The sequence below is a fragment of the Leifsonia sp. 2MCAF36 genome, from assembly GCF_052115525.1.
Taxonomy (GTDB): domain Bacteria; phylum Actinomycetota; class Actinomycetes; order Actinomycetales; family Microbacteriaceae; genus Leifsonia.
This window is the reverse complement of record NZ_JBFRGV010000001.1, coordinates 112,395-170,065: the sequence shown is the minus strand read 5'-3', so window position 1 is coordinate 170,065 and position 57,671 is coordinate 112,395. Positions and strand designations below refer to the sequence as shown.

48 protein-coding genes (2 of these 48 cut by a window edge) are annotated in these 57,671 nt (G+C 67.1%); 29 read left to right on the top strand and 19 right to left on the bottom strand.

Annotated features, from left to right (window positions below; genetic code table 11):
- Positions 1-2,773, bottom strand: the 5' portion of a protein-coding gene (locus AB4079_RS00770) for a cutinase family protein (protein ID WP_441785368.1). The gene continues 194 nt to the left of window position 1, outside the view; 2,773 of the gene's 2,967 nt are visible here — the first part of the coding sequence; its start codon is at positions 2,771-2,773; the stop codon falls past the left edge of the window.
- An 84-nt stretch (positions 2,774-2,857) separates the two neighbouring features.
- A complete protein-coding gene (locus AB4079_RS00765; protein WP_441785367.1) occupies positions 2,858-3,256 on the bottom strand; it encodes a hypothetical protein in 399 nt (132 codons plus the stop codon).
- A gap of 558 nt (positions 3,257-3,814) precedes the next feature.
- Between AB4079_RS00765 and AB4079_RS00760 the strand changes: the two genes are divergently transcribed.
- From AB4079_RS00760 to AB4079_RS00730, 7 genes are all read left to right on the top strand, one after another.
- Positions 3,815-4,813, top strand: coding sequence for a LacI family DNA-binding transcriptional regulator (locus AB4079_RS00760; protein ID WP_441785366.1), 999 nt, complete (start codon positions 3,815-3,817; stop codon positions 4,811-4,813).
- A gap of 131 nt (positions 4,814-4,944) precedes the next feature.
- A complete protein-coding gene (locus AB4079_RS00755) occupies positions 4,945-7,044 on the top strand; it encodes a beta-galactosidase (protein WP_441785365.1) in 2,100 nt (699 codons plus the stop codon).
- Between the two features lie 29 nt (positions 7,045-7,073).
- Positions 7,074-8,432 (top strand): extracellular solute-binding protein, encoded by a 1,359-nt coding sequence (locus AB4079_RS00750; protein WP_441785364.1) that lies wholly within the window; start codon positions 7,074-7,076, stop codon positions 8,430-8,432.
- A gap of 68 nt (positions 8,433-8,500) precedes the next feature.
- Positions 8,501-9,454 (top strand): carbohydrate ABC transporter permease, encoded by a 954-nt coding sequence (locus AB4079_RS00745; protein WP_441785363.1) that lies wholly within the window; start codon positions 8,501-8,503, stop codon positions 9,452-9,454.
- On the top strand, positions 9,447-10,388 hold the full coding sequence (locus AB4079_RS00740) for a carbohydrate ABC transporter permease (protein WP_441785362.1): 942 nt from the start codon (positions 9,447-9,449) through the stop codon (positions 10,386-10,388). The genes AB4079_RS00745 and AB4079_RS00740 overlap by 8 nt, the downstream gene beginning before the upstream one ends.
- On the top strand, positions 10,385-12,379 hold the full coding sequence (locus AB4079_RS00735; RefSeq protein WP_441785361.1) for a beta-galactosidase: 1,995 nt from the start codon (positions 10,385-10,387) through the stop codon (positions 12,377-12,379). The genes AB4079_RS00740 and AB4079_RS00735 overlap by 4 nt, the downstream gene beginning before the upstream one ends.
- An 81-nt stretch (positions 12,380-12,460) precedes the next feature.
- The gene (locus tag AB4079_RS00730; protein ID WP_441785360.1) at positions 12,461-12,886 is read left to right on the top strand and encodes a hypothetical protein; all 426 of its coding nucleotides are present in this window, start codon (positions 12,461-12,463) and stop codon (positions 12,884-12,886) included.
- Between the two features lie 115 nt (positions 12,887-13,001).
- Here the strand turns inward: AB4079_RS00730 and AB4079_RS00725 are convergent, their stop codons facing one another.
- The gene (locus AB4079_RS00725) at positions 13,002-13,940 is read right to left on the bottom strand and encodes a 2-deoxy-5-keto-D-gluconate 6-phosphate aldolase domain-containing protein (protein ID WP_441785359.1); all 939 of its coding nucleotides are present in this window, start codon (positions 13,938-13,940) and stop codon (positions 13,002-13,004) included.
- A 186-nt stretch (positions 13,941-14,126) separates the two neighbouring features.
- Here AB4079_RS00725 and AB4079_RS00720 point away from each other — a divergent pair, with 186 nt between their 5' ends.
- Positions 14,127-14,534, top strand: a complete 408-nt coding sequence (locus AB4079_RS00720) for a GNAT family N-acetyltransferase (RefSeq protein ID WP_441785358.1) — start codon at positions 14,127-14,129, stop codon at positions 14,532-14,534.
- Between the two features lie 320 nt (positions 14,535-14,854).
- Positions 14,855-15,244, top strand: a complete 390-nt coding sequence (locus tag AB4079_RS00715; protein WP_441785357.1) for a hypothetical protein — start codon at positions 14,855-14,857, stop codon at positions 15,242-15,244.
- Positions 15,245-15,272: 28 nt separating this feature from the next.
- Here AB4079_RS00715 and AB4079_RS00710 read toward each other — a convergent pair whose 3' ends face one another.
- Both AB4079_RS00710 and AB4079_RS00705 read right to left on the bottom strand, forming a co-directional pair.
- Positions 15,273-15,911 carry a TMEM175 family protein gene (locus tag AB4079_RS00710; protein WP_441785356.1) on the bottom strand — a complete coding sequence of 213 codons (639 nt, stop codon included), beginning with the start codon at positions 15,909-15,911 and terminating at the stop codon, positions 15,273-15,275.
- A 52-nt stretch (positions 15,912-15,963) separates the two neighbouring features.
- Positions 15,964-16,548: a methyltransferase family protein gene (locus AB4079_RS00705; RefSeq protein WP_441785355.1), complete on the bottom strand. Its 585-nt coding sequence runs from the start codon at positions 16,546-16,548 to the stop codon at positions 15,964-15,966.
- A gap of 101 nt (positions 16,549-16,649) precedes the next feature.
- Here AB4079_RS00705 and AB4079_RS00700 point away from each other — a divergent pair, with 101 nt between their 5' ends.
- The 4 genes from AB4079_RS00700 (at position 16,650) to AB4079_RS00685 (ending at position 19,370) form a co-directional block, all read left to right on the top strand.
- On the top strand, positions 16,650-17,468 hold the full coding sequence (locus AB4079_RS00700; RefSeq protein WP_441785354.1) for a MerR family transcriptional regulator: 819 nt from the start codon (positions 16,650-16,652) through the stop codon (positions 17,466-17,468).
- An 87-nt stretch (positions 17,469-17,555) separates the two neighbouring features.
- Complete coding sequence (locus AB4079_RS00695; protein ID WP_441785353.1) at positions 17,556-18,500, top strand: pentapeptide repeat-containing protein; 945 nt, start codon at positions 17,556-17,558, stop codon at positions 18,498-18,500.
- Between the two features lie 22 nt (positions 18,501-18,522).
- A complete protein-coding gene (locus tag AB4079_RS00690; RefSeq protein WP_441785352.1) occupies positions 18,523-18,879 on the top strand; it encodes a DUF7674 family protein in 357 nt (118 codons plus the stop codon).
- A complete protein-coding gene (locus AB4079_RS00685; protein ID WP_441785351.1) occupies positions 18,876-19,370 on the top strand; it encodes a hypothetical protein in 495 nt (164 codons plus the stop codon). Before AB4079_RS00690 ends, AB4079_RS00685 begins: the two co-directional genes overlap by 4 nt.
- 213 nt (positions 19,371-19,583) lie before the next feature.
- On the opposite strand, the gene AB4079_RS00680 is transcribed toward AB4079_RS00685, so the two are convergent.
- The 3 genes from AB4079_RS00680 to AB4079_RS00670 all read right to left on the bottom strand — a co-directional run bounded on the left by AB4079_RS00680 (position 19,584) and on the right by AB4079_RS00670 (position 22,902).
- Positions 19,584-20,504 (bottom strand): DUF3800 domain-containing protein, encoded by a 921-nt coding sequence (locus AB4079_RS00680; protein WP_441785350.1) that lies wholly within the window; start codon positions 20,502-20,504, stop codon positions 19,584-19,586.
- 179 nt (positions 20,505-20,683) lie between these two features.
- Entirely contained in the window at positions 20,684-21,517 is an 834-nt protein-coding gene (locus AB4079_RS00675) for an HpcH/HpaI aldolase/citrate lyase family protein (protein WP_441785349.1), read from the bottom strand.
- Positions 21,514-22,902, bottom strand: coding sequence for a cation:dicarboxylate symporter family transporter (locus tag AB4079_RS00670; RefSeq protein WP_441785348.1), 1,389 nt, complete (start codon positions 22,900-22,902; stop codon positions 21,514-21,516). Before AB4079_RS00670 ends, AB4079_RS00675 begins: the two co-directional genes overlap by 4 nt.
- 127 nt (positions 22,903-23,029) lie before the next feature.
- On the opposite strand from AB4079_RS00670, the gene AB4079_RS00665 reads away from it, so the two are divergent.
- The 3 genes from AB4079_RS00665 (at position 23,030) to AB4079_RS00655 (ending at position 26,554) form a co-directional block, all read left to right on the top strand.
- A complete protein-coding gene (locus AB4079_RS00665) occupies positions 23,030-24,646 on the top strand; it encodes a sensor histidine kinase (RefSeq protein ID WP_441785347.1) in 1,617 nt (538 codons plus the stop codon).
- Complete coding sequence (locus AB4079_RS00660; RefSeq protein WP_441785346.1) at positions 24,643-25,329, top strand: response regulator; 687 nt, start codon at positions 24,643-24,645, stop codon at positions 25,327-25,329. The genes AB4079_RS00665 and AB4079_RS00660 overlap by 4 nt, the downstream gene beginning before the upstream one ends.
- A gap of 127 nt (positions 25,330-25,456) precedes the next feature.
- On the top strand, positions 25,457-26,554 hold the full coding sequence (locus tag AB4079_RS00655; RefSeq protein WP_441785345.1) for a fatty acid desaturase family protein: 1,098 nt from the start codon (positions 25,457-25,459) through the stop codon (positions 26,552-26,554).
- 4 nt (positions 26,555-26,558) lie between these two features.
- On the opposite strand, the gene AB4079_RS00650 is transcribed toward AB4079_RS00655, so the two are convergent.
- Positions 26,559-27,581 carry a LacI family DNA-binding transcriptional regulator gene (locus tag AB4079_RS00650; protein WP_441785344.1) on the bottom strand — a complete coding sequence of 341 codons (1,023 nt, stop codon included), beginning with the start codon at positions 27,579-27,581 and terminating at the stop codon, positions 26,559-26,561.
- A 128-nt stretch (positions 27,582-27,709) separates the two neighbouring features.
- Between AB4079_RS00650 and AB4079_RS00645 the strand changes: the two genes are divergently transcribed.
- The 5 genes from AB4079_RS00645 (at position 27,710) to AB4079_RS00625 (ending at position 35,228) form a co-directional block, all read left to right on the top strand.
- Entirely contained in the window at positions 27,710-29,746 is a 2,037-nt protein-coding gene (locus AB4079_RS00645; RefSeq protein ID WP_441785343.1) for a beta-galactosidase, read from the top strand.
- A 10-nt stretch (positions 29,747-29,756) separates the two neighbouring features.
- Positions 29,757-30,683: a carbohydrate ABC transporter permease gene (locus tag AB4079_RS00640; RefSeq protein ID WP_441785342.1), complete on the top strand. Its 927-nt coding sequence runs from the start codon at positions 29,757-29,759 to the stop codon at positions 30,681-30,683.
- On the top strand, positions 30,680-31,591 hold the full coding sequence (locus AB4079_RS00635) for a carbohydrate ABC transporter permease (RefSeq protein WP_441785341.1): 912 nt from the start codon (positions 30,680-30,682) through the stop codon (positions 31,589-31,591). Before AB4079_RS00640 ends, AB4079_RS00635 begins: the two co-directional genes overlap by 4 nt.
- A gap of 39 nt (positions 31,592-31,630) precedes the next feature.
- A complete protein-coding gene (locus AB4079_RS00630; RefSeq protein WP_441785892.1) occupies positions 31,631-32,968 on the top strand; it encodes an ABC transporter substrate-binding protein in 1,338 nt (445 codons plus the stop codon).
- A gap of 76 nt (positions 32,969-33,044) precedes the next feature.
- On the top strand, positions 33,045-35,228 hold the full coding sequence (locus tag AB4079_RS00625; RefSeq protein ID WP_441785340.1) for an alpha-galactosidase: 2,184 nt from the start codon (positions 33,045-33,047) through the stop codon (positions 35,226-35,228).
- A 6-nt stretch (positions 35,229-35,234) separates the two neighbouring features.
- Here the strand turns inward: AB4079_RS00625 and AB4079_RS00620 are convergent, their stop codons facing one another.
- Positions 35,235-35,651 carry a hypothetical protein gene (locus AB4079_RS00620; protein WP_441785339.1) on the bottom strand — a complete coding sequence of 139 codons (417 nt, stop codon included), beginning with the start codon at positions 35,649-35,651 and terminating at the stop codon, positions 35,235-35,237.
- A gap of 185 nt (positions 35,652-35,836) precedes the next feature.
- Here AB4079_RS00620 and AB4079_RS00615 point away from each other — a divergent pair, with 185 nt between their 5' ends.
- Positions 35,837-36,085 carry a zinc-ribbon domain-containing protein gene (locus AB4079_RS00615; RefSeq protein WP_441785338.1) on the top strand — a complete coding sequence of 83 codons (249 nt, stop codon included), beginning with the start codon at positions 35,837-35,839 and terminating at the stop codon, positions 36,083-36,085.
- 8 nt (positions 36,086-36,093) lie between these two features.
- Here the strand turns inward: AB4079_RS00615 and AB4079_RS00610 are convergent, their stop codons facing one another.
- Together AB4079_RS00610 and AB4079_RS00605 are read right to left on the bottom strand one after the other, a co-directional pair.
- Positions 36,094-36,240 (bottom strand): hypothetical protein, encoded by a 147-nt coding sequence (locus AB4079_RS00610; protein ID WP_441785337.1) that lies wholly within the window; start codon positions 36,238-36,240, stop codon positions 36,094-36,096.
- 82 nt (positions 36,241-36,322) lie between these two features.
- Positions 36,323-37,417 (bottom strand): fatty acid desaturase family protein, encoded by a 1,095-nt coding sequence (locus AB4079_RS00605; RefSeq protein WP_441785336.1) that lies wholly within the window; start codon positions 37,415-37,417, stop codon positions 36,323-36,325.
- A 174-nt stretch (positions 37,418-37,591) separates the two neighbouring features.
- On the opposite strand from AB4079_RS00605, the gene AB4079_RS00600 reads away from it, so the two are divergent.
- From AB4079_RS00600 to AB4079_RS00585, 4 genes are all read left to right on the top strand, one after another.
- Positions 37,592-38,149: a dihydrofolate reductase family protein gene (locus tag AB4079_RS00600; protein ID WP_441785335.1), complete on the top strand. Its 558-nt coding sequence runs from the start codon at positions 37,592-37,594 to the stop codon at positions 38,147-38,149.
- A gap of 110 nt (positions 38,150-38,259) precedes the next feature.
- A complete protein-coding gene (locus AB4079_RS00595) occupies positions 38,260-39,777 on the top strand; it encodes a SulP family inorganic anion transporter (RefSeq protein ID WP_441785334.1) in 1,518 nt (505 codons plus the stop codon).
- 49 nt (positions 39,778-39,826) lie between these two features.
- Positions 39,827-41,407, top strand: coding sequence for an FAD-dependent monooxygenase (locus AB4079_RS00590; RefSeq protein ID WP_441785333.1), 1,581 nt, complete (start codon positions 39,827-39,829; stop codon positions 41,405-41,407).
- Between the two features lie 17 nt (positions 41,408-41,424).
- On the top strand, positions 41,425-42,198 hold the full coding sequence (locus tag AB4079_RS00585) for an SDR family NAD(P)-dependent oxidoreductase (RefSeq protein ID WP_441785332.1): 774 nt from the start codon (positions 41,425-41,427) through the stop codon (positions 42,196-42,198).
- Positions 42,199-42,223: 25 nt separating this feature from the next.
- On the opposite strand, the gene AB4079_RS00580 is transcribed toward AB4079_RS00585, so the two are convergent.
- The gene (locus AB4079_RS00580) at positions 42,224-42,742 is read right to left on the bottom strand and encodes a GNAT family N-acetyltransferase (protein ID WP_441785331.1); all 519 of its coding nucleotides are present in this window, start codon (positions 42,740-42,742) and stop codon (positions 42,224-42,226) included.
- 256 nt (positions 42,743-42,998) lie between these two features.
- Between AB4079_RS00580 and AB4079_RS00575 the strand changes: the two genes are divergently transcribed.
- Positions 42,999-43,739, top strand: a complete 741-nt coding sequence (locus tag AB4079_RS00575; protein ID WP_441785330.1) for a YoaK family protein — start codon at positions 42,999-43,001, stop codon at positions 43,737-43,739.
- Here the strand turns inward: AB4079_RS00575 and AB4079_RS00570 are convergent.
- Entirely contained in the window at positions 43,702-45,099 is a 1,398-nt protein-coding gene (locus tag AB4079_RS00570) for an APC family permease (RefSeq protein ID WP_441785329.1), read from the bottom strand. The genes AB4079_RS00575 and AB4079_RS00570 overlap by 38 nt on opposite strands.
- 191 nt (positions 45,100-45,290) lie before the next feature.
- Between AB4079_RS00570 and AB4079_RS00565 the strand changes: the two genes are divergently transcribed.
- The gene (locus tag AB4079_RS00565) at positions 45,291-46,652 is read left to right on the top strand and encodes a flavin monoamine oxidase family protein (RefSeq protein WP_441785328.1); all 1,362 of its coding nucleotides are present in this window, start codon (positions 45,291-45,293) and stop codon (positions 46,650-46,652) included.
- A 65-nt stretch (positions 46,653-46,717) separates the two neighbouring features.
- On the opposite strand, the gene AB4079_RS00560 is transcribed toward AB4079_RS00565, so the two are convergent.
- The 3 genes from AB4079_RS00560 to AB4079_RS00550 all read right to left on the bottom strand — a co-directional run bounded on the left by AB4079_RS00560 (position 46,718) and on the right by AB4079_RS00550 (position 49,487).
- Positions 46,718-48,220 (bottom strand): SGNH/GDSL hydrolase family protein, encoded by a 1,503-nt coding sequence (locus tag AB4079_RS00560; protein ID WP_441785327.1) that lies wholly within the window; start codon positions 48,218-48,220, stop codon positions 46,718-46,720.
- 165 nt (positions 48,221-48,385) lie between these two features.
- Positions 48,386-48,937 carry a hypothetical protein gene (locus AB4079_RS00555; RefSeq protein ID WP_441785326.1) on the bottom strand — a complete coding sequence of 184 codons (552 nt, stop codon included), beginning with the start codon at positions 48,935-48,937 and terminating at the stop codon, positions 48,386-48,388.
- Positions 48,938-49,178: 241 nt separating this feature from the next.
- Positions 49,179-49,487, bottom strand: coding sequence for a type II toxin-antitoxin system Phd/YefM family antitoxin (locus tag AB4079_RS00550; RefSeq protein ID WP_441785325.1), 309 nt, complete (start codon positions 49,485-49,487; stop codon positions 49,179-49,181).
- Between the two features lie 65 nt (positions 49,488-49,552).
- Here AB4079_RS00550 and AB4079_RS00545 point away from each other — a divergent pair, with 65 nt between their 5' ends.
- Entirely contained in the window at positions 49,553-55,480 is a 5,928-nt protein-coding gene (locus AB4079_RS00545) for a DUF7507 domain-containing protein (RefSeq protein WP_441785324.1), read from the top strand.
- A gap of 42 nt (positions 55,481-55,522) precedes the next feature.
- Here the strand turns inward: AB4079_RS00545 and AB4079_RS00540 are convergent, their stop codons facing one another.
- Both AB4079_RS00540 and AB4079_RS00535 read right to left on the bottom strand, forming a co-directional pair.
- On the bottom strand, positions 55,523-57,484 hold the full coding sequence (locus tag AB4079_RS00540; protein WP_441785323.1) for a potassium transporter Kup: 1,962 nt from the start codon (positions 57,482-57,484) through the stop codon (positions 55,523-55,525).
- 66 nt (positions 57,485-57,550) lie between these two features.
- Positions 57,551-57,671: the 3' portion of a cold-shock protein gene (locus AB4079_RS00535; protein ID WP_374008179.1), read on the bottom strand. 83 nt of this gene lie beyond the right edge of the window; only the last 121 of its 204 coding nucleotides appear in the window; its start codon lies beyond the right edge, outside the window; the stop codon is at positions 57,551-57,553.

Here is a 57,671-nt window from a genome sequence, read left to right as displayed (position 1 = left end):
TTCTTAGTCGATGAGGCTGGCCGTCGGCACTGTAGACGCTGACGGAGTTCGCTTGCTGGATGTTGTCGACGATGAGGGTGAGGTCGGCACTGAGTCCGATGTTCATGTTGTCCACGGTGACTGTGGGGCAGCCGCTGCCAGCTGTTGTGGCATCCACGACGGTGTTCGTGGTCACTTGCCAAGAGGCGGCACCGACGCTGCTTGTTGTTGGTGCGATGGTGCATCCCGGGGTGGCTGATCTTCCGGGGGACGTGTCTGGGAGACCGTTCGATTCGGCGATGCCGTTGATGAGGTCTTTCCAGGTGGTGGGTGTGCTGGTGGGCCAATCGGTTGCACTGAACCCAATGGTCTGGAAGGTCACAGCACCGATCGTCGGGGCGGGCGTGCCGGTGGTGATGGTGCCGATCAGGGCGTTGGCGTCTTGCAGTTCGCTGATCGTTTCGCCGTTCGTACCGGTGATGGATCCGGTGGCGTCAACCGAGCCCCCGATGAGGGTTGTGGGGGCGATCGTGATGTTGCCTCCGCTCGCGACGTTCCCGATGATCTGGGCCGATCCCGACATCTCCAGGTCGGAACTTGTGGTGACGCTTCCCGCGATGACGCAGGTTTCGGAGAGGTGGACGGTTCCTGTGACGGTCACATCGCCGTCGACGTGTGCGTTTCCGGTGCACGTGAAGTTCCCGCCGACGCGAATCCTTCCGCCGTTGCCGGTTACCGACCCCGGATCCCCGATGGTCAGGTCTCCTTGGGTTGAGACTTCATCGGTCGGCTGCGGCGTGACCGTTACGGGTGCGCTCGTGCTTGAGCCCACGCTGTTGCTCGCGGTGATCGTGTAGCTGTGCGTCTGACCGTCAGAGGAGTCGATGGAAACACTAACTGTCGGAGCGTAGTAATCCTGTGGGATGAAGGCGCTGACGACGTCGCCGTTTTCGTCCTTGACAGTGTATGAGGTAGCTCCGCTTGCGGCAGGCAAGGTGAGGGTTCCGCCTGTGCTATTGGGGGCGACGCTCGGCGCGGCCGGGGTCGCTGGCGGTGCGGTGATCGCTGGCCGGTCGACGTTGGTTCGGTAACGGGTTACCCCGCCCACACCCGAAGCCGTCACAGCTTCAACCGTCACATCCCAGCCGTAGTGGTAATCCGGGAAGGTGTGAGTCGTCGTAGGCGAAGTTGTTACCTGATCCCATTGCCCGACCGGAGTGCCATCGCCAAAGTTCCACTTGTACTCCAAGACAGGGTCGCTGGACTCGTCGGCAAGATTGGTGGCCGTATAGGTGCCCTGTTCGTTTACCGCCAGGCTTGTCGGGCCCCCGATTGCCGGTTGCGGGGTCGCCTCGGTTAGAGCAGCCGCGGCGAGGTCGTCGATCTGCGCCACGGGGCCCGTGACGGTAAGACCACCAGTTGCCTGCGTCATGGCGTTAAGTCCGTCGATCAAGCCAGTTGTTGCTCCATCCGCTAGATCCACGCCATAAGCTCGAAAACCCTGTCGCTGGGCATTATCAACCATCTCCGCAAGCCGGTCATTGCCATCGATCGGAGCCTGATCAGTGAGGAGGACGAACTTGGAAACAGCGTCGTCCGGCTGCGGCGTCCAGTCACTAGGCATGACGTCGAACAGCGAGCGGTAGAGATAGCTGGGCGCTACTTGACCGTGGTATTCGGGGTAGTCCCCAAACCAGTCCCCCGTTTGAAAATCGGGAGGTGTGAACGCCGACGGCAGAACAGCCGCAGTAACATACGCGCTTCGATTCAAGTTCCACATGTGGGTGGTGTCGTATGCTCCGTCATCGTTGTATGCATCGAAGATTCGGAATAGCGGCGTGACCCCGTCCGGAGCGGCAGCCTCGATCTTCCGCGCGATCGAGAACGCGTGCGCTGCAGCCGAGTCCCGTTGGGTCTCGGTCATCCCCCCTGTCGGGAGCACAAAGGTCGTGTAGGTGTGCTGATCCTCGGATGCCTGAACAACCCGCGGGATCGGCGTCGACACCGGTTGGCCGATCGATGCCAAGTCGAGATGGCTCGCGACCTTCCGGGCGGCGCTTGCCGAATCGTCAGCATAGTTAAGATGCTGAGCCATCCCAAAAACAGCGAATTGTGGCAGGTCCCAGGACAAACCCGCCGAGCCGTTACAAATCGGATCCCCGAAGTGACAGTACGAGATCACCGGAGTAAACGGAAGCTCGGCAGACCACAGGCCCCGGGTGCCAAAGACGCCCGAATGGTCATGGCGAAAACCGGAAAAGTCCGCCTGGTCATCGGCTGGGTTGAAATAGGTGTCTCCAAAGAGGAGCACCGTCCTAATCGAGTTTTTCTGGGCAATGGTCATCTGATCGACAGCTTTACCCAGTGCATCCGCACCCTGTGAATACCCGGCCAACACAATCTGCGAAGCTGGACAGCTAGTTCGAACCTCGTCCAGTTTCGCAAGGATCATCGCTGTGCCCTTATCGCGCGAGTTGTCGTACGGCTGCGCAAAGAGATGGGACAGCTTGCCCGGAGCGACTGCACCGGTGGCCGGCGACAATAGGTCAATGCCGATGGCTGGATACTTGACCCCATAGGCGTGAATCGTGTGATTCGAGGCCTGAACAATTTCGGTCAGCTGGCCAACCGCGCGGAAAAGAGCAGGACCTAGGCCAAACTGTTCTCCCAGGTACGGATCGCCCGACCCTCGCGCACCCACAACCTCAACGTCGGCGCATTCGGCGGCACTTGCTGGGCGCGATATTCCCACACCCACAAGCACCAGGACAACGGAAAGAACAATGGCGCTCACGCGTCGAATCACTTGGCCCCCGATGGTTTGAGGGCAGGCTATTAGGGCGACAACCTCTTCCGGTGCCCCCAAATCTGGGGGCTGTCAGGACTGGTCGATGTTGATGAGCACTCCAGCGCGATCCCAAGTGTGGCTCTTCCCATCTCCCGTTTGCGTCGGAGATCCGGCCGGCCATGCCCGAATAGCGAGTTGCAGACTGTGGCCCTGCACGGTGGTCGAGGCTCCGAGATCGCCAGAGGCCTCCCAGCCGTTCTTGACGGCAGTATCTATGATCGTGCGCGTGGCGCCAGCGTCATCTGTTGCGACAAAGAACTCGACACTGGGCCCGGGGCCAGACACTCTCCGCATCGTGCCGTAGTGGCCCTCGTACAGCACTGTGCCGACCTGAGAAATCCGCAGTTGCTTCGCGGCGGCGTCGACAAGGTCGTACTCGTGCGGGCCAGGGCCGGCGAAACAGCCGGTCAACACGAGCGCAAGCACCATTGCGACCGCTCCGAGCGCTGATATACGCACTCGACGCCATAATCCCCCGGACATACTCAAACGGTACCGGCTCATCGTCATACCTGTTGCCCCCAGCGCGAGGGTCGTGCTCACGTCGGGAACGGCGAATATCCTCGCCGTAGCGGCGATCTTCGGGTTGGCTCCATCCTTCGGGTGCGTTGCTCAGCGCAGTGATTTGAATCGGGATGTCTTGGGTACCTCGGGTGCGAAGGCGCAGCTCGAACACGTGGGCAATCGCCTGTAGAACGTTGAACGGGTCGACGTTGTGGACGAGAAAGTCTGTCGCGGAAAGCAGCCCGACAACTTCCTCAATGACCCGCGCTGTCACGCGCAAATCCAGCTGCGCAGTTCCCGACCAATGGGGGAATGCAACTTCGGCTTCGCGCCACTCGTACGGTTCCACCCTCACGCCCGCCTCTCTGTGCTGACGACTGTGGCCGCGGCGAACGGACGTGCACGGGTGTAGGCGCGCGACCACCGGCCTCCCTAGTCCGTGGGATCGAGGTACGGCGGCGAGCTGTGGTTACACTACATTCCATGAAGCGCGCCACCATCTACGATGTGGCACGTCAGGCGGGAGTGTCTCACCAGACCGTCACACGGTTCCTGAACGGGTTCGAGGGCATCCGCCCCGCGACCCGGGCCAAGGTGGAAGCCGCGATCGACGAACTGAACTATCGCCCGAACGGAGCCGCACGCTGGCTGCGCTCGCGGCAGTCGAACCGGATCGGCATCCTCGCGCACCGCATGGAGCTGTCGGGGCCGGGCCGGATCATCGCCGGCGCGACCACGGCAGCGCGCAGTCGCGGGTACGTGCTCGACATCGCCTCCATGGACGGCGAGGACGCCGACTCGGTGGATGCTGCGCTGGATGTCGTGATGGAGCACCAGATCGCCGGTGTCTTCGCGACGGTGCAGACGTATGTGGTGCGGGCCGCGGTCGCCGGCCGGCGGATCGACGTCCCGATCTCGATCGATTCGGGGGAGGGGCTCACCTTCTCGGGCGCCAATCCGCGCTCCCATCCCGGTCGGCTGGCGGCAGACCACCTCGCCGACCTCGGTCATCGCCGTGTCGCGTTCGTGAACGGACCGGCCGTCTGGATCGCGGCAGAAGAACGCAGGAGCGGCTTCCTGGATGTGGTGGCCGAGCGCGGTCTGGAGTTGGCCTGGGAGTACGAGGGGGACTGGTCGGCCGAGGCCGGCTACCGAGCGGCGGTCGAGCTGCCCGACGGAGTCACCGCCGTCGCCCTGGCCAACGACAGCATGGCGATCGGACTGATCTTCGGGCTCGCCGAGCGGGGCATCCGCGTGCCGGAGGACGTGAGTGTGATCGGGATGGACGACGCGCCCGAGTCGCGCTTCCATCTGCCCTCGTTGTCGACCATCCGCCTGGACTTCGAGGGCGAGGGTGCGTACCTGATGAATGTGCTGATCGCCACGATCGAAGGAGAGGATGTCGATGCCGTCCCCGCATACCGCCTGCCGGAGCTGGTGCGGCGGGGATCCACCGCGCCGCTGAGCGCGGCTGGAAGGTAACCATCCGGTCTCGATGGTTGCGCGCCGAGCGCGCGAGTGTGTAGCATCCCGTTGAATGTTGTCGACAACATTGGGGCTGCCGTCTGCTCGCCCATGTTGTCGACAACACCGCAATGATGCGAAAGGTCGACATGACGCAGAAGCCCGTGTTCCCCGGTGTGCTCTTCGGCGCCGCCTACTACGCCGAGTACCAGCAGCAGGGGACGCTCGATCGCGACCTCGACCTGATGTCCGAGGCGGGCTTCACCGTGATTCGGGTCGGCGAGTCAGTGTGGTCGACCTGGGAACCGCGCAACGGCGAGTTCGACCTCGACTGGCTGCAGCCGGTGCTCGACGGCGCGCACGCCCGAGGGATCGCCGTCATCCTGGGGACGCCGACCTACGCGATCCCGCCGTGGCTGCAGACCCTGCACCCCGAGATCGCCGCGGTGGATGCCGAGGGCCACTCCATCGGCTGGGGCGCCCGGCAGGAGATGGATCAGTCGGTACCGGTCTATCGCTGGTACGCCGAGCGGGTCATCCGGAAGGTGGTCGCCCGCTATGCCGATCATCCCGCCATCATCGGGTTCCAGGTGGACAACGAGCCCGGTAACAACCTGCCCCACAACGAGACCACGTTCCAGGCGTTCGTCGCCTGGCTGCGAGGTCGTTACGGCACCGTCGAACGGCTGAACGAGGAGTGGGGCCTGGTCTACTGGTCGCACCGGATCTCCGAATGGTCGGAGCTGTGGCGGCCGGGCGGCAACCTGATGCCGCAGTACCAGCTGGAATGGCGCCGGTTCCAGGGGGAGCAGACCACCGACCTCATCGCCTGGCAGGCAGGCATCGTGCGGGAGTACGCGCGGGAGGACCAGTTCGTCACGACCTGCATCTCCTACTCGCGGCCGCAGGTCTCCGACGACGAACTGGTCGCTTCACTCGACATCACCGCGGGCAATCCCTATTACCTGATGCAGGACGGCCTCTCGGCCGACGTCGACCTCCCGCGCCGCGCCGAGTGGTGGCACACCGGACCGTGGGCGCTGTTCCAGTGGGCCGACCGGGCATACTCGTCCGCGCAAGAGCGCTTCCTCGTCACCGAGACCAACGCGCAGTCTATCGGCGGGCCGTGGCAGAACCAGCCCCCGTATCCCGGCCAGATCAAGCAGGCGGCGTTCGCCCTGGTCAGCCGCGGCGCCCGCATGATCGAGTACTGGCACTGGCACACCCTGCACTTCGGGGTTGAGACGTACTGGGGAGGCGTGCTCCCGCACAGCCAGGTGCCCGGGAGAATCTACCGCGAGGTGGCGGAGCTCGGGGCGAGCCTCGAGCGCATCGGCGGTGTGCTCGATGATTTCGCACCGGACGCCGACGTGCTGATGCTGCACTCCACGGACACCAAGTGGTCGTTCGAGTTCTACCCGCCGCTGGCGACCGACGACGGCGGCCCGGATCGGAACTCGTACGGACGCATCGCCGACGCCTTCTACCGCGGGTTCAGCGAGGTCGGCGCGCAGGTCCGGGTGCTGCACAGCCGCCAGTTCGCGGAGATGTCGGCAGCCGACCTGGCCGGCGCGTACCCGGTGCTGGTGGCGGCCGCAGAGTACGTGGCGGACGACGCGACCCTCGACGGACTCCGGCAGTACGCGGAGGCAGGAGGACACCTCGTGCTCGGCATCCGGACCGGATACGGCGACGAGCTCGCCCGCGCCCGCCGCGGTGTCGCTCCCGATCGGCTCCGCGACGCGGCGGGCGTCTGGTACGACGAGTACAGCAACCTCGCCGAACCGCTCGGAGTCACCGGCAGCGGCGGCTTCGAGCTGGAACCCGCGTCGCAGGCGACCGCCTGGGTGGACGTCCTGAACGTCGAACACGCGGAGACCCTCGTGGAGTACGAACCGACCGAGCTGGGCGCGCGGGCGGCGATCACGACGAGCCCCTTCGGCGACGGGCGCGTGACCTACGTCGGCACCGTGCCCAATCGCGAGCTGGCACGCAGCATCGCACGCTGGCTGGTCCCGGAGACCGCGTCGTCTCAGTGGCGCGCGGAATCACCCGTCACCGTCAGCACCGGCCGGACAGGCGACCGGGTCGTCACGTTCGTCCACAACTGGTCCGGGATGTCGCACACGGTGACGATCCCGGCCGACAGCACTCACGTCGAGACCGGCGAGCGGCACGCCGCCGGATCCCGTTTCACCCTCGAACCGCGCGGCGTTGCGGTGTTCGAGGTCGCCGGTTCACAGGCGTGACCCGGAACACCAAGAGAAAGAGAACGCTCATGAGGAAGAAAGCACCGAGAACAGCAGTGGCGCTGGGCACCGGCCTCCTCGCCGTCGCCCTGGCGCTGGCGGGTTGCACGGGAGGCGGAGGAGGCTCGGCGAACAGCTCGAAGCCGGTCTCGCAGTCCGACATCGACAAGGCGATGAAGACCCCGACGACGCTCACCTTCTGGACCTGGGTCCCCGACATCAAGAACGAGGTCGCCCTCTTCGAGAAGAAGTATCCGGCGATCAAGGTCAACGTCGAGAACGTCGGACAGGGAGCACCGCACTACCAGAAGTTGCGCACCGCACTGAAGGCGGGCAAGGGCGCGCCGGACGTGGCCCAGATCGAGTTCCAGTACATCTCCTCGTTCACGGTCACGGACAGCCTGCTCAACCTCGCACCGTACGGCGCGAGCGACCTGAGTAATCAGTACGTGCCGTGGGTGTGGAACCAGGTGAAGCAGAAGGATGCCATCTACGCCGTCCCGCAGGACTCCGGCCCGATGGGCAACCTCTACCGCAACGACATCCTCGAGAAGGCCGGGGTCACCTCGCCGCCGACGACCTGGGACGAGTACGCCACCGACGCGGCTGCCGTGAAGGACAAGACCGGCGTGTTCATGTCCAACCTGGCGTCGAGTCAGGCCGGCCAGATGCTGGGCCTCCTCTGGCAGGCCGGTGTCAAGCCGTTCGGCTACGACGGCGCGAAGGGCGTCACGGTGGATGTCAACAGTGCCGAGGCGAAGAAAGTGGCCACGTACTGGCAGGGCCTGATCCAGAAGGGGTACATCTCGACGGATCCCGACTTCACCGACAGCTGGTATCAGGGTCTCGCCAACGGCAAGTACGCCGGGTGGCTGACCGCGGCCTGGGGTCCCGTGTTCCTACAGGGCACGGCGGCCAAGACGTCGGGCCTCTGGCGCGCGGCTGCGCTGCCGCAGACTCCGGGAGCCAAGCCGGCCTCCGGAAACTGGGGCGGATCCTCCGACGCCGTGCTGAAGACGACGAAGAACCCGATCGCTGCGTACGAACTGGCCAAGTTCATCAACAACGATCCGGAATCCACCCTGATGTTCGCGAACAAGCAGTTCCTCTTCCCGACGCTGAATGCGACGCTGAAGGACCCGGCGTTCGTCGACCAGCAGGCTCCGTTCTACGGTGGCCAGAAGGTGAATGAGCTCTTCGCCGGAATCTCCACCACGGTGGACACCAAGTTCGACTGGCTGCCCTACATGGACTACGCCTACTCGAGCTACACGGAGACGATGGGCAAGGCGCTCGCGGCGAAGGGCGACCTCTCGGCCGGGCTGGACGCGTGGCAGAAGGCGCTCGTCAACTACGGGACCCAGCAGGGCTTCTCCGTCAACAAGTAGGACCTGAGCCGGCGGCGGGGGCGACCCCGCCGCCGGCGCAGCGCACGGCTCGAACAAGGGAGTTCACCATGACCCAGTCCGTCGCACCCGCCCGGGTGCGGTCGCAGGAGCGCGCCGAGAGACCGCGGCCCAGGCGCAGCGCGAACCAGCGACGGCTGAACATCGCCGCCTATCTGTTCGTAGCCCCGTTCATGATCGTCTTCATCGTGATGCTGCTCCTGCCGCTGCTGTACTCCGGCTATCTGAGCCTGTTCACGACGCAGTTGATCGGCGGCCAGACGTTCGCCTGGTTCGCCAACTACCTTCGCGCGTTCACGGACCCCGACTTCCTTGCCGGTGTCGGGCGCATGGGGCTGTTCCTGGTCATCCAGGTTCCGATCATGCTGGTGCTGTCCTTGTTCTTCGCCCTCGCGCTGGACAGCGGGCGGGTGCGCGGATCGGTCGCCCTGCGGCTGCTGATCTTCCTGCCCTTCGCCGTGCCCGGCGTCGTCGCCACACTGATGTGGGGCTACCTGTACGGCAACGACTTCGGTCCGATCGCTCAGGCGTTCCGGGCGATCGGGCTCGGCGCCCCCGATCTGCTGAGCGCTCAGAACATGCTCGGCTCGATGATGAACATCGTCACCTGGGCCTTCGTCGGCTACAACATGATCATCATGTACGCGGCCCTCCGGTCGATTCCGACGGAGCTGTTCGAGGCGGCGGAGATCGACGGCGCCAGCCAGTGGCGGGTCGCCTGGAGCATCAAGATCCCGGGCATCCGGCCGGCCATCATCCTCACCGTGATCTTCTCGATCATCGGCACGTTCCAGCTCTTCAATGAGCCGAGCCTCCTGCACGCCATAGCCCCGAACGTGATCGACAACGGATACACACCCAACTACTACGCGTACAACCTCGCGTTCACCAACCAGGACGTCAACTATGCAGCAGCCATCGCCTTCCTCCTCGGCCTGGTGATCGCGGTCGTGTCGTACGTCGTACAGCTCTCCACCCAGCGGAAGGAACGCCGCAATGACTGAGACCGCGACCACCCGCAGTCCGGCTGCCATCCCCGGTACGGCGCCTCGTCGTGGCCGCGGACGCGGCCCGACGAGAAGCTACAACCGTGAGCACCAGCGCAGCACGCTGCTGACGGTGCTGCTCTGGATCTGCGCGCTGTACTTCCTGCTGCCGATCGTCTGGCTGTTCATCGCCTCGACGAAGAGCAATGCCGACTTGTTCAGCACGTTCGGGTTCGCCTTCGGCCGCTCGTTCGACCTGTTCACCAACATCGGCGCGGTCTTCACGGTGCAGAACGGCATCTACCTGCACTGGGCGATCAACACACTCATCTACGCTGTCGTGAGCGCCGTGGGCGCCTCGCTTCTGGCGACGATGGCGGGCTACGCCTTCGCCAAGTACCGCTTCCCCGGAGCGATCGTGATGTTCAGCGTCGTGCTCGGGGCGATCATGATCCCGCTCACCGCGCTGGCGTTGCCGACCTACCTGATGTTCAGCCAGCTCGGCATCACCAACACCCCGGCTGCCGTCATCGTGCCATCCCTGGTGAGCCCGTTCGGGGTGTTCCTGATGCGGGTGTACGCAGCGGACGCCATCCCGGACTCCATGATCGAGGCGGGCCGGGTCGACGGGGCCGGCGAGTTCCGGATCTTCTGGCAGGTGGGGCTGCGGCTGCTCGGGCCCGGGATCGTGACGGTCTTCCTATTCGCCCTGGTCGGCACCTGGAACAACTACTTCCTGCCGCTGATCATGCTGAACAGCTCCGAGCTCTACCCGCTCACCGTCGGCCTCGCGCAGCAGCAGGCGACGAGTGCGGCCGGCGGCGGCTCGCAGGCGCTGTTCTCCGTCGTCATCACGGGTTCGCTCGTGTCCATCATCCCCCTGGTCATCGCGTTCCTTTTCCTTCAGCGATACTGGACGACCGGGCTAGCGAGCGGGAGTGTCAAAGAGTGAGTGGATTCTGGTACGGCGGCGACTACAACCCCGAGCAGTGGCCGGCCGAGGTGTGGCGCGAGGATGTGCAGCTCATGAACCGTGCCGGGGTCAACCTGGCGTCCGTCGGCATCTTCTCCTGGGCGCGGATCGAACCGCGCGAGGGCGAATTCGACTTCGACTGGCTGGACGAGGTGCTCGACCTCCTGCACGCCGGCGGGGTGAGCGTCGACCTCGCCACCGCGACCGCGTCGCCGCCGCCGTGGCTGGCGCTGAAGCACCCGGAGATGTTGCCGGTGACCGCGGAGGGCGTGACACTCTGGTCGGGAAGCCGGCAGGCGTACTGCCCCAGTTCGCCGGTGTACCGGCGGTATGCGGCGCGACTCGTGACGGCGATCGTCGAACGCTACGCCGACCATCCGGCGCTCGTGCTGTGGCACGTCAACAACGAGTACGGGTGCCATGTCAGCCACTGCTACTGCGACGCGTCGGCGGCAGCGTTCCGGTCGTGGCTGGAGGAGAAGTACGGGACGATCGAGCGGCTCAATGAGGCCTGGGGCACCGCCTTCTGGTCGCAGCACTACGCCGGGTTCGACGAGATCCTCCCGCCCCGCTCCGCGCCCACGTTCAAGAATCCGACCCAGGTGCTCGACTTCGACCGCTTCAGCTCCGACGAGCTGCTCGCGTGCTTCCGGGCGGAGGCCGAGATCATCCGCTCACGGTCGAGCATCCCGATCACCACCAACTTCATGGGGTTCTTCAAGGCGGCGGACTACTGGGCGTGGGCGCAGGAGGTCGACATCGTGTCGGACGACTCGTACCCGGACCCGGCCGACCCGCTGTCACCGGCATACGCCGCGATGCAGCGCGACTTGATGCGTTCGCTCGGCGGTGGCAAGCCGTGGCTGCTGATGGAGCAGTCGCCCGGCGCGGTGAACTGGCGTGAACGCAACGCGGCCAAGCTCCCCGGGCAGATGCGCGCGTGGTCGTACCAGTGCGTCGCGCGCGGCGCGGACGGCATCCTCTTCTTCCAGTGGCGGCAGGCGGTCGCCGGGGCGGAGAAGTTCCACGCCGGAATGGTGCCGCACGGCGGAACGGACACCCGGATCTTCCGGGAGGTCGAGCAGCTCGGCGCCGAACTGCGGGCGCCGTCGGGAACGGATGCCCTTCTCGGGCAGCCGGTCACCGCTCAGGTGGGGATCGTCTTCGACTGGGACTCCTGGTGGGCGATCGAGCAGCCGGCGTCGCCGACGAAGGTCCAGTACGTCCACGAGGTATTCTCCTGGTACCTCGGAGCAGCTGCGGCCGGTGTGACGGTCGACTTCGTCCAGGCGACCGGCGACCTCACCCCGTACCGGACGGTGATCGTGCCGTCGCTGTTCGTCGCGAGCGACGAGCAGCTCGCCGCGCTGGACGCGTACGCCGCCGGGGGAGGCGCCCTCGTCGTCGGCCACCTCACGGGCATCCTCGACAAGGACCTCCACGCCAGGACCGGCGGGTACCTCGGTGCGCTGCGGGAGACGCTCGGTGTTCGGGTCGAGGAGTTCGCCCCTCCGGCGGCCCCGGATCTCGCCGCGGTCGGCGCGGGACGAGCGCCCGCGCTCCACGTTCGCGGCGACGTGGTCGGAGGCGACGGCACCGCCTCGGAGTGGGGGGAGTACGTCGTGGTCGACTCCGCGGAGGTGGAAGCCACGTTCGTCGGGGGCGCGCTGGACGGGCATCCCGCCGTCACGCGCCACGCACGTGGTTCTGGCGAAGCCTGGTACGTCGCGACGCGGCTGGATCAGGTGCCCCTGACGGCGTTCCTGGACCGTGTGCTCACCGCGGCGGGCGTCGACCGGCTGCCACAGGTGCCCGGCGTGGAATTCGTGCGCCGCGGCGACGTGCTGGTGGCGATCAACCACTCCGATGAGACGGTCGTCCTGGACCAGCAGGGCACCGACCTGCTCACAGGTGAGCCGACAGCGGGCCGTCTGGAGGCGCAGGGGGTGGCACTGATCGCCGAGGGTTGAGGCGTGGCGGACCTATCCGCTGGGCGCCCGGGGGAGCAGAATGACGGCGACGCAGTAGCCGTGCCGAGAAGAGGAGCGACCATGACCGCATCCACCGCCGCCGGGAGTGCTTCGGAAAGCCTTCGCCGGCGATCCCGGGAGGCGCTCAGTGCTCTGGCCGTCCAGTTCCTGCTCGGGATGGCCGCCAACCTGATCGGTGAACCGGAAGGAACCTTCGTGGTCGTCGTCGACACGATCATCCTCATCCTGCACATCCTGATCGCGATCGGCCTGGTCGTGGTGGCGGTGCGGCTGCTCCTCGCAGCCAGGAAGGCGGGCGTCGGCGAGCGTCTGGCGGTGTGGGGGCTGGTCGTGATCATCATCACCTTCCTCGCCGGCGTCGGCACCATGATCACGGGCAGCGACTGGGCGTCGTACGTGATGGCGACCGGCTTCCTGGCCGCAGCGGCGCTCTACGGCGCAACCTTCATCGCCTCCTACCGCCTCACGCAGGCACCGCAGGTGTAGCCGCCTAACGCCGAGCTCCCCCCGCCCCACCGTCGAGTCCACGAATTCTGCACGCCCGATCGGCGTGTCGCGTGCAGAATATGTGGACTCGACGGTGGGGCGGAAGTGTCGGAAATCACGTCGGGCGGTGGGCGGCAGCGCTGTAGACGTCCGCGTACTGACGGAAGGATTCGGCGACCCGGTGCCGGAGCCCGTCCGCGTCGATCCTTCCCGCCAGCTGGTCGATCAGGGGCTGTTCCCAGATGCTGCGCCCGATCGCAAAACCGGCGAAGCCATCCACCGGGGCTGCCGTCCTGAGCCAGTGGTCCAGCCGGTCTTCGGCCGCATCGCGCCCCAGGACGATGCAGCGCACGGAGTCCCGCTGCCCTTCGCGTGCTGTGGCTGACACGGATGCTGCCGCCTCAGCCGTCTCGTACCCTTCCAGCTTCCAGATGTCCGGCTCCACGCCCGCCTGGTGGAAGTCGCGAATGAGTTGCGCCGTCAGGGACGGGCGGACCGAGCGGTCATAGTTCTCGGCACCCGCCGCATCCTGCGAGCCGGTGGCCGGGACGAGCAACTCGACGATCAACCGTCGCCCGGCCTCGTGGAGGGCGCCGATGACCTGCGCCAGGTGCTCCTGCTGCAGCCGTCGGTCGTCGGCGCCGAATTCCGGGTTGTCACGAACCAGCACCTTCACGAAGTCGGGGTCGAACTCGTCGACGTGGTCGAGCCACTCCGAGCTCCCGAAGTCGCCGAACTCGAGCTCGAAGAAGGGGCGGCCCGAGCGCTCGATCGGCATGATCAGGGTGAAGCCGTGCTCGCGTGCCGCTCGTGCGACGGCCGCGCCGTACCGCTCGTCGACGAGGATGCCCGGCTCGCCCTCGGTCGGCAGCTGCTGCCGTGCGGCCTCCGCCCCCTCGAAGACGAGCATCTTGTCGGCGGCGATGGCGGCGGCCTGCTCGGCCGACGGTTCGTCGGTGATCTTGTAAACCTGCTTGGCCAGCGAGTCCCGATGGTCCATCGCCAGAATGTAGAGGGGGTGGGCTGCGTCCGCCCCCGTCGTGCTGCGTGCCATGCTCGCTCCTGATCCCTCGGACCCCCGACTGTAGTCCTCCTACCCCACCGTCGAGTCCACGAATTCTGCACGCCTGATCGGCGTGTCGCGTGCAGAATTCGTGGACTCGACGGCGGTGCCAAAGCGGTCGAGGGGAGGCAGAATGAGCGTGGCGACGTGCGCGAGCGACGCGGAAAGGATGCCCCGATGAACGACAACACGGACGGATTCGAATACCCCGACGAGGCCGGATACCCGGATGGAGCGGGCTTCTTGAGCGAGACCCAGCACGCCCTCATCGACGAGGTGCAGGCGCCGCAGCCGGAGACCACCGGAATCGACTTCTTCGTCGTGAACAACGAGGCGGAGGGCAGCTACCAGGCCGTCAGCGGCGACACCCTCATCGGAGGCATCACCTACGAGCGCAGCGGCGACGTCGTGACCCTCATCGCCACGTCGGTGTTCCCCGAATTCCGCCACCAGGGCGTCGCCTCGGAGCTGATCCGCCGCGTCCTCGACACCATCCGCGCGGAAGGCGCACGTGTCACCATCGGCTGCCCGGTCGTGCGCACGTTCCTGAGGAAGCACCCCGAGTACGCCGAGCTGGTCGCGTAGGGCAGCCGGGAGACGAGCGGCTGGTGGTGCTGCGTGACGACATCGGGGTGCCCCCTACCCCTGATGCGCCCGTCCCGTCGTACTACCAATACCCGGAGCCGAACGCTGAATTCTGGCTCCGTTACAACGGGGAGACCTGGGTCGGCGAGCCGGTCATATTGGCGTGGTACAGGCGCCCCATGTCATGGGCGCGCGGTAGGGCACCGGTATGGAGCATGCTCGCCATCCTCGCGCTGATCGCGATAGGCGTACTCGTCAATCTGCTCTGGCCATCATGAGCGCGATCTTCCGCGGCCTTCCTGGTTAGGCTGGCAGCCGAAATGTCATCGAAGTCCTGGGCTGACTATGTGGGGGAGAGGCTGGGTTCCCAGCTCTCGACAGCGACGACGTTGATCCGCGCGCAGGCCGTCCTCTGCGGAGTCGTAGCCGTCGGAGCGGTTGCCGGGTTGTTGGGGTGGCTCCCGCGGATGGACGTGGCGTTCGGCTGGGTCGCGCTGGCGGTGCTTCTCGCTTTGGCCTACTCGAGTCCGTTCGGCTACCTGCGACGTCGTCGAGCTCAGGAGGTAGTGCGGAGCAGGCTCGCCGCTGCAGGACTCGACTTCACCGGTTCTCCACCGGCAACCTCGGTCACCCGCTTCCACTGCTGGCTGGAGCAGAACCGCCTCGATCCCGCTGTTGTTCGAGAAATACTTTGTGACGCTGCACAATGAAGCGCGTCCGCGCCGACCCCCGCCACGTTCATTCGGGGTGGAGCTGGGACGGTTTGGTCACCTGTTCTCGGAGCCGGACTGCAAGGAAGGCTGCAACAACAATGATGTAAAGGACGAGCGACGCGAGGGGCGACGCGAAGGCGAGAGCGACGCTGATTCCGGCAGCGAGCAACGTTGCTATGGACATTCGAGCGTGGGCCCGCATCCAGGGAACGTCGGTTGCCGAGCCCAACAGTTCGCGATGGCGAATCAGATAGTTGTCGAGAACCAACCAGGGGACGCTGATGAGGATCGTGACGATCGCGAAGACGCAGATCGCAGCGATCTGGTCTGTCCGATCCCCTTCCTTCAGCGCTGCTGATATGAGGGCGGTGGGCCAGGGCATGAGGGATGCGCCGAGCAGCAGCCCCAGATTCAACACCTGCACGATCGGATCGGCCCGGCGGATTCGGGAGACTGCCTCGTTGTGATTCAACCAGACGACTCCGACGGTGAGGAAGGCTGCGAAGAACGCTAAGTACGTCGGCCAGTTCTGGAACAACTCCTGCGGCGATTGCGCGCCGTCTGGTAGGAGTTCGAGCACGAGCAGGGTCAAAACGATGGCGAGGACGGCGTCGCTGAAGGCCTCGAGCCGCCCCATCCCCGGTCTGCGTGCGAGCTTCACCACGTGCCACATTCTGTCACGAGCGTTGCCGATGACAGTCGCGCCAACCTGCGGGCTACCAGATGAAGGGGAGGAGCCTCGCGCGACCCCTCGCGTAGTCCAGATACGCCGAGCCCCGAGCTTCGATGAGTGCCTGTTCCTCGCCTCGCAGCCGATAGACGACGGCGGCGAGGACCAGCACCACCGACGTGATCACGCCAGCCCAGTTGCCGAGCATCAGGCCGAAACCTAGGCATGCCAGGAGGAGGCCGGTGTAGCTGGGGTGCCGAACGCATCGGTACGGTCCCCGATCCACGATGGGCTGATCGGCGGAGGTCTTCACGACCGTGGTGAACAGCCGCCCGAGGGTCGCGAACGACCACCACCTCAGCAACATCCCGAGCCACCCGATTACCGCGCCGATCACGAAAACCGGAAGCCCCCCGATGTCCGCCGAAGGGACGAGGCGGAGACAGAGGGGCAACGCCACGATGCCGGCGAAGAAGACCAAACGGAACACAAGCTCCGCGCGGATGCTCGAAACCGCGCCGCGGCGGCGACCCCTCAGGACCTGCTGAACCTCGCCAAGAGCAAACGCGACCACGCTGACGTCGAAAATGACGCCAGGCGCGGTCGAGGCCAGAACGAACGGTACAGCCACACACAGAGTGTCGCATTGATCGCGGTTCCTTGACCTCGCCCTTGGGGCCAGCAGCAGGCTGGGTGAGAAGGTTGGATGAAAGCCATCCATGAGAGGGAATCATGAGTGAATGGTTGAGTGCTGGGGCATTCGCGCGGCAATCGCGGTTGTCGGCGAAGGCACTTCGGCTGTATGCCGCCAATGGCATCCTCGTGCCTGAAAGAGTCGACGCTGGCACCGGCTACCGCTATTACAGCCTCGATCAGCTGCAGGATGCGCGCCTCGTGCGCTTGCTGCGCCGATCGGGTGTGCCTCTGACGGTGGTAGCTGAGATCCTCCACGCGCCGCGTGAGCAACGGTCGGCACTTGTCGAGCGCTATGCGGAGCAGTCGGAGGCAGAGCTGCGACGCCGGCTGCAGCTGCTCGCTCACCTTTCCCGCACCTTCTCCGGAGGAAAGGACAGCTATCCCATGAACAACATCACCACCAGAAACGTGCCCGACCAGACCGTGCTCACCGAGCAGGCCTACGTGAGCGCCACTGAGCTCTCAGACTGGATTGCCCGCACTGGGCTCAGGCAGCTCGAGCTCGCGGCAACTGTTGGCGGCCAGACGGGCCCGTCGATGGTCATCTATCACGGCGACGTGAGCGAAGACAGCGATGGACCGGTCGAATCGTGCATTCCCGTGGATCCCGACAAAGTGAATGCGAGTCGATTGCCGACCCGGGTCGAACCCGCGCACACCGAGGCGTTCATCACGGTCTCGCGTGCGCAGGTGCGGTATCCCGACTTGCTGGCGGCATACGACGCGCTGAATGCCTGGATCGAGAAGAGCGACGCAAAGGTGAGCGGGCCGGCGCGCGAACTGTACTTCGCCGACCCATCGACCGGACCGGAAGATGAGCCAGTTGCGGACGTCGCCATACCGATCGCAAGCTGAGCAGACTGTCTTGCACGTCCCGACGGGCCCGCCTCACGCCTGCGTACAGCTACGAACATCAACCGCTAGCCCGTAAGGTTGTGCACCATGACAGGGGTGGAGCTACGTGAGCGGTGGGACACCCTCGAGGGGCGCGCTCTGGCTCGGGAGGTGTCGGCCTGGTTGCACGGGCGATCCCGCCGCCCGAAGAAGCTGGCGTCGATACAAGGGCGCGCCGATCTGCGCGGGCTGCTGCTTCGGCATGTGGAACTCGCTTCGCCTACGTCGGAGCGGGGGACCGTTCGCGGCGTGCGCTGGGCGAAACTTGATTTTCGTGGCGCACGCCTTGATTACATGCGCCTGTTCTCGCTGACAATCGACGATTGTGTCTTTGATGGTGCCTCGCTTTCGGAGCTGCGCGTGTGGGAGTTCCCGATTGTGGACAGCAGCTTTGCCGGCGCGAACCTGAGGTACGCGTCATTGGGGACCGGCCCGAAGTATGCGCGCAATCAGTGGTCAGGGGTGAGCTTCCGGCTGGCCGATTTGCGAGGCGCTGGGTTTGACGCCGCAGATCTGACAGATATTGACTTCAGCCACGCGAAGCTCAAAGACTGCCTGTTCCGGCACTGCCGGCTGGACGGGCTCACCTTTGCTGGGGACGTGCGGGATGTCCTTTTCGAGAACACTCCCTTCTCAGACGGTTCAATCGGCTATCCGATGCGCAATATCGACTTCAGCCAGGCCGCATTCCGAGACGTCACCTTTCGGGGGTCGCACTTCGACAATGTCGCCTTTCCAAGCGGGCAGAAGCGGCTCGAGATCCCCTGTTTTCCTGTAGCGGCTCGCTACGTACTTGATCACCTGCCGAGCGACCATTCTGAAGGTCCGATCTTGAAGGCCGTGCTGGAAAACCGACTCAGCAACAAGCTCATCGCCGATGACTCCACGGGAGTGTTCTGGTGGGATGACATGGTTCGGTGGAGAAACGAAGCCTTTGCCCAACTGTTCCGCGACAGCTTCGAAGCAGCCAACAGCGCCCGCAAGCCGAACTGACCGAGAACTGATGAACAACCAAATGAGCGAGTGGATGCTCGGGGTCGCCACTGCGGTGCCTTCTCTTCTTCCCCTCGTGAATGAGAATCTGGCTGATTTCAACGGCGACCTTCAGGCGCACCTGCTCTTCGGTGAGTTCACTGAGTGGGCCGAGCATGAATACGAGCGCGATCCCCAATCGCCGACGTTGCGGACATTTTTGGACACGTTGGAGCTTGGGTTATCGCTTGATGACCCATACATCGATAACGTCATTTCTGTGTCATTCATCGAAAATCTCGGCTGGGAGAGCCCGATGTTCACGCTTTTGGGGCCGAGAACGCTCGGAGTCGCAAAGGGGATGTTCCCCCCGGCGATTCAGAAGCTAGGCGAAGCATGACGTTTCGCCGCTCTTCCTTGAGCTCCTGGCGTGGTGAGGCAGTGAGAGTTTTCGCGTGGACCCCCGTTCTGCTGTATGGGGTGGCGGTGGGCTTCGGCGCAGCAGGTCTACTCATCGGTGTGCCGCCGGCGGCAGGGAACATTGGCATTCTGATCGTTGCCGGGGTCCTTTTCGCGGTGTCCTTGGCCGTCTCATATTTTGCGGTGAGGGAGGAAACGGGGCCGTCTTCCAGCGCGTTTATCGGCCAACTATTCGCAGTGGGCTTCTGGCAAGGGTCGTGGGTCTTCCGATTGAGCTTTCTCCTCGTTGGGGCGATCGCTGTTCTGACTTTCGCCGCTGGAGCCGCGGTTCTCCCTCGCGGGACCACGGTTGAAAAGGTCGGAGACACTTACTTCAGAGTCGACTCCGGTCGGCACGTCGCGCTGACAGCGGCCGAAGCGCAGTATCTTTACGACGCCCAAAGCACCTTGGTCCCGATAGGGGGTGGATGACCCTGAGCGTGTTCTCCGCCGGTTTGCTCCGCGGCGTGACGGTTCTTCGACGCGAGAGGGTGGGCGGCGTTCTTGTGAGGTTGCCGGGGCCTGTGAGCCCGTAGCTCTACGGGAGTGTTCTGGTGGGATGACATGCTCCGGTGGAAGAACGAAGCCTTCGCCCAACTGTTTTACGAGAGTTGACCGCTGTGTGCCTCTACCCGGCCGTGGCAATTACATGCGCGGACGTCTTGGTATATGCGCTCGTTCGGCCGCCGCTTTGATGGCCCGAAGCTTCGCGGGGTCCACTGCTGCGCCGAGCAGTTGACCTTGCGCGGCCGGATAAAGAGGCCGTTCACACTTGAATATCTCGGAGTGATTGAAGTCATCAACGCTTCGCGTCCAGAGGTGCAGCTTGGACTCGTGCGTGAAGGCGCCGCGAACCGCATCGAGCGCCTTACTCGCCGCTACCCACTCGTAGGGAGAGTCCCTGATGATTTGATACTCGATCGCGCGCGTGACGCAGGCCGCGACCCAATCTGCGAATTGGATGTTGGCGCTAAGAACGCTGTCGACGTGCATGGGCGGCTCGATGATCTTCATCATCTCGGGATGGTCCGCTGCGCGACCGAGGATGTGTGAGTACATTCTCGGCAGGCGTTCCGATCGTTGTCGCTCGTTGATCTGATCGATCATCACCATCAGATTCATCTTGTTGCTCTGAGCATGTCGGGCCAACCGATTGAGGGTCTCCTGCATGGCTGCAGTTTCACGTGCAGCGGTATCGAGATTTGTTTGCTTTGGCGTTCCCAGCGGCTTCTCGTCGGCGTAATAGAACAATGAACCACCGAGCGAGCGCACTTTGCGCACGAGCGCGCTGTACACCCGGATCTGCTGCGGAAATGTGTCCAACGTGGTCAGGCGAAAGATGCTCGCGCCCTTGCGTTCCCAGCGGCCGGGGTGTTCTGCCGCGGCGATCTCGGTCTTGAACAGTCGCTGCTTCTCAGCGTTGAAGATCGCACCGAAGTAGCGGGCGTGTTCGGCCTTGATCACAAAGCCGGCGTACCCGAAAGCAGGGCTGGTGTTGTAACGCTCATGGGTCCTAGACACGAAGGCGCCGGTCTCGCCGATCTCGTCGATGTAGGCAAGAAGCACGCATCCGATTATGAACGAATTCGGCAGACAACGCAGAAACCCACGCACTTGGCGTGGGCTTCTCGAATTGGCGCGCAGGAGACTATTTCACTCCCCGCTTCCGCGAACAACATAGTATGCGCAGCTGAACGAACGCAACATTGGTCCAGCGGCCCAACACCAGCGCGGTGCCCGCCGTGCTACCCGTCCCCGAACTCATCCGCGAGCGCCAGCAGCGCCCTGGCCCGCGCGAGCGTGGGGAGGTAGCTCCCGTCGATCGCGCCGCCGTCGCCGGCGCGGCCGACGGTGTCGCGCGCCCACGCCAACTCGGCAGGCGACGGGCTCAGGGCCTCGTTGACGCGCTCCGCGTGCGCCGCCCGGAGTACGAGCTTCCCCGTCATCCCGAGGAGCCGGGAGGTCCTGGCCGCGGCCAGGAGGACGTCGGCCGAGTCGGTGAGGGTCGGGCCGTCGATCGGGCCTGGTAGCCCGGCCGCCGCACTGGCGACGACCAGGCGGGAGCGGGGGTACGCCAGCGCGACGGGGTCGTCCGCCATCCCGGTGTCGCGGCGGAAGTCGCCGGATCCGAAGGCTAGCCGGAAGGTCGCCGGCTCCCGTGCGATGTCAGAGGCCGCCTCGAGGCCCAGCGCGCTTTCGATCAGCGCGACGATCCTCACGCCCGCGGGCAGCTTCTCGGCCGTCCGGGAGACCTGCTCCGCGGACTCCACCTTCGCCAGCATGATGCCGCGGAGGCCGGGGGACGAACCGATCGCCGTGAGGTCGTCCTCCCAGTGCCCGGAGGTGACATCATTCACGCGAACCCACGTGGGGCGGTCTTCGAGGAAGGACAGCGCCGCGCGCCGCGCCGCCGGCTTCCCGGCGGCCGGCACCGCGTCCTCGAGGTCGAGGACGACGGCATCGGCGGTGGAGTCATCCGCATCGTCCAGCCGGAGAGCCGAGACGAGCTGCCAGGAGCGTGCATGGCGCGCATCCACCTCCTGTTCGGTGGTGTGTCCGGCCGGCGCGACGTCGATCATCGGACGAGCCCCTTCTCCGACGTCTCGGCCTGTGCGGGAGCGTCGTCGCCGACGATCGCCGCGGCCTCCTTGGGCCGCTGTGCCGGGATGTGATCCGTCTCGGTGCCCATGACCGACTCGTCGAACGGGCGGGCTCCGGAGAGCGCGAGCCGGACCTGCTCGGAGTCGATCTGGCGCGTCCAGCGGCCGATGATCAGGGTCGCGACCGCGTTTCCGGTGAAGTTCGTGACGGCACGTGCCTCCGACATGAAGCGGTCGATTCCGACGATGACGCCGACGCCGTTCACGAGGTCCGGGCGGTACGTCTGCAGGCCGCCGGCGAGGGTCGCGAGGCCGGCGCCGGTCACGCCCGCCGCGCCCTTGGAGGCGATGATCATGAAGGCCAGGAGACCGACCTGCTCTCCGAGCGCCAGCGGCGTGCCCATGGCGTTCGCGATGAAGAGGGACGCCATGGTCAGGTAGATCGCCGTGCCGTCGAGGTTGAACGAGTAGCCGGTCGGCACCGTGATGCCCACCACCGAGCGGGACACGCCGAGGTGCTCCATCTTGGCGATGAGCCTCGGCAGGGCGGCTTCGGAGGAGGAGGTGCCGATGATGAGCAGGTACTCACGGCCCAGGTACTTCATCAGGGAGAAGATGCTGACCCCGGTCACGACCTTCAGCAGCAGTCCGAGCACCACGACGATGAAGATCGCGCAGGTGATGTAGAAGCCGACCATGAGGGTGGCCAGGCTCAGCAGGGCTCCGGCGCCTGTGCTTCCGACAACGGCGGCGATCGCTCCGAACGCACCGAGCGGCGCGAGCCACAGGATCATCGACAGGATGCGGAAGACGACGGCCTGCAGCTTCTTGATCCCCTCGACCACGGAGGCGCCGCGCTCGCCGAGACCCTGCAAGGCGAAACCGACCAGCAGCGCGACGAGGAGGACCTGCAGGATGCTGCCCGACGTGAGGGACGAGAACAGGGTGGTGGGGATGATGCCGAGGATGAAGTCGCTCGTCGAGGCCGCCTCTCCGGTGGCCGCATAGTGCGCGCCGGCGATGTTGAGGCCGGTCCCCGGGTGCAGCAGGTTGCCGACCACGAGGCCGATGCCGAGCGCGAACGTCGACATCACCAGGAAGTACCCGATCGCCAGTCCGCCGATCTTGCCGACGGTCGCCGCCTTCGCGATCGAGCCGACGCCGATCACGATCGTGCAGAAGATCACCGGCGCGATCATCATCTTGATCAGCGCGACGAATGCCTTGCCGATCGGGTCGAGCGACTGGGCGAATCCGGGGGCGACGATGCCCACCACGGCGCCTGCGATGACCGCGACGATCACGGCGATGTAGAGGTAGTGGTTGCGGTCGATGCGCCGTCCGGCGCGTGGCGTCTTTACCATGAGGGGTCCAATCCGATCGGAACATCGTTGTGCCTGATCCACCTGGGGTGGTGCAGCCAGCCTGATCAATCGGATGCGGCGGAGCTACTTGTGGTCATATTGGTTACCGGAGAGCGAGGTGAAGGCGATGGCGCAGGCGAATCGGCGATGGAGCATCGCCAGCCGGATCTTCGCGCTGCAGCTCGTCGCCGTCCTCGTGCTGGCGGGATGCCTCACCCTGTTCCTCTGGCTCAGCGACCGTCAGGCGGCGAACGACAACGCGGCACGGGTGAGTCTGGCTGTCGCATCCACCCTCGCCAACGATCCGTTCGTGGTCGCCGGGGTCCAGAGCGCTGACCCGCCGGCCCAGCTTGAGCCGTTCGCCGTGCAGCAGATGCATGCGACGGGAGTCGACTTCATCACGATCATGAGCCCGGCGGGCACGCGGTTCACCCACCCGAATCCTGCCGAGATCGGCAAGAAGTACATCGGCACGATCGACCGGGCGCAGAAGGGGCAGTCGCTCACCGAGACCTACACCGGCACGCTCGGGCCATCCGTTCGCGCTGTCGTCCCCGTGATGAAGAACGGCGCAGTGATCGGCATCGTGGCCGCCGGTGTGACCGAGACGAGCGTCGCGTCCTCGATCGCGCCGCGCATCCCCTTCGTGCTGGGCGCCGCGTTGCTGCTGGTCGTGCTCGGCAGTCTCGCCGCGTTCCTCGCTCGCCGGTCGCTCGCTCGCGTGACCGGGGCGATGCGGCCGTCGGAACTGTCGAGGATGGTCAGCTACTACCAGTCCGTGCTGCACTCGGTTCGCGAGGGCCTCGTCCTCGCCGACGAGCAGGGGCGGATCGTGCTCTACAACGACGAGGCCGCTGAACTGCTCGACCTGCCTCCCGCCTCGAGCGAGCAGGCGCCGATGCCCGTCGCCGAACTCGACCTGCCCCCGACCATCGCCGAGCTGATCCGGGAGGGAGGGCGCGCCGTCGAGGAGACGCACGTCGCCGGACACCGTCTGCTGGTGGTCAACCAGGAGCCCGCGACCCCGGCCGGTGGACTCAGCAGGCAGGCGGTCGGGACGCTGATGACCCTCCGGGATCGCACCGAGGTGCAACGGCTGGCCGGCGAGCTGGAGTCGGTGCGGACACTCAGCGACGCGCTGCGGTCGCAGACCCACGAATACGCCAACCGGCTGCACACGGTCGTGTCGCTGCTCGAACTCGGGCGGCAGGACGAGGCGGTCGAGCTCATCGCCCAACAGGTCGAGCTGAGCCAGTCCCTCGCGGACGATGTCCTCGCAGCGGCCAACGAGCCGGCCGTCGCGGCCCTCCTGCTCGGGAAGGTCGCGCAGGCCGCCGAGCGAGGGGTGGACCTGAGCGTGGACATCGACGACGGGCTGCCGGCGTCCGCTCTCCCGGCCGTCGACCTCGTCTCGGTGGTCGGCAATCTCGTCGACAACGCGATCGATGCGGCCGCCGCCGGCCGGACTCCCGCGTGGGTGCGCGTGTCGCTCGGCCGCGACGAGGCGCCGGGGATGCTCATGCTCACGGTCGCCGACAGCGGTCGCGGGGTCGATCCCGGGTTCGAGGACGCCGTCTTCTCCCGGGGGTTCTCGACCAAGGCCACCGATCTTGCCGGGCGCGGGTTCGGACTCGCTCTCGTCCGCGAGCTCCTCGAATCGCACGGCGGGACCATCGAACTGCGCCAGCTCGGCGGCACCGCGTTCGTCGCCCGCTGGCCGGTCGCACCGGAGGGCGCGCCGTGATCCGCACACTGGTGGTGGAGGACGACCCGCTCGCCGCCGAGGCGCACGCCAGCTATCTGAACAGGATCGACGGGTTCGAGGTGGCCGGAGTAGTTGGCACGGCCGCCGGGGCACTGGCCGCGCTCAAGGCCTCGCTGGTGGAGCATCCCATCGACCTGATCCTGCTCGACATGAACCTGCCCGACGGACACGGGATCGACGTCGCGCGGCGACTGCGCGGGGCCGGTCTGGCCGTCGACATCGTGGCGATCACCGCGGTGCGCGACATCGACGTGGTGCACACCGCCATTTCGGTCGGAATCGTCCAGTACCTGATCAAACCGTTCACGTTCGCGACCTTCGCCGACCGGTTGCGCACCTACCAGGAGTACCGCCGCCGGCTCGACTCCGCCTCGTCGACGGCAACCCAGACGGATGTCGACGGCATGCTGGCCTCGCTGCGCGCTCCCGCCGGAGCACCTCTCCCCAAGGGTCTCTCCGCTCCGACGCTCCAGGCCGTCCGAGATCAACTCCGAGGAGACGATCGTGCCCTGTCTGCCACCGAGCTGGCGGAGAAGCTGACTCTCTCGCGGGTCACCGCCCGGCGATACCTCGAGTACCTCGCCGACGAAGGGCAGCTTTCCCGCTCACCCCGCTACGGAACACCCGGAAGGCCGGAGCTCGAGTACCGCTGGCTCCGTTGATGCAGGGAAATCCGTGCTGTCAACCGGTTTGCTCGGCCACGGTCTATGCGTTTTTATGGAGGAGCGCTCACCCGACGCAACGCACCTGCCGGCTGCCAAGTCGCCGACATAGAAACGGATAGAAGTGATGGTCGAACCCTCCTCGACTCTGGGGCCGGTCCGGCAGACCGGTAAACGCATCGCGAGCCCGCCGGGGACCACCAACAGTTACTCGAATCTCCTCAGCACTGTGCGGGATGAGGGTCTGCTCCGCCGCACGCCGGGCTTCTACCTGGGGCTGTTCGCGGTGCTGGTGGTCGCCCTCGCAGGGGCTATCGCGGGGCTCGTGCTGCTCGGCGACACCTGGCTGCAGCTCCTCATCGCGGCGGCGCTCGGGCTCATCTTCACGCAGTTCGCCTTCCTGGCGCACGAGGCGTCGCATCGGCAGGTGTTCACGTCCGGACGCACCAACGATCGGGCGGGACGTGTGCTCGCCGCCGGGGTGGTCGGCATCAGCTACGCCTGGTGGATGACGAAGCATTCGCGCCACCACGCCAATCCGAACACCGTCGGCAAGGACCCGGACATCGAGGTCGACACGGTCTCGTTCCTCGAAGAGGACGCCGGCCGGCGCCGCGGATTCCTGCGCGCGCTGACACGTCGGCAGGGCTACCTGTTCTTCCCCCTGCTCACGCTGGAGGGGCTGAACCTTCACGCGCTCTCGTTCCGCACCGTGTTCGGCCCGGGGAAGGTCGACGGCCGGATGACCGAGCTCGTCCTGCTGTTCGTCCGTTTCGCCGCCTACTTCGGCGTCATCTTCTGGGCGCTCCCGGTCGGGCTCGCTTTCGCCTTCATCGGGGTCCAGCTCGCCGTCTTCGGTGTGTACATGGGCGCGTCGTTCGCTCCCAACCACAAGGGCATGCCGATCATCGAGCGCGGAGTGAAGGTCGACTTCCTCAGCAAGCAGGTGCTCACCTCCCGGAACATCCGGGGCTTCGGGATGTCGACCTTCATGGGTGGGTTGAACTACCAGATCGAGCACCACCTGTTCCCCAACATGCCGCGCCCGCACCTGCGCCAGGCCGCGGCCATCGTCCGGGAGCATTGCGCGACGGAGAACATCCCATACACGGAGACGACGCTGCTCCAGTCGTACGCCATCGTCGTGGAGTACCTGAACCGCGTCGGCCTCGCAGCGCGCGACCCGTTCGACTGCCCGGTGGCGGGGGAGTACCGCCGCCGCTGACTCCTCAGGCGGAATCGCGCCAGGCGATCTCGGTGTCCAGCATCATCCCCGAGCGTGCATCGTCGGATCCGGAGATCTGGTCCAGAACCCGCTGGGCCGCTGCCCGGCCGAGCGTCATCGCCGGTTGGTGGACGGTCGACAGCGGAGGTTGGCAGCGGAGCGCCCACGCGCTGTCGTCGAAGCCGACGATGCCGACGTCGTCCGGAACGGTCCTCCCCGAGGATCGCAGCACCTCGAGCGCGCCGGCGGCGATCGCATCGGATGCGGCGAACACGCCGTCGATGTCGGGCGCGCGTCGGAGCAGTTCGCGCATCCCATCGAGGCCGCTGTCGTAGCTGTAGAACGGGAAATCGACCACGAGGTCGGGGTCGAAACGGTCGCCGAGCGCGCTGCGGAAGCCCGTGAGGCGGTCACGGCCAGAGTCGCGGTCGAGCGCGCTGGCGATCATCGCCACCCGCTTCCGGCCGGTGCCGATCAGGCGCTCCGTGATCGAACGGGCGGCCCCCACGTTGTCGATCCCGACGTAGGCGATGTCCTCGATTCCGGGCGGGTGGCCGACGAAGACGGCGGGGAGGCCCATCCCGGCGACGGCGCGACCGATGGGGTCCTTCGCCCGCGCGGAGATGATGATGACGCCGTCGACGAACCCTCCACCCAGGTATTCGGCGACACGGTCGCTGTCCCGTTCCGACTCGATGATGAGGGTGACCAACTGGTAGTCGGCGGCGGAGAGGACCGTGTTGGTGCCCAGCAGGATCGCGCCGATGTTCGGGTCTTCCAGGAACAGGGAGTGCGGCTCGTGCACGATCAGGGCGACGGCGTTGGAGCGCCTCGTCTTCAGGTTGCGGGCGGCCGTGTTCGGCACGTACCCGACCTCGACGATCGCGGCTTCCACGGCCGCCTTCGCCGCGGGGGACACGTACGGTTCGCCGTTGATCACACGGGAGACCGTGCCCCGCGAGAGCCCGGCGGCGGCGGCGACATCGTGGATGGTCGCTTGCCGCGGTCGGGCGCCGTCATGTGCCATAGCCACACGATAGCTTGACACCGCCGCCTTCGCTTCCCTAGTCTGTGCACGTTCCCAGACAGCTTCGGCACGTTGACCCCAGAGCAGTCTGGGAACGTTCACAGACATGAGCCGACGAGGAGGTCGATGTGACGACGAGCACGGTCAGTTCCGCACTGGCGGGGTTGACGGCCGAGTTCGGCGAACCGGGCAGCCGGTTCGTCTTCGGCTGCGATTACAACCCCGAGCAGTGGGATCGGTCCGTGTGGGAGGAAGACGTCCGCCTCATGGTCGAGGCGGGGATCACGCTGGTCGCCATCAACATCTTCGGCTGGGCGCAGATCGAACCGCGACCCGGCGAGTTCGAGTTCACGGCGCTGGACGAGATCATCGAACTGCTCCACCAGGCCGGCATCGGTGTGAACCTCGGCACCGGAACCGCCTCGCCGCCGCCGTGGCTGAGCAGCCGGCATCCGGAGATCCTGCCGATGTCCCAGGACGGCCTCCGCGCCTGGCCGGGCGGCCGGCAGGCGTACTGCCCCAGTTCGCCGGTGTTCCGGGCAGCCGCCGAGCGGCTCGCGACCGAGGTGGCCTCCCGGTACGGGGCGCATCCCGCAGTGCAGCTGTGGCATGTGTCCAACGAACTCGGGTGCCACAACGCGCTCTGCTACTGCGACGTCTCCGCGGCCGCCTTCCGGGAGTGGCTTCAGAAGCGCTACGGGACGCTCCAGACCCTGAACGACGCGTGGGGCACGACCTTCTGGAGCCAGCGGTACGGCGCCTGGGAGGAGATCCTCCCTCCGCGTCGCACCCTCTCGTCCGGCAATCCTGCTCAGGCCCTCGACTTCTCGCGCTTCTCCTCCGATGAGGTCCTCGAGTGCTACCGGGTCGAGGAGCGGGTCCTGCGCCGGCTGTCCGATGTGCCCGTGACGACGAACTTCATGGTCACCTCCCACATCCGCACCCAGGACTACTGGCAGTGGACGCCGTTCGTGGATCTGGTCGCGAACGACCACTACCTCGACCACCGACTTCCCGTCCCTCACCAGGAGCTTTCCTTCGCGGCCGACGCTACGCGCGGGCTGGCCGAGGGCGAGCCCTGGCTGCTGATGGAGCAGTCCACGGGCGCGGTCAACTGGCAGCCGCGCAACATCGCGAAGCAGCCGGGCGAACTGCTGCGCAACACCTTCGCGCATGTGGCTCGGGGCGCGGACGGGATCTGCTTCTTCCAGTGGCGCGCGTCCGCCCAGGGCACCGAGAAGTTCCATTCCGCCCTTCTTCCGCACGCCGGAACGGACAGCCACAAGTGGCGCGAAGTGCTCGAGCTCTCGGGAGCGCTGCGATCGGTCCGGGAGGTGCTCGGCACGGAGGTGGTGGCCGACGTCGCGGTGATCTTCAGCTGGGAGGCGTGGTGGGCGACCGACCTCGACTCCCACCCCTCCGAGGAGGTCCGCTACCTCGAGCAGGTGCACGCGGTGTACCGGGCGCTGTGGGAGGCCGGGATCACGGTCGATATGGTCGCTCCTGGGTCCGATCTGGCCGGCTACCGGATGGTGGTCGTCCCTTCGCTGTACCTGGTCCGCGATGCGGAGGCGAAAGTCGTGAGCGACTACGTCGCGGCGGGCGGCGCGGCCGTCGTCACCTTCTTCTCCGGTGTCGTCAACGAGGACGATCGGGTGCGCCTGGGCGGGTACCCCGGTGCGTTCGCCGAGCTGCTGGGCGTCCGCACCGACGAATTCTTCCCGCTTCCCCACGATGAAGTGGTGACGCTGGATTCCGGTGCGACCGCCACCTTGTGGACCGAGCGGATCGAGAACACGACCAGCCGGACGGTCGCCGCGTTCCTCGATGGTCCGCTGCCGGGCGAACCGGCCGTCACCGTCAACCGCTTCGGCGCCGGGAGCGCCTGGTACATCGCCACGGCGCTCGATCCCGAGCACCTGCGGGACGTTCTCGAACGGGCGGCGGATGCCGCCGGCGTGACCACGGCCGAGACCGCCCCAGGGGTCGAGTCGGTGCTGCGGCGCGGACCGGACGCGGACTACCTCTTCTTCATCAACCACACCCACCTGCCGCACACCCGCGCCATCACCGGTCACGAACTGATCACGGATCGCCCGGTCACCTCGCTGGAGATCCCAGCCGGTGCCGTACGGGTGGTCCGAACCCGACGCACCGAGAACTGAGGACACTCCGATGACAGCGACGTCAGCAACCACCACAACACGTGCCACGCCGGTCGCACCTGCGCGCCGGCGCGGCAGGAGCCTCCGGCGGGCGATCCTGATCTTCGTCGCCCCGTTCGGGATCCTGTACCTGCTCTTCTACGCGGTTCCGATCGCCTACGCCGTCTACCAGTCGCTCCTGACCGTTGAGCGCCAGGGCACGTTCGGGCCGGCCACGCAGGTCTTCGGCGGCCTGACCCAGTACGTCCAGGTGTTCCAGGACAGCGCGTTCTGGACCTCGGTCGGCCGGGTTCTGGTCTTCGGAGTCGTCCAGGTGCCGGTCATGCTGCTCCTAGCCCTGGTGTTCGCACTGCTGCTGGACTCCCCGCTGCTGCGCGGCAAGAAGTTCTTCCGGCTCGCGTTCTTCGCGCCATACGCCGTGCCCGGCGTGATCGCGGCGATCATGTGGGGGTTCCTCTACTCGCCGTCGCTCTCCCCGTTCACGGCGCTGACCCAGAACGTGAACTTCCTGGGCGCCGACCTGGTCCTGTGGTCGATCGCGAACATCGTCACCTGGGTCTACGTGGGCTACAACATGCTCATCATCTACTCGTCGCTCCTGGCCATCCCGCAGGAGATCTACGAGGCCGCGACGCTGGACGGCGCGAACAACTGGCAGGTCGCCATCCGCATCAAGATCCCGCTGGTGATGCCGGCGATCATCCTCACCGCCGTCTTCTCGATCATCGGCACGCTCCAGCTGCTCGCCGAGCCGCAGACGCTCCGCACCTTCAGCACCGCCATCAACAGCACCTACACGCCGAACCTCGCGGTCTACACGACGGCGTCCATTCCGAACTACAGCCTCGCCGCGGCCATGTCCGTCGTCCTCGCGCTCTTCACCTTCGTGCTGTCGTTCGTGTTCCTCAAGCTGACCCAACGGAGGGCATTCGCATGACCACCATCACCGCCGCCACCCGGCGCATCAAGCGCGCCGACGCCGCACCGCGCGGAGCGGGGCGTGAGAGCGCCGTCTCCCGCACCGGCGCCATGCTGGTGATGGCCGTCTTCACCTTCTACTTCCTGATCCCGATCTGGTGGCTGCTCGTCTCATCCACCAAGACCCGGAGCGAATTCACCACCACAGCCGCGCTCTGGTTCACCCCGAACGGCCTCGCCACCTTCTTCGGCAACCTCGGCACCCTGTTCACGTACGACTCCGGTGTCTATGTGCACTGGCTGATCAACAGCGTCCTCTACGCCGGTGTCGGCGCCTTCCTGGGCACGCTGGTGGCGGGGATGTGCGGGTACGCGCTGGCGAAGTACCGGTTCCGCGGCCGAGAGGCGCTCTTCAACGGGGTCCTCGCCGGGGTGCTGGTGCCGGCGACTGCTCTGGCGCTGCCGCTGTTCCTCATCTTCTCCCAGGTGCAGCTGACGAACACCTACTGGTCCGTCTTCCTGCCCAGCATCGTCAGCCCGTTCGGCGTGTACCTGGCCCGGATCTTCGCGGCCGCCAGCGTTCCGGACGAACTGCTGGAGGCCGCCCGCCTCGACGGCTCGGGCGAAGTCCGCACCTTCTTCACGGTGTCCGTCCGACTCATGTCGCCGGCGCTGGTGACCATGTTCCTGTTCCAGTTCGTCGCAATTTGGAACAACTTCTTCCTGCCGCTGATCATGCTGCGGGATCAAACCCTGTTCCCGGTGACACTCGGTCTCTACGCCTGGAACAGCGCAATCGGCCAAGCTCCGGAACTCCGATCACTGGTGATCATCGGAGCGTTCGTGTCGATTGTCCCGCTGATCATCGCGTTCCTGAGCCTGCAGCGGTTCTGGTCCGGCGGTCTGGCCGCGGGAAGCGTCAAGTAACCACAACCACATCCCCCACTACAAGACGAAGGACACATGATGAAATCACGGACACGGATGGTCGCCGCCGCCGTCGGCCTGACCGCGGCTCTCGCGTTGACCGCCTGCAGCGGTCAGGGCGCGAGCGGAAGCGGTACCGCCGCAGCAAGCGGAGACTGCAAGCCGTCCTCCGGAAAGGTGAATCTCACCTTCACGACCTGGGTTCCCGGGATGGACAAGGTCGTCGACCTGTGGAACCAGAAGAACCCGAACATCCAGGTGAAGTTCCAGACGGGTCCCTCGGGTAACGCGGGCACCTACCAGAACTTCTTCAACCAGATCAAAGCCGGGAACGCGCCCGACCTCGGCCAGGTGGAATACGACGCGCTCCCGAACTTCCGGGTGCAGGACGGCCTCGTGAACATCGCCGACTGCAAGCCGCTCGCCGACGCCAAGAACGACTTCGTCGACTGGACCTGGAACCAGGTCACCTTCGGCGAGAAGAACGCGGTCTACGCGGTTCCGCAGGACACCGGCCCGGTCGCCCTGTTCTACCGCAAGGACCTTTTCCAGGCCGCCGGCATCCCCGTCCCCACGACCTGGGACGAGTACGCCAAAGACGCCGCTCTGATCAAGGCGAAGGGTGCCTACATCACCAACTTCCCGAAGACGGACGTCAACTGGTTCGCCGGCATGGTGTGGCAGGCGGGCGGCCAGTGGTTCAAGAACGACGGGAACAAGTGGACGGTCAACCTGACGGATGACAAGTCCACCCAGGTCGCCGACTACTGGCAGAAGCTGATCGACGCGGGCCAGGTCTCCAAGCTCGCGTCCTTCTCGGACGACTGGAACAAGTCGTTCGACGACGGCCAGCAGTGGACCTGGATCTCCGCCGTCTGGGGAGCCTCCACACTGCAGACCGGCGCGCCGAGCACCGCAGGCAAGTGGGCGGTGGCTCCGATGCCGCAGTGGTCTGCCGGCGACAAGACGGCGGGCGACTGGGGTGGCTCATCCACCGCAGTGCTCAAGGGCTCGAAGCACCCGTACGAGGCGGCCAAGTTCGCCATGTGGCTGAACACCGACCCGGAGGCCCTGGCGCTGGAGAACAAGCTGGGCGGCCTGTACCCGGCCGCGAAGGCCGGAGCGAACCTGCCCGCCTTCACGAGCGGACAGCCCTTCTACGGCGACCAGAAGATCTACGACGTGTTCAAGGAGGCCTCCAGCCAGGTCGATCCCGACTTCACCTGGGGCCCGACCATGACGCAGACCTACACCGACGTCTCCGACGGTTTCGGCTCGGCCCTCGGCGGCAGCGGGACCCTGCTGGACGCGCTCAAGACGGGTCAGCAGAAGACGATCGACGCCCTGAAGGCGCAGTCCATACCCGTCAACAAGTAGTCTCACCGCTGTACCGCGCGGGCGTCGGGGTTCTCCTCGGCGCCCGCGTCCCATTCACTACGGTCGAAGGACACCGATGCGACCCGAACTGATTCACTTGACTGCCGGCGGAGTGAGCGTGCTGCTCGACCTGCGAGGCGGACAGCTTCCCACCATCGCCCACTGGGGGGAGTCCCTCGGCGCCATCACGCCCATGGAGGCGGACGCGATCGCCCTGACCGACGTGCGCCCGGTCGCGCCGAGCTCCCCGGACGAGCCGATGCGCGTGGCTGTCGTTCCCGAGCAGCGCACCGGGTGGACGGGGCGGCCGGGGTTGAGCGGCAGCCGGGACGGACAGGCCTGGTCGCCCTGGTTCCGCGTCACGGACGTGCAGACCGGTGTGGATGCCGTGGAGGGCCTGGCGACGTTGGCTGCCGGCGGCGCGGTGCGGGTGGTCGCACGCGATGACACGGCCGAGTTGCAGCTGGAACTCGCGATCGAGCTGAGTGACGCTGGGGTGCTTCGCGCGTCCGCGACGCTCGTCAATCTCGGCCCCACCTACCGGCTGGACGAGCTCTCACTGGCGTTCCCCGTGCCGGCCCGCGCGCGAGAGACGCTCGACTTCGCCGGTCGCTGGGCCAAGGAGCGGACCCCGCAGCGGGGCACGCTGCCGGTGGGGACGCACCTGCGGGAAGGGCGCCGCGGCCGTACCGGCGCCGACGCGGCGACCATGCTCATCGTCGGCGAGCCGGGTTTCGGCTTCGCCCGCGGCGAAGTGTGGGGAGTCCACGTCGGGTTCAGTGGGAACCACCAGCACTACGCCGAGCGACTCGCCGGCGGGGAGCAGGTGATCGGCGGGGGAGAGCTGCTCCTTCCCGGTGAGCTCGTGCTGCACACCGGCGACAGCTACCGCACACCGTGGATCTTCGGCGTGTACGGCGGCGGCCTGGACGACCAGGCGCAGCGGCTGCACCGGCACCTCCGAGCCCGGCCGCAGCATCCGCGCCGGCCGCGCCCCGTCACACTGAACGTCTGGGAGGCGGTCTACTTCGACCACGACTTCCGCAAGCTGGCCGCGCTCGCCGACCGGGCCGCGGCGGTCGGAGTGGAGCGCTACGTGCTGGACGACGGCTGGTTCCGTCACCGTCGCGACGCCCGCGCCGGCCTCGGCGACTGGTATGTCGACGAGGAGATCTGGCCCGCGGGCCTCACCCCGCTCATCGACCATGTCCGGTCGCTCGGCATGGAGTTCGGGTTGTGGTTCGAACCGGAGATGGTGAACCCCGACTCCGATCTGGCGCGAGCGCATCCGGAATGGATCATGCAGACGGGAGGGCGGCTCCCGGTCGAAGCGCGGCACCAGCAGGTGCTGAACCTCGGCATCCCGGAGGCCTACCGGTACGTCCGCGATCGGATGGTCGACCTGCTGTCGAGCAACGAGATCGCGTACATCAAGTGGGACCACAACCGCGACCTCGTCGATGCAGGCACTGCCCCCTCCGGTGCCCCAGGCGTGCACGATCAAACCGAGGCCGCGTACCGGCTCATGGCCGAGCTGAAGGAACGGTTCCCCGGCCTGGAGATCGAGTCCTGCTCCTCCGGCGGGGCGAGGGTCGACCTCGGCGTGATCGAGCACACCGACCGGGTGTGGGTGTCGGACTGCAATGACCCGCTGGAGCGTCAGGAGATGATGCGCTGGACCCAGCAGCTCCTTCCGCCGGAACTCCTCGGCGCACACATCGCCTCCGAGTACTCGCACACCACCCACCGGACGCACGACCTCGGATTCCGCGCGGCCAGCGCCCTGTTCGGTCACCTCGGCGTCGAATGGGACCTGACGACGGCGCGCGAGACCGAACTCCGGCAACTCGCCGAGTGGATCGCGTTCCACCGCGAGAACCGGGCGCTGCTCCACGGCGGCGAGCTGGTGCGGATGGATCCGATGGACCCGACCCTGTGGGTGAGCGGGGTCGTCGCCACCGATCGGAGCCGAGCCCTGTACGCGTTCGCCTACGTCGGCCGATCCGATGCGGCGCCGCTCGGCCGGGTCACTCTGCGCGGGCTGGACGACGACACCCTCTACCGGGTCGTCCCGGTGGCCCTCGGCGACCCGTCCGGTGGCCGGCCGGTGCCACCGTGGTTCGACGCCGGAGGCGCCGACACCCCGACCGGAATCGAGCTGACCGGACGCACCCTCCGCACGGTGGGTGTGCAGGCTCCGTTGTCGTTCCCGGACCGGGTGTGGCTCTTCCAGGTGGACGCTGCCGCGCCCCGCGGGTGACGGGGATCAGTTGCCGACTGCGGTTCGCAGGATCTGGGCGACCCGCTTCTTCTCGGCGTCGTCGAGCTTCACGAGAGCGAAACCGACGGGCCACAGGTTGCCGTCGTCCAGCTGCGCCGCCTGCTGGAACTCGAGGGTCGCGTAGCGGATCTTGAACTTGGAGCCCGGCTTGAAGGCAACGACCGTCTTGCCCTCCGCGTCCGCGTAGGCGGGCATCCCGTACCAGGTCTTCGCGGCCAGCGACGTGTTCTCCGCGACGAGCCGGTGGAACCCTTCGGCGAGCTCCTTGTCGTTCCCGGTCAGCGCGGCGATCGCCGCCTCGCATGCCGCAGCGGCGTCGGCGCCTTCCTGTGCGGCCTTCTTCTCCGCGACGGCCGCGCGCATCGCGGCCTTCTCCTCTTTGCTGAAAATGGTGCTGGTCATGATGTCCCCTTCGGTGTCTGAACTCCCACCAATCTAGATTCGGGACCAGACGCGCGCTTCTCGAATCCTGCTCTGTTGCGAGGGCGGCCGCCCGACACACGCGCTCGAGCGTGCGAGTCAAGGGCTTACGCCGCCTCCGGGAGCCGTTGCTAGCTGGACGGGTTGCTCATACGAAGGGACTGCCCATGCTGTTGATTTTCGGTTCGACGATCCACGAGACCCTCGTCAATGTGGTGGCCTTCGTCTGCGGCTACTGCCACGTGCACGCGCCGCAGAACGTCGTCAAGCGCTCGAACCGCTTCACACTGTTCTTCATCCCACTGTTCTCGTTCTCGACGAGTTACGTGAATCAGTGCACCAATTGCGGCGCGGAGACCCGGATCACGTCAGAGCAGGCGCACAACTCCCTCACGTGGAGTGCCGCGCAGCGGTGACGCGCGTGTCAGGCGTGCAGCAGGGACCGGTCGACCACGGCCGGTCCGTCAGCCGCCTCCGCGGCGGTCTCGGCCTCATCCAACTCGAAGTAGACGCCGATGACCTCCGGGGCCAGGTCGTGCGGGAGGACGACTGCGTAGACAGGAACATTCACGCTTCCAGCCTCCTCTCCTCGGCCCGGACCGCTGCCGGTTGACCGTCGGCTGCATCTGGGCATGGTATGCCCGGAGCAGAGTTCACGCGCGGCGGAGCTGCTGTGCCGCCGGGCAGTCGAACGGGTCGCGCGCGGAGAGCCCCACTCGGTTCAGATACTGGATGACGATCCGGTACGAGGTGACCAGCCCGGTCTCGGTGTACGGGATGCCGTGGGCTGCGCAGTGCTGACGCACCAGGACGCGCGCTCGCCGGAGGTGCGGCCTAGCCATGCTGGGGAAGAGGTGGTGCTCGATCTGGTGGTTCAGGCCGCCCATCAGGGCGCTCATCGTCCAGCCGCCGCGGATGTTGCGGGAGGTGAGGACCTGCTTGTTGAGGAAGTCGACGCGCGATCCGGCGGGCAGCAGAGGCATGCCCTTGTGGTTCGGGGCGAAGGATGCGCCCATGTAGACGCCGAAGACGGCGAGCTGTACGCCCAGGAAGGCGAACCCCAGGCCGATGGGCAGCATCAGGAACACGATCGCGACGAACACGGAAAGGCGCAGGCCGATCGCGAGCAGCTCGCTCCCGCGGCGATCCACCGGTCCCCGGCTCAGCAGTGAGCGGACGGAGGTGACGTGGAGGTTCACGCCCTCCAGCAGCAGGAGCGGGAAGAACAGGTAGCCCTGGCGGCGGGTGATCGCCGCGAGGATGCCGCGCTGGCGGGCCGCATCCTCCTCGGTGAAGGAGATGGTGTCCCACGCGATGTCCGGATCCTTGCCGACCGTGTTCGGGTTGGCGTGGTGGCGGGTGTGCTTCGTCATCCACCACTGGTAGCTCATGCCGACCATCCAGGTGGCGATCAGCCGCCCGGCGCGGTCGTTGCTCGGGCCGGAGGCGAAGACCTGCCGGTGCGACGCCTCGTGCCCCAGGAACGCGAACTGCGTGAAGATCAGCCCCAGGACGGCGGCGATGATCAGCTGATACCAGGAGTCGCCGAGCAGCACGAAACCGACCCCTGCCCCGACGAGTGCGACCGTCAGCAGCGAGAAGACCGTGATGTAGAAGCCCCTGCGACGCTCCAGCAGCCCCTCGGCACGTACCTTGCCCAGCAGTTCGTTGTAGGTGCTGGTGACGGGAAGGCGATTCTCGGTTCGTGGACGCGTCCGCAGGACCGGGCCGAGGGTGGGAGCGCTCATGGATGCCTTCTGGGTAGTCGGTTCCGACTTCCCAGCCGAGGAGGTGGGCAGCTGCCCGAGATGATGCAAGCGTAGGCGCGGTTGCTGGGCGTTCGCGGCGAGATCGGGGGCATGTCGCCCGCGGCGTGCGGGACACCCCTCCCGCACCCGACACCGACGCACTAGCCTGCTGCCGTGTTGATCTACTCGATGGGCGTATCGGCCGACGGCTTCATCGCCGACGACGAGGGCGGCTTCGACTTCACGGCTCCGAGCGACAAGCAGTTCCGCTTCCAGGTCGCACAGGTGGGGAGCCTCGGCGGCTACCTGCTCGGGCGGCGTCTCTACGAGACCATGCAGGTGTGGGAGACGGACCCGTCCCTCCGCGGCCCGGCGTCGCGTGCCGCGTTCGCCGACATCTGGACGGCGCTTCCGAAGGTGGTGTTCAGCCGGACGCTGCGCGCGGTGGAGGGGAACGCCCGGCTCGCCACGGGCTCCGTGGCCGAGGAGGTCGAAGCGGCGCTCGCCTCGACCGATAAAGATGTCTCGATCGGCGGAGCGGATCTCGCGGCCGAAGCCATCGCACTCGACCTCGTCGACGAGTACCGGCTGTTCCGCTATCCCATCGTGATCGGCGGCGGCACTCGGTACTGGCCCTCGCTCAGCCAGGCCATTCCCCTCTCCCTCGTGGGGACGCGCACCTTCGGCGGACGGGTGGTGTTCGAGCAGTACCGGCGCCTCCGCTACCAATAGCGGCCGGCGCATCCCATACGCTTGAAGTGCGCCTCTCGGTTCTGACGGCGCATCCCCCGCTGCCGAAAGGACTGCCGCGCGGCCGTGCGCGGCTGTGCGGCCACTCGCTGATGCCCGTCCCCCCTTCCGCGCCAGAATCGACCGACTTCCGCCTGCCCAACGGGCATGTTCCCGTCCTGGCGGTGCTGCGACGACCACGCCTGCTGACCACAGAGGTGCTCGCCGGGATGGTGACGACGCTCGCGCTCATCCCCGAGGTGATCTCGTTCTCGCTGATCTCCGGAGTCGGCCCGCAGGTCGCTCTCGTCTCCTCGGTCGTGCTGGCGGTCGTCATGTCGTTCCTCGGCGGCCGACCGGCCATGGTCTCGGCGGCCGCCGGTTCCGTCGCCCTGGTCCTGGCTCCGATGGTGCACGCGCACGGCACAGCGTACGTGCTGCCGGCCGTGCTGCTGACCGGCATCATCCAGATCGGGTTCGGAGCGGCGGGACTGGCGCGGCTGGTGCGATACATCCCGCGTTCGGTGATGATCGGCTTCGTCAACGCGCTCGGGGTGCTCATCTTCGTGGCGCAGGTGCAGCACATCGTCGATGTGCCGTGGCAGGTCTACCCGCTCTTCGTGGTGACCATCCTCATCGTCGTCCTCCTTCCTCGGGTGACGAAGGCTGTGCCGGCACCACTGGTCGCCATCGTCGCCGTAACGGCCGCAGCGTTCTTCCTGGGGATGCACGTGCCGACCGTGGGGGACGAGGGGTCGGTGAGCGGCGGGCTGCCGGGCCTCACCCCCTGGACGGTGCCGCTCGACCTCCGGACGCTGCAGATCATCGCGCCCACCGCCTTCGCCGCCGCCCTGGTCGGACTGCTCGAGAGCTTGCTGACCGCCAAACTCGTCGACGAGCTCACCGACAGCCGCTCGGCGAAGACGCGCGAGTCCTGGGGGCTCGGGGTCGCCAACATCCTCGCCGGGTTCTGGGGCGGCGTCGCGGGCTGCGCGATGATCGGCCAGACCGTCGTCAACGTGCAGCTCGGCCGGGCGCGGACGCGGCTGTCCACCCTCGTGGCGGGGTTGTTCCTCCTCCTGCTCGTCGCGGTGCTGTCCCCGGTGATGGCCGCCATCCCGATGGCGGCGCTCGCCGCGGTCATGATGATCGTCGCGCTGCGGACGGTGGACTGGCACAGCGTGCGCCCGTCCACCCTGAAACGGATGCCGGTGCCGGAAACGCTGGTGATGCTCCTGACGGTCGCCGTCGTGGTGGCGACCAACAACCTGGCGACGGGTGTCGGGGTGGGCGTGCTGCTCGCCCTCTTCCTCTTCGCGCGGCGCATCACCCACGTCGTGCGCGTCACCCGCCGGCTCTCGGACGACGGTTCGGTGGCGCACTACCGCGTGCAGGGTCCGCTCTTCTTCGCGTCGAGCAACGACCTCGTCGAGCAGTTCTCGTACGCAGACGACCCTGATCGTGTCGTCATCGACCTCGCTGACTCCAGCGTCTGGGATGCGTCGAGCGTCGCATCCCTCGACGCCATCGAGACGAAGTACGCGGCGCACGGTGCCACCGTCGAACTGGTCGGCCTGAACGAGCACAGCGCGCTCTTCCACGGACGGCTGACCGGCGCCCTGGGCGGGTAGCACCGCGGGCCGGTAGGGTGCGGTGTGCCGGACCGAACGAGGAGCGCCGATGCCACCGAACGACACCGAGACCGACCTGCGCTCCCGCGATGACGACCGACTCGTGGACGTGCTCGTGGTGGGAGCCGGCCCCGTCGGCCTGGCGCTCGCCGGAGACCTCGCCCGCCGAGGCGTCGACGTCTGGATCGTGGATGCGTTGCCCGCTCCCACCTCCGAGTCACGGGCCATCGTGCTGCACTCCCGAACGCTCGACCACCTGGAGGCGCACGGTGTGCTGCCGGAGATCATGAAGCGAGGGATCGTCTCCACCGGCATGGAGTTCCATTCCGGCGGGGAGAGCATCGCGACGCTGTCGTTCGAGTCGATCGACGCCGTCCACCGGCACTCGGTCTCCCTGCTGCAGACGGACACCGAGGCCGTGCTCGCCGGCCGCCTGGCCCAGCTCGGCGTCGTCGTGGAGAGGTCGACGACGTTCACCGGTTACCAGCAGACGGATGACGACGTGGCGGCCGCCGTGACCGACCGGGACGGCGTGAGCCGCACCATCCGCGCCCGGTACCTGGTCGGGGCGGACGGTGCCCGCAGTGCCGTGCGCCATGCCATGGGGGAGCGGCTGGAGGGCGACTTCGTGGGCGAGGACTTCCTGCTCGCCGACGTCGACGGTGACCACCCGTACGAGCCGTCGCACTTCCACACCTTCCTTTCGACCGGCGACACGACGGTGCTGGTCTTCCCGCTGCCGGCCGGTCGCGTCCGCGTGATGGCGCAGCTGCCGCCCGGAACGGATCCGGACAGGGCCGTCACCCAGGAGTGGGCCCAGCAGGCTCTGGACGACCGGGGAGTCGACCTGCGCATCCGCTCCGCGCACTGGCTGGCCCGGTTCCGGCTCAAGCACGGTCAGGTGGCGCGGTACCGAGTCGGGCGGGTGTTCCTCGCCGGCGACGCCGCTCACATCCACAGCCCGGCCGGCGGCCTGGGGATGAACACCGGCATCCAGGACGCCATGAACCTCGGCTGGAAGCTCGCCGCCGCCGTTCACGGGCACGGCGATGACGCTCTACTGGACAGCTACCAGGCCGAACGGCGCCCGGTCGCGGCGGAGGTGATCGCGTTCAGCACCCGCATCTCCACGATGGGCACCATCAAGAACCCGGTTGCGCAGCACATCCGGAACGCCGTCGTCCGTTTCGGCTTCGCCTTGCCGGTCGTGCAGGATCGCCTGGCGGAGAAGGTGGAGGAGCAGCGGGTCCGCTACCTGGGGAGCCCCATCGTTGGCGGGGGCGGTCACGCCATCAGGCCCGGCGACTTCCTGCACCTGCACGATTCGCCGGTCGCCGCGGCCCTGGCGCGGACGACCGGCCACCTGGTGATCGCCCTGCGTCCGACCACAGAGCGGGGGGACGCGGAGGCGGCCGCTCTGCCGGTCGGCGTCGTCCCTCTCGACATCTCCGACGACGACCGCGATCGGCTCGTCGACGCCACCGGTCTCCGCGGCGGTGGTGTCGTCATTGTGCGACCGGACGGATACGTCGGCTTCATCGGACCGGTCACGGACGCGGCGGGCGCGCTGCGCTACGACGTTCTGTCGGCCAGCCGATCGGCGGCCGACCCTAGCCCTGCAGACACCTGACCCCATAGCCTCAACCTGTGGATCTCGAACTCAGCAGCAAGCGTGCTGTCGTCACCGGTGCGAGCCGGGGAATCGGCCTCGCCATCGTCCGGGCCCTCCTCCGGGAGGGCGTCTCCGTGGTCGGCATCGCCCGGAAGGGCACGCCCGAAGTGGACGCCGTCCGGAACGAGGGCGACTTCCGGTTCCTGGAGGCCGACCTCGGAGGGAACGACGGCATCCTCGCGGTCGCGGCACAGCTCACCGAGCCCGTCGACATCCTGGTCAACAACGTCGGGTCGGCGCCGCCGCGGCCGGGAGGTTTCCCCAGCATCACCGACGAGCAGTGGTCGACCACGTACCAGCTGAACGCGCTCGCCGCCGTGCGGACGACGCGCGCACTGTTCGACCGCATCCCGGACGGCGGCTCGATCGTGAACATCGCGTCCGAGAACGCGGTCCTGGCCGACCCTCTGGTGATGGACTACAGCGCAGCCAAGGCTGCGCTGCTCAGCTTCACCAAGTCGCTCTCCAAGGAGGTCGGCCACCGCGGCATCCGGGTCAACTCGATCAGCCCGGGCCCGGTCGCCACCGACCTATGGCTGGGGGACGGCGGCGTGGCCCGGACGGTGGCGGCGGCGACCGGGGGAGACCCGGACCAGGTCCGGCGGGGCGCCGAGGAGTCGATGGTGACCGGGCGGTTCACGACCCCGGATGAGGTCGCGGCGCTCGCCGTGATGCTCGCGAGCCCGGTGCTCGGCAACCTGACAGGCGCTGACGTCGTCATCGACGGAGGCCTACGGCAGACGATGTGACGGGCGTCGGCTCGGCTGGCGGAGGTCAGGCGGACAGTTCTCGCACGAATGTGAGCAATTCGAATTCGCGTCCGTCCGGGAGCACGATGATGCCCTCGCGCTCGGAGCGCCGCGTGAAGCCGAGCTTCCGGTACAACGCGTGCGCGCCCAGCATGTCGGGACCGCTGTTCAGGACGACGGCCCGCTGCCCCCGCGCGGCCGCCTGCTCCAGGGCGAACTCGGTCAGCCGCACGCCGATCCCACGGCCGCGAGCGTCCGGGTGGGTGGCCAGCAGCCGGAAGTACAGCTCGTCCTCCGCGATCTGTCCATGGTCGCCGTGGCCGGGGCGCAGCAGCGCGATGGTTCCGAGCAGCTCGCCGGACACCTCATCCTCGGCGACGAAGAACTCGAAGTCGTCGGCGAGCGCTTCGGGGTGCTTCAGCTCGTCCCGGTAGTTCGCGGGCAGGTCGTCGTAGTCGTGCGTGTACGCCGCGTGGGTGAGTTCGCCGATCGCGGGATACTCGCTCGCTGCCGCGCTTCGGATGCGGATGCCGGTGCCGTCCATGATCGCTACCGTAAGCGACCCGGCGCCCACCCGCCCAATCGGCCGCCTCGGCGCCTCTCCCGTCGGAGATTCGCCGCCCTCGGTCGGAGAGTGGACGCGGCGCACTCGTTTTCTCCGACGGGCCGCGGTGCGTCGGAGATTCGAGGCGAGTTCTCCGACGGAAGAATTCGACAGGGCCGATTCAGGTCGCGTCGACGCCCGTGCGAACCTAGGAGGAGCCGCCCGACGCCGGCGGCTCGAACACCTCGGGAGACCTATGGACGCGAACACCGGACGACAGCGCGACCTCACCCTGGTGCTGATGCTCGCGCTCACCTTCTCGACCGGGATCGTGGACGCCGTGGGCTACCTGGGCCTCGACAAGGTGTTCGCGGGCAACATGACCGGCAACGTGGTGGTGCTCGGCATGGCTCTGGCCGGCGCAGAAGGCTTGCCGTGGGTGGGCCCGCTCATCGCACTGTTCGCGTTCATGGCGGGCGCCGTGATCGGCGGCCGGACCCTCCGGCGGGAGTCGGTCGGGTGGAACACCCGCACCAGCTGGTCCTTCACCGCGGTGGCTGCCGCGCTGGCAGCGCTCACAGCGGCCACCGTCATCACCGGTGGCGTTCCCCCGAAGCCGTGGGAGGTGGTGATCACGTCATTGCTGGCCGCCGCGATGGGGTTCCAGGCGGCCGTCGCACGCCACCTTGCGGTGAAGGACATCACCACCGTCGTGGTGACCTCCACCATCACCGGCCTCGCCGCGGACTCGCGGCTGGCCGGCGGGTCCGGTCAGCCGTGGCGCCGCCGGGCGGCCGCCGTCGTGCTGATCGCGCTGGGCGCGCTCGTGGGCGCGGCACTGCTGCGGGTGCACATCGCCCTGCCGCTCGGTCTCGCCGCGGTGATCAGCGCAGGCGCAGCCGTGCTCGGGCACATCGCCGCCCATGAGGCGCGGGGGAGCGCACCCGGGAGCGCACCAGTCAGTGGGACGCCCCCGACGGCGCGCCCTCGCGGGTGATGATGGCGGCGTCGCCGTCCTCATCCAGCTTCACCCGCAGCGGCTTGCGGAAAGCGCGGGTGATGACGAGCAGGGTGATGATCCCGATCGTCAGCCAGACGACGCCGTAGCTGAGCGCATCCAGGTGCAGGTTGGCCCAGAGGACGCCGGTCAGCAGCATCCCGACCCCGGGCAGGACGATGTTCCGCACGATCTGCCGGGCACCCCCGCGTTCGCGCCGACGGATGGCGAAGTGGATGATGACCGTCGCGTTCACGACGGTGAATGCGATGAGCGCACCGAAGTTGATCATCGACGAGACGAACTCCAAGGTGAACGCAGCCGCGAGCAGCGAGACCGCTCCGACCAGCAGCACCGCGGTCGCCGGCGTGCGGAACCGCGGGTGAATGTACGAGAGGCCACGCGAGAGGCGGCCGTTGCCGTTCCGGGCCATGACGTAGATCATGCGGGAGACGCTCGCGTGCGAGGCCAGGCTGGACGCCACGGCCGCGGCGACGGCGGCCGAGATGAACAGGAGCTGGAACAGCAGGCCGCCGGTCTTCAGCGCGATCTCGGGCAGAGTGTCGTCCGTGAAGTGGAAGCCGGCCAGGGTCGGGAACCTCGACTGGGCGAACCAGGCGGCGACGAAGAAGATCGCTCCGCCGATCATGAGGGCGAGAACGATCGCGCGCGGCACGGTCCGGGCATCCTTCGCCTCCTCCGTGTACATCGTGATCGCGTCGAAGCCGATGAACGAGAAGCAGACCACGGTCGCTCCGCCGATCACGGCACCCAGGTGGACGCCCGCGTGGAACAGCGGCGCGAGGCTGAACGCCGTGCCGTTGCCTGCGCCGGCGTTGATCGCGGTCCAGGTCAGCACGACGAACACGGCGATCAGGACGATCTGGAAGACGACCAGGATGCCGTTCACGCGCGACGTCGACGACATGCTGAACAGGTTCATCGCCGTGATGACGACGACGTAGCCGACGACCCAGATCCAGCCGGGCACCTGCGGGAAGAAGGACTCCAGGTACAGCCGCACGATCAGCGCGTTCACCAGCGGGAGCAGCAGGTAGTCGAGGAGGGACGACCAGCCGACGAGGAAGCCGACGTTCGGGTGGATGGTCTCCGAGGCGTAGGTGTATGCCGACCCCGCCGACGGGAACACCCGGGTCATCCGTCCGTAGCTGATCGCGGTGAACACCATGGCGACGAGCGCGAAGAGGTAGGCGGAGGGCACGACACCGTTCGTCTCGCCGGTGACGATGCCGAACGTGTCGAACACGGTCATCGGCGTCATGTAGCCGAGGCCGAGACCGACGATCGCCCACAGGCCGAGGGATCGTCGCAGCGACGTGGGTGCGGTGGTGGAGGGCACGCGAGCTCCTTCGCTCAATTCCGGGGTCGAGTCATCCTAAGCGCACCACGTGCGAAATCCGAAGCCAGGAGTGCGGATCACATAGCAAAAACCGTACATCTAGTAATAATTCAGTCGTCAAACTGCCATTTGACAGACGAATCCGGTAGTCTGCCTCTCGTTCACACACCTATGCAACGGAGCTGATAGCAATGAGCAGCATCGAACGGGACGTCGTCATCGTCGGCGCTGGAGCCTCCGGGCTCACCGCCGCGACGGAACTGAAGAAGGCCGGCCTGACCGTCGCCGTGCTCGAGGCGCGCGACCGCGTCGGCGGTCGTCTCTGGACCGACGACATCGACGGGGCGACCCTCGAGATCGGCGGCCAGTGGGTCTCGCCCGACCAGGATGCGCTCATCGACACGCTCGCCGAGCTCGGCCTCGAGACGTACAGCCGCTACCGCGAAGGTATCAACATCTACCTCGGCCAGAACGGCGAGCGCCGGACCTTCGAGGGCGAGATCTTCCCGGTCGCGCCCGCCACCGAGAAGGAGATCGTCGGACTCATCGAGCGGATGGACCAGCTCGTCGCCGAGATCGACCCCGAGCGTCCCTGGGCCCACCCGCGTGCGAAGGAGCTGGACGAGATCTCGTTCCGCCGCTGGCTGGAGACCCAGACCGACGACGAGGAGGCGCGACAGAACATCGGCATGTTCATCGCCGGCGCCATGCTCACCAAGCCGGCGCACGCGTTCTCCGCTCTGCAGGCGCTGCTCATGGCGGCCAGCGCCGGAAGCTTCTCGAACCTCGTGGACGCGGACTTCATCCTGGACAAGCGGGTCAAGGGTGGTCTGCAGCAGGTGCCGTTGCTCCTTGCGGAGCGTCTCGGCGACGATGTGCACCTGGGGGCGCCCGTGCGGACGCTGCGCTGGGATGAGACCGGCGTGACCGCGATCGCCGAGGGCGTCGAGGTGCGCGCCCGGTTCGCGATCCTGGCCGTGCCGCCCGTGCTGATCAGCCGCATCTCGTACGAGCCGCCGCTGCCCCGCCGGCAGCAGCAGCTGCACCAGCACCTGTCGATGGGCTTCGTGATCAAGGTGCACGCGGTCTACGAGACGCCGTTCTGGCGCGACCTCGGCTACAGCGGAACGGCCTTCAGCCCGTACGAGCTCGTGCACGAGGCGTACGACAACAGCTACCACGGCGACCCGCGCGGCACGCTGGTCGGCTTCGTCTCCGACGAGGCAGCGGACGGAGTCTTCCTTCTCACGCCGGAGGAGCGCAAGGCACGCATCCTCGAGTCGCTCGCGCACTACTACGGCGAGCAGGCGCTGAGCCCTGTCGTGTACTACGAGAGCGACTGGGGCAGCGAGGAGTGGACCCGCGGCGCCTACGCCGCCAGCTTCGACATGGGCGGTCTCGCGCGCTACGGCTCGGACTTGCGCACGCCAGTGGGCCCCGTCCACTTCTCCTGCAGCGACATGGCCGGAAAGGGCTACCAGCACGTCGACGGAGCGATCCGCGTCGGCCGGGCAACGGCGGCTGCCATCGTGTCAGCCGCGGTGCCCGCCTGACCCGACGTCGGGAGCAGTCACTTCACCGGCGGCTACCGCTCAGTGCCGCCGACAAGGGACTACTGCTAGCGCAGCTTCTGCTGCTCGCCGGTGCTCGTGACGTTCAGAACGACCGAGTCCCCCGCCTTCAGGGTGGTCGGCTGGAAGTACACGCGGTACCCGGGCACGTTCCTGACGGAGAGGTAGTAGCCGAAGTCTCCACTGACATGCGCGGCGTAGTTCCCGTTGATACGGGCCGAGATATCCGGAGTCGAGGCGAGCGAGTTGGTCGGGACCCAGATCTGCAGTTCGTATGAGTCGCCGGGGCCCTGCACGACCTGCCCCGTCACGCCTTTGAACGAGTCAGGTAGGGGAGTCAGCACCTGCCGCGTTCCGTCATCCGTCGTCAGCTCCACGACCTCTCCGGGCAGCACCGTCACCCGCTGGGAATACGTCCGGTAGTCGGCGGACGACCGGAGCGACAGGTACCAGCCGAATTCGCCGCTGACGTGGCCGAGGTAGGTGCCGTTCTTGCGCGCGGTCACCTCAGGGGTCGTGTGGAGGGTGCTGGTGGGGACGAAGACCTGCAGGTCGTACTGGTTGCCGCCCTGCGGTATCAGCTGCCCACGCACGCCGTGGAACGCCGGCTGGGTGCTGAGCGCGGAGGTGATCGCCTGGCCCTCGAGCCGCAGGCCCGCGGCGTTCGGGTGCATCGAACTCGGAGCCGGCGTGAAGCCGTTCAGCGTCAGCGGGTCGATGTACGGGGTGCCGGAGGTCGAACAGGCGGAGTGATCGGCCGCCGCCGTCATCAGCGACAGGTACTCGACACCGCTAGCTTCGGCGGCGAGCTCGGATTGTGCGTCCAGCAGCCGTTGGACGGAGTTGATCCACTCGAGGTCGGTGGTGACAAAGGGGAAGCTGGGGCCTTCGAGGTTCAGCGGGGAGAAGCATCCGCCGGCGGGGGTGTGGGCGGCATCGGGCATGAGCGGGAGGTAGCCGACAACGAGGATGCGGGCCTGCGGGTACGTGGCGCGGAGTTGTGTGAGGGTCGAGGTGAGTCGCGGGATGACGTCGGAGACGACCTTCGCCGCCACCTGGTCGACACCGTTGACCGTGTGCTCCTTCTGGCAGGATTCCTCGTCGCTGAGCACCGGGCCGACGGGTGAGCCGGCGAGACAGCTCTGCAGGATAGGGACGAAGCCGAGGTCGTTTCCGCTCATGGTCAGTGTGATCGTCCCGATGTCGGCGGCGGACGCGCTGGCCTGCGGCGGCGCACCTGTTGCCGATGGGGAGAAGACGTCCGAGAGCACCGCGTCGGCGCAGGTGTTGTCCGTCAACTGCACGCCCAGGTTCGCGGCAACTTGCGACGGATAGCTGGCGGGCGATTGCAGACACTCAGGGCGCGATCCCTTCACGCCGCCGACGCCTTGACCCGCGGCGTAGGAATCTCCCAGCGCGAGGTAGCCGGTGGGCGCGGCCGTGGCCGCCGAGACTGCGGTGAAAGACGCGACGACAGCCGCCAGGGACGCGACCAGCGCGATCCAACCGGTGCCATGCTTCCGCGTTCGCCGGGTAAGGGGAGCTGGCACCGTGAGTTTCGAGAACATAGCCGACCTTTCGTCGTGACCTCAGCAATCCGCACGACGCGAACCGCTTCGTCTACCTAGACGAAGCGGGTACCTGTTTCATGACGCGACCGCGAGCGATTTGTTACAAGAAGCCACGGGTACAACCCCTCGAGGACGCCGGGGTGGCTAGTGAGCCACCGGGCCGCCGGCCTGGTCGGAGGGCAATTCGATGGAGGGCACCGGTCGGGGTTTCGCGGGGCAGGCGGAGAAGGCTGCGGCGCCCGATCCGTTGCGGTAACCGAAATCGCATCCCGACGTCAGAGAGGCGTTGTCGAGGGCCACTAGCAGCGACTTGAGGGCCGCCGCAGCGGGCGCCTGCGCTGCTCTATAGGAAGCTTCATCGAGGCGCTGTGCAGGCCAGACCGCCCTGTCGAAGAAGACGCGCAGCGCGACATACGCGCGGTCGGTGACGTTCTGAAGCGCCGAGAACTGCTCGCCGCTAGAGTACCCGGCGGCCTTGGCGGCGGCGCTGAAGAGCTCCGTGGATGCGGCCTCGTCGCTGGTCTCGAAGTTTAGTCCCGCAGCCGCAACGGCCTCCCGCGCGCCCTCCGGGTCGATTTGGTATTCGTCCGCGGCCGCCATCGCATGAGTCGCGCGGTCGTACACGGTGTATGCGGCCGAGAGCCCCGACAGCGCGGCATTCTGCCGGTCCGCCATCACGATGGCGTCCGCGTTCATTGACTGTTGCGTGAGGGTGGTAATTCCCACCACGAGCGTGACGAAAATCAGCCCGACCGCAGCGAGCGGATTCAATATGAGGCCCCAACGCCGCCAGACAACCTCCGATTTGGACTCGAGCGGGGCGACCCTGACAACCCTGCCAATGGCTACGTGTCGACTACGGGAGAATCTCGTTGTCCGTACTCTCATCGATCGGTGCGCCTCCTTCGGCGGGCCAAATCAACGCTACCAGCGACACCTAGCGACCGCCCCAAAGCGGGCGATGCCGCCATGAGGGCGTGTCCGCGTCGACGGCGCGAATATCCGCGAGTTCTTCCGCATCTTCCAGCAGCCGCTCCAGCTGCCCCGAATCGATCACTGCTGCCACGGGCCGGTTCCGCCGCGTAAGGTACACCGGCTCGACCCGCGCCTCATCAATGATCGACGCCAGGTCAGCTCTTCTTGCGCGACGGCCGCGGCTCACTCTCCCCGTCGGCGAGCTCGTGAGCACACAGCGTTTGATGCTGTCTTTCAGTTCCGAGCTGAGCCGGAGTAGCTTCCGGCCCATCGAGGGGATATGAAATGCGATCGACTCTGCGTGTCGTAGCGCTTGCGACGGCCACCGTCCTCACCATGAGTACGGCCACACTGCTTGTCTCGGGTGGCCCGGCCGTCGCGGGGGCGGGAAGCGTCGTCTCCGGGGTGGCCTGGGCGGATACGAACCTCGATCAGGTGCACGAGGCCGGGGAGTCCGCCGTGGCGAACGCCGCTGTGGCGTTGCTGTCGTCGCCTGCCGGAACCGTGATCGCCACGACGACCTCGAACGCCCAGGGCCAGTACTCGTTCGTGAATGAACCCGACGCGTCCTACGTGGTCCGGGTCACGGCTCCTGCGCCGTTCACCGTCCCCGCGTCCCGCAGCGGAGACAACGACTTCGCCTCCGCAGGGACGCCCGCCCCGGGGCAACCGCAACTCGGGGACTCCCTGCCGTTCGCAATCGCCGGCGCGACCCAGCAGACCGGCCTCGACGCGGGACTCCAACCGCTCGCCACCATCCAGGTCGCCCCGCTCACTCAGGCGAATGCCTGCCAGAACCTGATCGTCACCGGATCCGCTCCCTTCGACGCGACCGACGGCGGCGGCATGGACTCCGGTCCGGCCAACTGCCTCGTCCGGACGGCCGACGTCACGTCGCAGAACTTCGGCGTGTCCCTGACCGGGCTGCCGACGGGCGCGTCCGTCTCCAATGTGGTTCTGGATGTGACGGCGTCGAGCGTCAACGGCGCACGGTTCGCCTTCTCGGGGCCGGGCACGGGCGGCTTGCCGACCGGGTGTCTCACGGCCGGGGTGACGCCACCCTCCAGCATCCAGAACAATCCGGACGGCTCCGTGGTGCTGCACTGCAACATGGGCACCTTCACGTCCGCTGTCGCCCCGATCACGATCTCCCTCACGCCCAATGGGACGTCACTGAACAATTCGACGTTCCATGTCACCGCGAGTGCGCACGCGTCGGGCGGCGACGCGATCTCGTCCAACACGGTCACCAACCCGGACGTGCAGGTGACCGGGGTTCCCGTGTGGGATGTGTCCAAGGCGGATTTCGGGTCGACGACGACGCCGACCACTGTCACGCTGAACGGCCAGCAGCAGGTCGGTTACGTGTTGGCGTACCTCATCGTCTTCCGTCCGCTGAACGCTAAGGGCGAGACTCTGTTGGCGAACCCGTTGACCTTCACCGATCGACTCAGCCTTCCGGGTGCGCTCATGTTCAACTGCAACACCTCCCAGAACGGAGGGGGCACCGGCCTCGGGTTGACCCCCGGCGCGATCTCGTGTCCGGCGCCAGGGACGCCTGCGGGCAACGGAATCACCGCGACCGTGACCGGAATGGCGATGCAGACCAGCGGCTACCATGTTCGCTTCTTCATCCCGCTGGACGATGCGTATCGGATGATCGACCCGACCTGGCAGCCGGGGGATCCCGTGCCGACCGGCTCGATCACTCCGACCAACGCCGTTATCGACACCCAGAACTACCAGGACGCCTCCGGCCAGCTGAATTACGGAACAAGCGCGACCCCGGGGTTCGAGCCAGGGTGGAATGGGACGACCGCCAGCGGTAACAACCTGATCACCGCGCCCACCCTGCAGGTGCGTCCGCCGACGCCGGGCATCCCGGGCAGCGGGAAGTCGTACTATTCGCTCCTCGGGGGATGCTGTTCACCGCAGGCGGCCGCAGGCAACGTCACCGGCTCGTCCGTTGTCCTGCACACCGATGCGCAGACGACCATCACCAACCCCGTGCTCGTGGACGCGTTCGACGTGTCTCTGTGGCGGATCGAGACGTTGCCGACCCCGCCGGCGGGTTATCTCGTGGAGTACGCCGTGGGTCCCAACACGACGAACCTGCAGACGGGGCCGCCGGTGAATGCCTCGTATCCGTACGACTCGACGGATCTCGTCGGCGCGGCGACGACGGGCAACCAGACGCCCGGGCCGTACGGTCCGTGGTCCACCGACCCGACGTCGTTCGGCGCGAACTGGCGCGACACCGTGAACATGGTGCGATTGCGCCCGATCGACCCGGCGACATTCCTCTCGACCAATTCGACCCTCAACCTCAACTTCACGCTCCGGGCCAGAGGTGTGTACAACGGGGGACCGAATGCCGGGCAGTCCATCCCGAAAGGGGTGGCCGCGCTCAACGAGGGCGGCTGGACCGACCCGACGAACGCCGCCCGGTGGTCGACGAACGAGGCCGTGCTCCGGTTCCAGCCGCTGCTGCTCGCGATCACGAAGACGGTGGCGCAGACCGAATACCTCCCGGGTGATGCCGTGCCCTGGACGCTGAGTCCGCAGATCACAGCGGGGTCGCCCGGACAGACCGTCCCTCAGGTCGTGGTCACGGACACGCTGCCCACGAACCTTGAACTCGATGCGCCGTGTACGCAGGCCTCGTTGCCGTCGGGTGTGGCGTTGTCGTACAACCCGGTGAATCGGGTCGCGACCTTCAGCTACGGCGATCTGACCATCCCGGGGAGCGGGCTGCCCTTCACCCTCACCCCCTTCACCGTCTGCACGACGGTGTCCACGCTGGCAGTGCCGGGGTCGACGTTGAAGAACAACGTCGCCATCTCGGCCCCGATCGCGCCGACGGCGACAGGCAGCGCGAGCATCACCGTGAACGGCACGGGCAAACTGGCCCTGCAGAAATCCGTGGATCGGCCACTCGTCGCACCCGGTCAGGCGTTCACCTGGCAGCTCGACTGGTCGAACACCTCGACGAACATCCCGTTCGCCGCCCCCGATCTGATCGACGTGTTCCCGTGGAACGGGGACGCGGCGGCCGGTTCGCTCTCCAAACGCGACCAGTACGCCTCCGACTTCACGGGCACGACGGGTATCGCTGCCGCCCTCGCGCCGCCGACCTATACGAGCGGATTGACCGGAGATGTCCCGGGCACCTGGTACTACGCGACCGCGGCGTCGTCGACCATCCCCCAGGATGCGCGGAACCCGATCAACACTGCGCCCGAAGCGCCGGGTGGTCTGTGGCTGACGGCGGCAGAGATCGCCGGCGGTCCCGGCTTCGGCGCCGTCACCGCCGTCCGTTTCGTCGCGGCCACGCAACTGGATGCCGGGCAGGCCGTGCGTGCCCTGACTCCCTCGTCGGCCACTCCGGCGACGGTCGGCGGCAGTCCTCAGCTCAACGGACTGTACGTCGACCGCGCAGAGATCTTCTCGGCGACCTTCCCGGACCAGCCGCTGCCCTCCAACGAACCCTACGTCCTGATGCCAGGCTGGTCGCTCGGCGACCTGGTCTGGATCGATCGGCACGTGAACGGGGTCTTCGATAGCGGCGACCTGGCCGCCGCCGGGGTGCCCGTCGAGGTCCTCGACGCCGGAGGAGTGGTCGTGGCCAGCACCGTGACCAATTCGGATGGCCGCTGGATCGTCCAGGGGCTGCACGAGGGGACGTACACGGTCCGCATCCCGGCCGCCGCCTTCCAGACCGGCGGCCCGCTCGCGGGCCTGCAGGCCCTGACCCTCGGCGCGACGAACGACCTCGCCGTGGGGGAGAGCATCGGCAACAAGAACAACCCGAGCGGAACTCCGGCCGTCGCCGGGCTGTCCAGTATCCCGATCACGCTCGCGTACACGACCGCGGCGGACGGGTCGATCACGGGCGGCAACCAGCCGACGTCGGCTGCCAGCGATCCCGGCCAGCTGCTCAACCCGTTCCTCCCCGCCGGTTTCATGAACACCAACCTGGACCTCACAGCCACACCGACCCCGGCCCTCACCATTCAGAAGTCCGCCGACGTCACGAGGGTCACCCGCCCAGGGCAGGTGGTGACCTATACGTTCCTGGTCAGCAACACGGGAGGCCTCGGCCTGACCGGCGTCAACGTCACGGACACGCCCGTCTCGCCGGCCGGGTCGCTGGATGCGGCGCCGGTGTGCGGCGTGACGGTGCTGGCACCGGGTGAGTCGACGACCTGCACCGCGACCTACACGACGACACAGGCCGATGTGGATGTGGGCTCCCTGGCGGACTCGGCGGTCGCTGGCGGGACTCCTCCCGGCGGCCTGCCCGACACGCAATCGCCGCCGGACGCCCTGGTGATCCCGGTGGACGCGCCCGCCGCCATCACCATCGCCAAGTCCACAGCGACGGCGACCGTCACCGCGGTCGGACAGCAGATCCCCTACGACTTCACGGTGACGAACTCGGGAGGTGTCACGCTGACGGGTGTCAGCGTCGCCGATACGGTCACGCGGCCCTCCGACCCGACGGGCCTCGGGCCGATCTCCTGCGCTGCGACCACCCTGGCGCCGGCGGCGTCGACCACCTGCACCGCGACGTACACGACGACGCAGGCCGACCTCGATGCAGGCTCCGTGAACGACAGCGCGACGGCGACAGGGTCGCCTCCGACCGGTCCCGCGGTTGTCTCGGCACCGTCTGTCGTGTCGGTTCCCGTCGCCGTTCCGGCGTCCATCGCCCTGGTGAAGTCGAGCAGCACCACGACAATCACGACGGCGGGACAGGGTGTCCCCTATACCTTCCTGGTGACGAACACCGGTGGTCTCACGCTGACCGGTGTCCGGATTGCGGACACTCTGGCGCCACCGTCCGACCCAGCGCGCTTGGGGCCGCTCACGTGCGCGGACACGGTGCTGGCTCCGGCCGCCTCGACGACGTGTACCGCGACATACACGACGATCCAGGCCGATGTGGATGCGGGTATGGCGGCGGACTCGGCGGTCGCATTCGGAACGCCGGGCGGTGGTCTGGCAGAGGTGTCGTCGCCGCCGTCGATCGTGTCGATCCCCGTGGTGGCGGCTCCATCGATCGCGTTGGTGAAGGCGACGACGACAGGCTCGGTCACGCAGGCTGGGCAGTCTGTTCCCTATACCTTCACGGTCACGAACACGGGTGCGCTCACGCTGACGAGCGTGTCGGTGGTGGACACGGTGACGCCGCCGTCTGACCCGGCGAACCTGAGCGCCGTGGTGTGCCCGGCGACGACGACTCTCGCCCCCGGCGCCAGCACCACCTGCACGGCCACGTACACGACCACCCAGGCCGACATGGATGCGCCGTCCGTGATCGACACGGCCGCCGCCACGGCGACCGCTCCGGACGGCACCGCGGTGCACTCGCCAGACGCGACCGTCACGATCCCGACCGTGGCGACGCCGGGTCTCACGGTCGTGAAGGCGGCGCCCGCGTTCGATGGGGCGTCCTTCGTTCCCGGTGGCACTATCCCGTACCGGGTCACCGTCACCAACGCAGGCAACGTGACGCTCACCGCTGTGCAGGTCACCGACGTCGGCTTCACCGGGAGCGGCACACTACCCCCGATAACCTGTCCGGCGACCGTGCTGGCGCCGGCGGCGAGCATGGTGTGCACCACCGACTACCTGGTGACCCAGGCCGATGTAGATGCCGGTTCGGTCAGCAACTCCGCCACGGCCACCGCCGACCCGCCCTCCGGCGCTCCGGTCGCCGGAACCTCGACCCCGCTGGTCCTTCCGGCGCCGCCGATACCCTCCCTGTCGCTCACGAAGACGGCCAGCCCCACACAGGTCGGCGCGCTCGGCGACACGATCGATTACACCTACGGCGTGACGAACACCGGGAATGCGACCCTCACCGGTGTCGCGATCACCGAGACGCACTTCACCGGCACCGGGACACTTGCGGCGCCGACCTGTCCAACGGGACCGCTGGCGCCAGGGGCACAGGTGACATGCACGGCCACGTATCACGTCACGGCCGCCGATCTGGCGAGTCAACGGATCGACAACACCGCCGTAGCGACAGCCTACGACCCTGCCGGGAGACCCGTTAGCTCGCCGTCCGCGGATGCCTCTGTCGCGGTGACCGTCCCCTCGACCACAGGCCACGGCGAACCGACCGCGGCAGGCTTGGCCGGGACGGGCGGCGACGCGCGAGACGGCCTCCTCCCGCTCGGTGCGTTGCTGATCGGGCTCGGGGCGGCATCCCTCATCCGCAAGCTCCGTCGGAGCGGCAGGACGCGTCGCGCCTGAGCGGCGTCGCGGCGCCGTGTGCCGGCACGTCCACGTGGGTCGCTAGATCTCGACGTCGCTTCCCATGGTCACCGTCCGTAGCGCGGGCAGGCCGAAGCGGGCCGCCGGGTCGGCGGCGTTGTGCGCGAGCCCGACGAACAGGGAGCGGCGCCAGCGGATCATGCTCTGGGTGCGCGTGGTCCGGATGGCCCCCCGCGAGATGAAGTAGGACGCCTTCTTGAAGTTCGCGGCATCGAGCGGGAGGACTCCCGCCCGGCAGGCAGCACGGAGCGCGCGGGGGATGTCGGGCTTGTCCGAGAAGCCGAACCGGATACTCAGATGCTCTATGCCGTCATCGGCATATCCGAGATCGTCGTAGACGAAAGCCTCTTCCGGGGGGACGTGTGGCACCTGCGCGGTCATGATCGAGACGATGATGACGTGCTCGTGAAGGATGTGGTTGTGCTTCACGTTGGCGCGGAGAGCCAGCGGGGTGGTTTCTTTGTTCGGATGCGGGAAGATCGCGATTCCGGGAACCCGGGGCAGGTTCTCCTTGCGGACCTCCTCGATGAAGTCCGCAAGCGACCCCTCCTTGCGCTGCCGGTCCTGCTGCACCAGCGCGCGCCCGCGCCGCCACGTGGTCATCACCAGGATGACGGCCCCAGCGATGAGCAGCGGCACCCAGCCGCCGTTGATGATCTTGAAGAGGTTGCCGGCGAGGAAGGCGAGCTCGAGCCCGCCGAACGCGATGGCGGCGAGCACGATCTTCCAGGGCGCCCAGTGCCACAGCGGGCGGGCGACGAGCAGCAGGAGGACCGTGTCCACCACGAGGGCGCCCGTGACGGAGATGCCGTACGCCGTCGACAGCCGATCGGAGGAGCCGAAGGCGAACATCACCGCGATCACGCCGATGAAGAGCAGGAAGTTGATCGCGGGAAGGTAGATCTGGCCGCCCTCCCGCTTGGAGGTCTGGCGGATCGTGAGCGGCGGGAGCAGCCCGAGCTGCACCGCCTGGCGGGAGAGCGAGAAGGCGCCGGAGATGACGGCCTGGCTGGCGATGACGGTCGCGACGGTGGCGAGGATCACGACGGGGAGTCGTCCCCACTCCGGGATCAGCAGGAAGAACGGGTTGGCGCGGGCGGCCGGGTTGTGCAGGATGAGCGCGGCCTGACCCAGGTAGTTGATGATCAGCGCGGGGAAGACCAGGAAGAACCAGGCGCGGCGGATCGGCGAGCGCCCGAAATGGCCCATGTCGGCGTAGAGCGCCTCCGCGCCGGTGATGACCAGGACGACGGCGCCGAGGGCGATGAACGACACGGTCGGGTGGGAGACGATGAACGTCACCGCGTAGGTGGGGGAGAGACCGAGCAGTACGGCCGGGTACTGCACGACCATCGTGAGTCCGGCGGCGGCGAGCACGGCGAACCACAGCACCATGACGGGGCCGAACAGCACACCGACCTTCCCCGTCCCGTAACGCTGGACCACGAACAGGATGACGAGGATGACCGCCGCGATCGGGAGCACCATGTGCGAGATCGCCGGCGCGGCGACGTGGAGGCCTTCGACGGCGGACAGGACACTGATCGCCGGTGTGATGATCGAGTCGCCGTAGAAGAGCGAGACACCGACGATGCCGATGATCAGCAGTGTGCCGGTACGGGAGACGCTGCGTCCATACAGCCGCTTGGCCAGCGCGGCCAGGGCCATGACGCCGCCCTCGCCGTCATTGTCCGCGCGCATCAGGATGCCGAGGTATTTGATCGAGACGATGATCGTGACGCTCCAGAACATGAGCGAGATCACGCCGAAGACGTCTTCCTGCTCGGCGCGGACAGCGCCGCCATCGAGCAGGAAGACGGTTTTCAGTGCATAGAGCGGGCTTGTCCCGATGTCGCCGAAGACGACACCGAGCGCCGCAAGCGCAGCGCCGAACAAGACCTTCTGCCCGCGATGGGGCGCGCCGCCTTTCGCGCCGGCCGCCATTGCGGAGGTCTTGCTTACACGCTGTTGCACATCACCCACGCTCGCCACCGTACCCCGGTGACGCCGCGGCGCGGGCCCGGCCTGACGGCCGGGCACCGGTTGCCGTCAGAGAGGGCGGATGTTTGCGGCCTGCGGTCCCTTTGGACCCTGAGCCAGGTCGTACTCGACCTTCTGGTTCTCTTCGAGGTTGCGGAACCCCTGAGCGGAGATCTCGCTGTAGTGGGCG

Coding starts and splice junctions, on each gene's coding strand:
- AB4079_RS00685 (WP_441785351.1), top strand. CDS start 18,876: ATGACGTTTCGCCGCTCTTCCTTGAGCTCCTGGCGTGGTGAGGCAGTG.
- AB4079_RS00695 (WP_441785353.1), top strand. CDS start 17,556: ATGACAGGGGTGGAGCTACGTGAGCGGTGGGACACCCTCGAGGGGCGC.
- AB4079_RS00550 (WP_441785325.1), bottom strand. CDS start 49,487: ATGGGCCGGAAGCTACTCCGGCTCAGCTCGGAACTGAAAGACAGCATC.
- AB4079_RS00690 (WP_441785352.1), top strand. CDS start 18,523: ATGAGCGAGTGGATGCTCGGGGTCGCCACTGCGGTGCCTTCTCTTCTT.
- AB4079_RS00615 (WP_441785338.1), top strand. CDS start 35,837: ATGCTGTTGATTTTCGGTTCGACGATCCACGAGACCCTCGTCAATGTG.
- AB4079_RS00725 (WP_441785359.1), bottom strand. CDS start 13,940: ATGGCACGCAGCACGACGGGGGCGGACGCAGCCCACCCCCTCTACATT.
- AB4079_RS00750 (WP_441785364.1), top strand. CDS start 7,074: ATGAGGAAGAAAGCACCGAGAACAGCAGTGGCGCTGGGCACCGGCCTC.
- AB4079_RS00605 (WP_441785336.1), bottom strand. CDS start 37,417: ATGAGCGCTCCCACCCTCGGCCCGGTCCTGCGGACGCGTCCACGAACC.
- AB4079_RS00590 (WP_441785333.1), top strand. CDS start 39,827: ATGCCACCGAACGACACCGAGACCGACCTGCGCTCCCGCGATGACGAC.
- AB4079_RS00675 (WP_441785349.1), bottom strand. CDS start 21,517: ATGATCGACGTCGCGCCGGCCGGACACACCACCGAACAGGAGGTGGAT.
- AB4079_RS00730 (WP_441785360.1), top strand. CDS start 12,461: ATGACCGCATCCACCGCCGCCGGGAGTGCTTCGGAAAGCCTTCGCCGG.
- AB4079_RS00720 (WP_441785358.1), top strand. CDS start 14,127: ATGAACGACAACACGGACGGATTCGAATACCCCGACGAGGCCGGATAC.
- AB4079_RS00740 (WP_441785362.1), top strand. CDS start 9,447: ATGACTGAGACCGCGACCACCCGCAGTCCGGCTGCCATCCCCGGTACG.
- AB4079_RS00765 (WP_441785367.1), bottom strand. CDS start 3,256: ATGGTGCTTGCGCTCGTGTTGACCGGCTGTTTCGCCGGCCCTGGCCCG.
- AB4079_RS00745 (WP_441785363.1), top strand. CDS start 8,501: ATGACCCAGTCCGTCGCACCCGCCCGGGTGCGGTCGCAGGAGCGCGCC.
- AB4079_RS00755 (WP_441785365.1), top strand. CDS start 4,945: ATGACGCAGAAGCCCGTGTTCCCCGGTGTGCTCTTCGGCGCCGCCTAC.
- AB4079_RS00665 (WP_441785347.1), top strand. CDS start 23,030: ATGGCGCAGGCGAATCGGCGATGGAGCATCGCCAGCCGGATCTTCGCG.
- AB4079_RS00700 (WP_441785354.1), top strand. CDS start 16,650: ATGAGTGAATGGTTGAGTGCTGGGGCATTCGCGCGGCAATCGCGGTTG.
- AB4079_RS00630 (WP_441785892.1), top strand. CDS start 31,631: ATGAAATCACGGACACGGATGGTCGCCGCCGCCGTCGGCCTGACCGCG.
- AB4079_RS00715 (WP_441785357.1), top strand. CDS start 14,855: ATGTCATCGAAGTCCTGGGCTGACTATGTGGGGGAGAGGCTGGGTTCC.
- AB4079_RS00760 (WP_441785366.1), top strand. CDS start 3,815: ATGAAGCGCGCCACCATCTACGATGTGGCACGTCAGGCGGGAGTGTCT.
- AB4079_RS00565 (WP_441785328.1), top strand. CDS start 45,291: ATGAGCAGCATCGAACGGGACGTCGTCATCGTCGGCGCTGGAGCCTCC.
- AB4079_RS00595 (WP_441785334.1), top strand. CDS start 38,260: ATGCCCGTCCCCCCTTCCGCGCCAGAATCGACCGACTTCCGCCTGCCC.
- AB4079_RS00670 (WP_441785348.1), bottom strand. CDS start 22,902: ATGGTAAAGACGCCACGCGCCGGACGGCGCATCGACCGCAACCACTAC.
- AB4079_RS00620 (WP_441785339.1), bottom strand. CDS start 35,651: ATGACCAGCACCATTTTCAGCAAAGAGGAGAAGGCCGCGATGCGCGCG.
- AB4079_RS00635 (WP_441785341.1), top strand. CDS start 30,680: ATGACCACCATCACCGCCGCCACCCGGCGCATCAAGCGCGCCGACGCC.
- AB4079_RS00575 (WP_441785330.1), top strand. CDS start 42,999: ATGGACGCGAACACCGGACGACAGCGCGACCTCACCCTGGTGCTGATG.
- AB4079_RS00640 (WP_441785342.1), top strand. CDS start 29,757: ATGACAGCGACGTCAGCAACCACCACAACACGTGCCACGCCGGTCGCA.
- AB4079_RS00655 (WP_441785345.1), top strand. CDS start 25,457: ATGGTCGAACCCTCCTCGACTCTGGGGCCGGTCCGGCAGACCGGTAAA.
- AB4079_RS00625 (WP_441785340.1), top strand. CDS start 33,045: ATGCGACCCGAACTGATTCACTTGACTGCCGGCGGAGTGAGCGTGCTG.
- AB4079_RS00545 (WP_441785324.1), top strand. CDS start 49,553: ATGAGTACGGCCACACTGCTTGTCTCGGGTGGCCCGGCCGTCGCGGGG.
- AB4079_RS00580 (WP_441785331.1), bottom strand. CDS start 42,742: ATGGACGGCACCGGCATCCGCATCCGAAGCGCGGCAGCGAGCGAGTAT.
- AB4079_RS00650 (WP_441785344.1), bottom strand. CDS start 27,581: ATGGCACATGACGGCGCCCGACCGCGGCAAGCGACCATCCACGATGTC.
- AB4079_RS00555 (WP_441785326.1), bottom strand. CDS start 48,937: ATGAACGCGGACGCCATCGTGATGGCGGACCGGCAGAATGCCGCGCTG.